Consider the following 53,634-nt stretch of genomic DNA (forward strand, 5'->3'; position numbering starts at 1 on the left):
TCTTCAGCGGCCGCTGGCCGTTCAGCTCGGGCACCGACCTGTGCCAGTGGGTCACGATCGGCGGCTTCATCACCGAGGACGACGGCGAGACGATCATCGACCGTCGCGCCCGTCACTTCGTGCTGCCGCGCTCGGACTACGAGATCGTCGCCGACTCCTGGCAGGTCGTGGGCCTCAAGGGCACCGGCAGCAAGGACCTGGTCGTCCGCGACGCGTTCGTGCCGTCGTACCGCGTGATCGGCACCGAGGAGATCACCGAGGGCACGGCCGCCGCGCGCGTCGGAGGCCGGGACAACCCGCTGTACGCGATGCCGCGCAACGTCATGTTCGCCGGCGCCGTGTCGGCCGCGACGATCGGCATCTGCAAGGGGGTCCTCGACGCCTTCGTCGAGCTCACCCGCACCCGCGACGGCCGCTACGGCAAGTCGTCGCTGGACCCCTACCAGCTAGCCGCGCTCGGCGACGCCGCCGCCGACATCGACGCCAGCGCGCGCCACCTGCTCAGCGACGTCGACCGCACGTACGAGCTCTGCGCGGCCGGCGAGCCGACGCCGGTCTCGCAGCGTGCGGAGGTGCGCCGCAACCAGGTCCGGGCCACCAACCGGGCCGTCGCGGCCGCCGACAAGCTCTTCCGCGTCGCCGGGGGAGTCTCGCTGCGCGAGGACCTGCCGATGGAGCGGCTCTGGCGCGACAGCCAGTCGGCCATCCACCACATCCAGAACGTGCAGGACCCGATCATGCAGGCGTGGGGCCTCGACTTCTTCGGCCACCCGATCCCGCCGACCATCAAGTTCTGAGAGCGAGAAGAGCCATGCCCATCCAGGAGCTCGGCCATGTCGGCCTGTGGGTGGAGGACCTGGACGCCATGCGTCGGTTCTACACCGAGATGCTCGGCCTCACCGTCACCGACCAGGACACCGACAAGGGCATCATCTTCATGAGCGCCCGCCCCGATGAGGAGCACCACGAGCTGGTCATCGCGCGGGGCCGCACCGCGCCGCGCGACGTCAAGCTGGTGCAGCAGATCTCCTTCCGCGTCGACACCGTGGAGTCGCTGCTGGAGTTCCACCGGCGCTTCAAGGACGCGGGCGTCGAGGTGCAGCAGGAGGTCACCCACGGCAACGCGTTCGGCATCTACTTCTGGGACCCCGAGGGCAACCGGATCGAGGTCTACGTACGCGTCCCCCAGGACGTGCGCCAGCCCTTCCGCAAGGACCTCAACCTGGACCAGAGCGTCGAGGACGTCCTCGCCGAGGCCGACCGGCTGCTCGCCGAGGGCGGCGAGACCTACGGCGTCGCCGGCGGCAACCGCGGCCCCGCACAGGCCAGCCCGGGACAGGTGGGCTGAGTGCGGCTCGCCAGTGTCCGGGCCGGGGACCGCGAGGCCGCCGCCCGGGTCGAGGGGGACACCCTCGTGCTGCTGCCGTTCCGCGACGTCGGCGAGCTGCTCGCCGACCCGGCGTGGCGTGAGCTCGCGGCGAGCGACGGCGAGATCGTCGCCGTCGCGGACGTGCGGCTGCTGCCCGTCGTGCCCCGCCCGGACAAGGTGGTCTGCCTCGGTCGCAACTACGCCGAGCACGTCGCCGAGACCGGCAACGAGCTGCCCACGCACCCGGTGCTCTTCAGCAAGTTCCGCTCCTCGCTGACCGGTCCCTACGATGACGTGCCGATGCCCTCGGCCAGTGAGCTGCTGGACTGGGAGGCCGAGCTCGTCGTGGTCATCGGCACCGGTGGTCGCGACATCGCGGCCGAGGACGCCCTGGACCACGTCGCGGGTTACACGGTCAGCAACGACCTCAGCGTCCGCGACTGGCAGAACCGCACCAAGCAATGGCTGGCGGGCAAGGCGTGGGACGGGCTGACCCCGGTCGGCCCGTACCTGGTGACCGCAGACGAGCTGCCGCCGGGCGCCGCCGGGCTGGAGATCTCCTGCGAGGTCGACGGCGTGGTCATGCAGAAGTCCTCCACCGACAAGATGATCTTCGACGTCGCCACGACGATCGCCGACATCAGCGTGTTCACCCGGCTCGAGCCCGGCGACCTGATCCTGACCGGCACGCCCGACGGCGTCGGCAACGCGCGCGACCCCAAGATCTTCTTGCGGCCGGGGCAGGTCGTGCGCACCCGGGTCGAGCGCGTCGGCGAGACCAGGAACCGGATCGTTGCCCAGGTCTGAGCCCCACGACCCCGCGAGCCTGAACGACGCGCAGCGCGCGCTCTATCACGAGCTGCGCTCGGGGCCGCGGGCCGACCCCGCACGTCCGGGCGGCCCGGTCGACGCCGACGGGCGGCTGACCGGGCCCTTCGACGCGATGCTGCACAGCCCGGCGGTCGGAGCGCCGCTGCAGCGCCTGGGCGCGGCGCTGCGCTACGAGTCCGGCCTGGACGACCAGGTCCGGGAGATGGTCGTGCTCCTGGTCGCGGGACATCACGACTGCGCCTACGAGCGCGTCGCCCACGAGCGCATCGCGCGCCGGCTCGGCATGGCGGAGGAGACCATCGCCTCCCTGGCCGCGGCCCGGGTGCCAGAGGCGTTCGCCGACGGGGTGGACCACACCGCCGCCCCGGCCCTCGAGCTGGCCGAGCGGATGCTCACCGGGCGGCTACGCGACGACCCCCGGCTGGAGGACCTGCGGCGAGCCCTCGGGCCAGCCGGGGCGTTCGAGGTCAGCACCCTCGTCGGCTACTACCAGACCCTGGCCCACCAGCTCGCACTCTTCGGTGTCGAGCCCCCCGACGGGCCGGAGGCCTGAGATGACCGATCCCCTGACCGCCGAGTCGACCTCCCGGTACGTGGAGGCGGCCGGCGTCCGCATCCACCTGCACGAGGCCGGCGCGACCGGCGCCCCGCTGCTGCTGTGCGTGCACGGCGGCGCCCCGGGTGCCTATGGCTGGGGCAACTTCGGACAGAACGTCGAGGCCCTCGCCGCCCACTTCCGCACCGTGGTCGTCGACCTGCCCGGCTATGGCCGCTCCGACAAGCCCGCGATCGAGGGCGGGCGCTACGGGTTCTACGCGCGGGTCTTCGCCGCACTGATCGCGGAGCTGGGCGCCGAGAAGGCGCACGTGCTCGGCATGGCGACAGGAGGTGCCGCGGCCATCGCGATGGCCGTCGACCACCCCGAGGTCGTCGAGCGGCTGGTGCTGGTCAGCTCGGCCGGCGGACTGCCGCTGTTCACGCCGAGCCCCAGCGAGGGCCAGCAGGTGATCCGCTCCTACTACCAGGACGGCCCGCCGACCCGGGAGCGCATGCGCGCCTACCTCGAGATGATGATGCACGACCGGTCCCTCGTGACCGACGAGCTCGTCGAGGAGCGCTTCCTCGCCAGCGTCGACCCCGAGTTCATGGCCGGCGCGCCCGAGGGCCGCGGTACGCCGGCCACCACCGAGCAGCTATGGCCGCGCCTGCACGAGATCTCGGCCCGCACCCTCGTTGTCTGGGGGCGCGACAACCGCGTCCAGGGCTACGACAACGCGCTCTTCATGCTCAACCGGATCCCCGATGTCGAGGTGCACCTCTACGGCCGGACCGGCCTGTGGGTCCCCTTCGAGCGGGCCCGCCGGTTCGAGTCGCTGGTCACCGGCTTCCTGACCGACGACTGACCCACCTCGCTGTCTGTCCCCCTCACCCTCTCGTCTTGCCCTAGGAGCCCCGCTCATGCGCCTCGCCCACCACCACGACCGAGCCGTCCTCGTCCTCGAGCACGGGGACCACCCGCGCGGCATCGACGTGGCCACCGCCAGCGGCGGCCGCTTCGGGCCGGCCATCGCCGGCATCTACCCGCGCTGGGAGGAGTTCCGGGCGTGGGCCGAGGAGCTGCTCGCCGGCTCGCCGGCGGCGGACGTCGACCTGGACGTCGACCTGCTCGGGGCGCCGTCGCCCGAGCCGCGCCAGGTGTTCGCCATCGGCCTGAACTACGCCGACCACGCCGACGAGACCGGCTACGAGCCCCCCACCGAGCTGCCGCCGGTGTTCACGAAGTTCCCCACGAGCATCACCGGCCCACGCGGCGAGATCGCCCTGCCGCCGGGCGGCAACACCGACTGGGAGGTCGAGGTGGTGGCGGTCATCGGTCGACCGGTGCACCGGGCCAGCGTCGAGGAGGCCTGGGACCACGTCGCCGGCCTGACCCTCGGCCAGGATCTCTCGGAGCGGGCGCGACAGATGTCCGGCCCCGCCCCGCAGTTCGGCCTCGCGAAGTCCCACCCGGGCTTCAGCCCGATGGGCCCGTGGCTGGTGACCACCGACGAGCTGGCCGACCGCGACGACATCGCCCTCGGCTGCGCCATCGACGGCGAGACCGTCCAGGACGGGCGCACGAGCAAGCTGCTCTACAGCATCCCGCGCATCATCTCGGCCCTGTCGGAGGTCGTGAGCCTGCTGCCGGGTGACGTGATCTTCACCGGCACCCCCGAAGGAGTCGGCATGGGCATGCAGCCGCCGCGCTACCTGCGGTCGGGGGAGGTCCTGCGCACCTGGGCCGACGGCCTTGGCGAGATGGTGCACACGATGCGCTGAGCGGGCGTCAGCCAGCCACGGCCGGCGGGGAGCATGACGCCGGGTACCGAGCGAGGTGAGCCATGATCCGAGCGACCCCTTCGTCCACGTGCGCGGCGCGACCGAGCACAACCTGAGGAACGTCGACGTCGACGTGCCTCGCGACGCGATGGTGGCCTTCACCGGGGTGTCCGGCTCGGGCAAGTCGTCGCTGGCCTTCGGGACGATCTACGCCGAGGCGCAGCGTCGTTACTTCGAGTCCGTGGCCCCCTACGCGCGCCGGCTGCTCCAGCAGGTCGGGGCTCCGCACGTGCAGGAGATCACCGGGCTGCCGCCCGCGGTGGCGCTGCAGCAGCGCCGCGGGGCGCCGACCTCGCGGTCCAGCGTGGGCACCATCACCACCCTCTCCAACCTGCTGCGGATGCTCTACTCGCGGGCCGGCACCTATCCCGCCGGTGCCGAGCGGCTCGGAGCCGAGGCGTTCTCGCCCAACACCGCGGCCGGGGCCTGCCCGCGCTGCCACGGGCTCGGTGTGGTGCACGACGTGGCCGAGGACCTGCTCGTGCCCGACCCGGACCTGAGCATCCGCGAGGGCGCCATCGCCGCCTGGCCCGGCGCCTGGCAGGGGGCCAACCTGCGCAGCATCGTCATGGGCCTCGGCATCGACGTGGACCGCCCGTGGCGCCGGCTGGCCAAGAAGGACCGGGACTGGCTGCTCTTCACCGACGAGCAGCCCTCGGTGCTGATCGAGCCCGAGCGGGACCGGATCGACCATGGCTACTACGGCAAGTTCTGGAGCGCGCGCAAGCACGTCCAGCACGTGCTGTCGGACTCCAAGAGCGAGCGCATGCGCGAGCGGGCACTGCGCTTCATGCGCGCCACGCCGTGCCCCGAGTGCGGCGGCACCGGCCTGCGCCCCGAGGCGCTGGCGGTGACGTTCGCTGCTCACTCCATCGCGGAGGCCAACGCGCTGTCGCTGGCCGACCTCGTGGCGATGCTGAGGCCCACCGCGGAGCTCGCGGAGGCGGGCGCGGCCGTCTCGTCGGCCGACAGCGGCGAGACGACCGAGGTCGCGGTCCGGATCGCCGCGGACCTGGTCGCCCGGGTGGGCGTCCTGCTCGACCTGGGGCTCGGGTACCTCAGCCTCGGCCGCGGCTCGACGACGCTCTCGCCGGGCGAGGCGCAACGGCTGCGGATCGCCACCCAGCTCCGCTCGGGGCTCTTCGGCGTCGTCTACGTGCTCGACGAGCCGTCGGCGGGCCTGCACCCCGCCGACGCCGAGCCGTTGCTCGACGTGCTCGACCGGCTCAAGGCGGCCGGCAACTCGCTGTTCGTCGTGGAGCACGACCTCGACGTCGTGCGGCGCGCCGACTGGGTCGTCGACATCGGGCCCGGAGCCGGTGAGGCCGGTGGTCGGGTCCTCTACTCCGGCCCGGTCGCCGGGCTGGAGGGCGTCGCCGGGTCGGCCACGGGGGAGCACCTGTTCGGCCGCGCCGAGCGCCTCGAGCACGAGCCGCGCACCCCCCACGGGTGGCTGCACCTGCGCGGCGTGACCCGCCACAACCTGCGCGAGGTCTCCGTCGACGTCCCGCTGTGCGTGCTCACCGCCGTGACCGGGGTGTCCGGCTCCGGCAAGTCGACATTGGTGACCCAGGTCCTCGCCGAGCTCGTGCGTGGCCACCTCGGGCTGGCGCCCGACGACGAGGACGAGGCCGAGCTCGAGGTCGACGTCGACGCCGCGGCCGGCCTGGAGGCGTTCGACCGGCTGGTCCGGGTCGACCAGCGGCCGATCGGACGCACCCCGCGCTCCAACCTGGCGACGTATACCGGGCTGTTCGACGCAGTGCGCCGGGTGTTCGCGGCGACGGACGAGGCCCGGGCGCGCGGGTACGCCGCCGGGCGGTTCTCGTTCAACGTCGTGGAGGGCCGGTGCGCGACCTGTCAGGGGGAGGGGTTCGTCTCGGTGGAGCTGCTGTTCCTGCCGGGCACCTACGCGCCGTGCCCCACCTGCGGCGGGGCCCGCTACAACGCCGAGACGCTCGAGATCACCTACCGCGACCGCACGGTCGCCGACGTGCTGGCGATGTCGGTCGACGACGCGGCGGTCTTCCTCGCCGACGTCCCGGCCGCGAGGCGGAGCCTGGAGACGCTGCGCGACGTGGGGCTGGGCTACCTGCGGCTGGGCCAGCCGGCCACCGAGCTCAGCGGCGGCGAGGCGCAGCGCATCAAGCTCGCCACGGAGCTGCAGCGCGCCCACCGCGGGCACGCGCTCTACCTGCTGGACGAGCCCACCTCCGGGCTGCACCCGGCCGACATCGCGCTGCTGCTGCGCCAGCTGCACCGCCTCGTTGACGCCGGCAACACGGTGGTCCTGGTCGAGCACGACCTGGCCGCGATCGGCAGTGCGGACTGGGTCATCGACCTCGGGCCGGGCGGCGGAGACGCCGGCGGTACGGTGGTCGCGACGGGCACCCCCGAGCAGGTCGCATCCGCCGCCGGCAGCGCCACTGCGCCGTACCTCTTCCGATGGCTGGGAGCACGGGCACGCGCACACGCGCCGGACTGAGAGTCTCGCGGGGCGCCCACCCGCGCCCGCACCAGAGGAGACATGTGAAGACCGAGGAACCCCTGGGCAGACGCCTGCTTGTCGTGCTGGCGCTCCTCTCCGCGACGGCCCCGGTCTCGATCGATCTCTACCTCGCCTCGTTCCCGGCGGTGCGGGACTCGCTGCGCACCGAGGCCTCGAGCGTGCAGCTGACCCTGACCGCGTTCCTCGCCGGCCTCGCGATCGGTCAGATCTTCTGGGGCCCGATCGCCGACCGCTTCGGTCGCCTCCGTCCGCTCCTCGTGGGCTGCGCGGTCAGCACCGTGGCTGCCGCCGCGGCCGTCTTCGCCCCCACGATCGAGGTGCTGATCGCCGCCAGGTTCTTCCAGGCGCTCGCCGGCGCCGCCGGCGTCGTGATCTGCCGGGCCATCGTCGCCGACCGGCTCCAGGGCTTCGCGGCCGCTCGGGCCATGTCGCTGCTGGCCAGTCTCACGAGCATCGCGCCGGTGCTCGCGCCGCTGTTCGGCGGCGCGCTGGCCGGGCACCTGTCCTGGCGCGCCATCCTGGGTCTTGTCCTCGTCCTCACCGTGCTGCAGCTCGTCGGGGTGGTCACGGCCGTGCGGGAGTCGCTGCCGGCCGAGCGGCGGACCCGGAGGCTGAGCTACGGCCACCTGGGCGCGCTGCTGCGGCGTCCGGTCTACCTGGGCTACGCGAGCGCGGCGGCGTTCACGTTCGGGATGCTGATGTCCTTCATCTCCACCTCCTCGTTCGTCTACCAGGGGGTGATCGGCACCAGCGAGCTGGTCTACGGCATCGGGTTCGCCGTCAACGCGCTGGGCATGATGGCGGGCTCGCTGATCTCGGTCCGGCTGGCCGGGCGCCGGGTGCCGCCGGCCAACACCGTGCGAGCCGCCCTCGCGGTGGCGACGGTGGGGTGTGCGACCTTCCTGGCGGTCGCCGCCCTGCCGCTGCCCGCCTGGCTCCTGCTGGTGCCACTCTTCGTGGTCATCTCGAGCGTCGGGTTCGTCATGGGCAACTCCGGTGCGCTGGTGATGGAGCAGAGCCGCGACTACGCCGGGTCCGGCAGCGCCGTCATGGGCGCGATGATGTTCCTCTTCGGCGGGCTGGTCTCGCCGATCGGGGGGCTCTGGGGCGACCAGACCGCCGTACCGGTGGCGGTGGTGATGCTGGTCTGCGGCAGCGCCGCCTTCATCTGCATCCATCTCACCCACCGCGCCCGGCGCAGCGCCGTCGCGGTGCCGGTCCCCTAGAGCCGCTCGGCGATCGTGGCGAGCAGGTCGGCGAGGTCCGCCGGCCGGCTGTACATCGGCCAGTGGCCGGAGTCGATGTCGGCGTACTCCAGACGGGTGGCCCTGGCCAGCTCCGGCAGCTCCCCTGTGGCGACCCACTCCCGGGCCTCGGCGGTCGTGAACTCCGGGCACACCAGCCAGGTCGGGACGTCGTAGCGGCGCTCGTCGGTGAGCCGCACGGTGCCCTTGACGACGGCCTCGGGCACGTCCACGAGCGTGGGCGCGATGCGGGCGCGGGCGGCGCCGTCGAGGTCGGCGGTGTCCCTGCCCTCGAAGGGCTCCCACCCGGGGAACGCCAGCAGCCCGTCGGTGGGCTCCAGGAACGAGAAGTACTCCTGGCCGTGCTCGACGGGGAAGCCGCCGATGAGCGCCGTCGCGGCGATCCGCTCGGGGCGGCGGTCCGCGGCCAACCAGGCGAGCGTGCAGGCGGCGGAGTGGCCGACCACGAGCGGGAGGCCGCCGGCCAGACCCACCGCGTCGACGGCGGCGACGACCGCGTCCGCCTGTTCCTCGAGGGTGGCCGTGGTGTCGCCGTCACCTTGCCCGGGCAGGGTGAGGGGGACGGGGCGGTGGCCGCGTGCCTCCAGGCCGGGGACGACGTCGTCCCAGGCCGCGCCGGTGAGCCAGAGTCCGCCGATGAGAATGATGTCCATGCCGCCACGCTAGACACGGTTCCGGACGATCTGCTTCCGCTTCTCCGACGTTCCGGCCTAGGCTCCCGAGATGGCCGCGCGACCTCGCCCCGACACCAGTCCGACCGCTCGCGCCCTGCGCGCGCTGGAGCTGCTCGGCTCGCGCCCGGTCACCACCGCCGGCGAGCTCAGCGAGCGCCTCGGGGTCACCGAGCGCGCCGCCCGGCGCTATGTCGAGATCCTGCGGGAGGCCGGCGTGCCGGTCGAGTCCGAGCGCGGCCCCCACGGTGGCTACCGCCTGGGCCGAGGCACCCGGCTGCCTCCGGTGGTCTTCTCCCAGGAGGAGGCCCTCGTGTTGGTGATGGCGGTCCTCGACGGACAGTCCACCTCCGCCGATGCAGACGGGCTCGTGGGGGCCGCCCTGGGCAAGGTCGTGCGGGCCCTGCCCGAGGTCGTCGGCCGCGAGGCGGCGGCCCTGCGCGAGCACGCGTCAGCCGCGCCGCGCCGCGACGCCGCGCGCCCGGACCCGGTCACCACCAGCGCGCTCGTCACGGCGGTCGCGGAGCGCCGACGGGTGAGCGTCACCTACCGCGGCGACACGGGTGCGCAGTGGGAGAGCGAGGTGGACCCGTGGGCGGTGGTGGTGCGCTTCGGCCGCTGGTACCTGCTGTGCCACTCCCACCGAGCCGGTGCCGTGCGCACCTACCGGATCGACCGCATCGCCGGGGTGCAGACCACCGGCCACGGCTTCCGCCGGCCCGACGACCTGGACCCGGTCGCCGCCCTGGAGCACCACCTCGGCGCGGGGTGGCGCTACCCCACCCGGGTGGTGTTCGAGGCGGCCGCCGACGAGGTCCGGCCGTGGCTGCGCGGGCCAATGGGCGGCCTCGAGCCGCTGGGGGAGGGCTGCGTGCTGGTCGGCAGCACCCGCAACCCCTCGATGTACGCCCAGGAGTGGCTCGCCGGGGTGCCCTTCGACTTCCGGGTGGAGGAGGGTCCCGAGCTGCGGGACGCCGTGGCGGCGCTCGGGGACCGGCTCGCCCGCTCGATCGGCCGGACGCCGGCACCGGTCAGGACGGGCGTGCCAGGGCCGACGTGAGGCGCGACAGCCCGAAGTCGAAGGCGCGCTCGAGGTCGCCGTCCAGGCGGAAGGCGCCCGCGAGCTCCATGGTGACGAACCCGGTCGCCCACGCCGTGACCAGCCGCGCCGCCTCGAGCGCCTCCTCCCCGCCCACCAGGGCCTCGGCCACACCCAGCACGGGGGCGCTCACGCGGGCCAGTGTCTCGGCGTCGGCAGCGACGGTCTGGATCAGCCGGAAGGCCTCGGGCCGCTCGTGCGCGAACGAGCGGAACGTGCGTGCGAGCCCGGCCACCGTGGGCTCCGCCCCGGCCAGTCGGGCGCCCAGCTCGTCCACGGTGGCCGCCGCGACCAGGACGAGGAGGGCCTCGCGGTCGCGCACCCGCTTGTAGAGGGAGGGGGCGCGGACGCCGACGCGCGCGGCGACGGCCTGCATCGTCAGCCTGGCCGGCCCCTCGCTCTCGAGGAGCTCGCGGCCGGCCGTGACGATCTGCTCCAACGACGTGCGCTCGGGTGCCGGCATGCGCGTCCTCTCATGGCTATTGACATTAGCCATCATGGCTAATTATCGTAGCCTATCTGACGAAGGAGATGTCCATGAAGCTCGCCCCGCACTTGCACCGCCTCGGCAACGACGTCGTCGCGGCCTACCTCGTCGACACCGAGGAGGGGGTCACGGTGGTCGACGCCGGGCTGCCGGGCCACTGGCGAGACCTGCTCGCCGAGCTCGAGGCGATGGGCAGGGGCCTCGGCGACGTGCGCGGCGTGGTCCTGACCCACGGTGACTCCGACCACCTCGGCTTCGCCGAGCGGCTGCGGCGCGAGCACGGCGTCCCGGTCTACGTCCACGCCGACGACGCCGACCGCGCCCGCGGTGGCGACAAGCCCAAGACGAAGCTGGGCCCCAGGCGCCTCGGCCCGCTGCTCGGCTTCGCCGGCTACGCGCTGCGCAAGCGCGGCTGGCGCACGACCTACCTGACCGAGCTGATCGAGATCCACGACGGCGACGTGCTGCCCCTGCCGGGCTCGCCGCGCATCGTCGCCGTGCCCGGGCACTCGCTCGGCAGCGTCGCGGTGCACGTACCGGTGGCGGACGCGGTGTTCGTCGGCGACGCGCTCACCACCCGGAACGTGCTGACCGGTCGCACCGGCATCCAGCCGGCGCCGTTCACCGACGACCCGGACCAGGCGCTGGAGTCACTCGAGCGCCTGGCCGGACTCGCGGCGACCTGGGTGCTGCCCGGCCACGGAGCGCCGTGGCGAGGCGACCTCGCCGCCGTGCAGGAGGCCGCGCGCCAGGCCCGGTGAGGCCAGGTGGCCTCAGCGACCCGCGAGGTCGTTCCCGATCAGCCAACCCATGCCGAACGCCGAGAGCAGCCCGTTGCCGGACACGTAGCCGTCGGACTCGGGGCCGGCCAGCCCGACCGCCGTACCGCCGCCGGCACGCAGGCCGCGCACCGGGGTGCCATCGGGACGAAGGACCCGCCCGACGGTGTCGATGACGGCCCCGCCCTGGGTGGTGAGGACGCCGTGCGTCACCCAGGCGTGGTGGTACGGCGCACGCAGCGGCCGCCGTCCCGGGTGCGGCTGCAGCGCGGCGCGGACCGTCGCCTCGGGGAGCCCGAGAGCCTCGGCGAGCGACCGCTCGTCGGTGTGGGTGCGGTAGCCGCCGGCGCGGGTGGTCTCCCGCATCATCTCGGAGTCCCTGGTGGCGGCGTGCGCCTCGTCGTCCCAGACCATGGACGCCCGCTGGCCGCGCAGGGTCTGCAGGATGCCGGCCAGCTTGGAGTAGCCCTGCGCCTCCTCGTCGACGAAGCGACGTCCCTCGAGGTCGACCAGCACGGCGCCGAAGAACGGCAGCGAGGGGCTGACCCGGGTGCCGTGGCCGACGACCACGAGGCCCGAGCGCAGGCAGGCGCCCAGGTGGCGCAGCTCGGCGCCGACCTCGTTCAGCCACGGCAGGGCGTCGCCCGTGCTCGTGCTCACCCCGCCGTAGAAGGGGTCGCCCAGGTGGGCGCAGTGCTCCTTCATCAGCGCCGGGTTGCCGGCGAAGCCGTCGAGCGCCAGCACGACCGTCTCCGCGCGGACCCGCAGCTCGCCGCCGTTCTGGGCGACGACGACGCCGTCGACCGCCCCGTCTCGGTGGGTAAGCCGGATAGCGGGCGCCTCGTCGACGAAGGCGACGTTGTCGCGCTCCTCGAGCGCGGCGCGAAGGTGCTGGATCAGCGGTCGCCCGCCGGAGCGCCCGGTGTCGGTGTGCAGCCGGGTGACCGACATGCCCGCGCGGGGCAGGTCGCCGGCGATCTCCATCGGGTACTCGAGCTCGTCGGCGAGCCACTCGACGTACTCCGGCGCGGCCGCGCACAGGGCGTGCACGACCTCGCTGTTGGCGAGGTCCCCGCTGGCCGCGAGGATCTCCCTCGCGTGGAGCTCGGGGGAGTCCTCGATCCCGGCCTCCCGCTGGAAGCGGGTGCCGCCGGCGGCCAGGCTGCCGCTGGAGATCTCGGCGTTGCAGCCCTCGCGGGTGCTCTTCTCGAAGACCCCGACCAGCAGGTCGGGGTCGGCGGCCGCGCGCAGCGCGGTCATGGCGCCGCACGCGCCGCCGCCCACGACCGCGACGTCGACCTCGAGCTCGTCCATCAGTCCAGCCCGTAGGAGGCCCGGGCCGCGTCGACCAGGTCCCGCGGTGGCTGGGCGTGGTGGAACCCGGCCCGCGACGCGACCAGCCCGGAGGAGCGGTGCTGCGCGGCGCGCAGCTCCGCGACCCGCACGCAGGTGCCGAGGGAGTCCAGGACCGGGACGTCGTCGACGCGGCTCAGGCCCTGGTCGGCCAGGAACACGTTGAGCGGGCCCTCGCCGGGCACGATGACGTTCGCGCCGTCGGCGATGACCCGGCGCGCGGCCGTGGTGAACGCGTCGAGCAGCGGCTGCGGGTCGGCGTAGGCCGCCATCACGTCGGTGAACGCCGCGTCCACCTGGGTGATCGGGCCGACCAGCGAGTCGAGCCGGTAGTCGCGCAGGTTGCGGCGCAGCTGGGGCTCCAGCGCGGCGATGAAGTTCACGATGCCGACGCAGTCGCCGAGCATCCCCGCCATCAGCACCGAGGTCTGCCCGAACGTCACCACCGGGATGTCCACCAGCGACCGGGCCACCTCGTAGCCGGTGTCCGGGATGGTCGCGATCAGGAACGCGTCGTACCCCTCGTCCTGCGCCTGCAGCGCGGCCGCGACGAACTGCTCGCGGTGCAGGCTGGAGAGGTAGGAGTAGCCGATGTGCGTGCCCGGGTACGCCGACGGGTAGGTGCCCGGCCGCATGCCGTGCAGCTCGACGGTCGTGCCCGGCGCCGCCTGCGCCGACAGGTGCCGCTGCAGGGCGTCGCGGTAGTGCGGGACGTCGTCGAGGACCGTGAAGCTCTGGTGCCAGATCCGCATGTCAGCTCCCCGCGGCGGCCGCCCCCGCGCCGGCGATGCGCCCGAAGGTCGCGCCGCGCAGCACCGAGGTGGAGCCGGTGTAGTTGGAGTAGTACAGGCCGGTCATCTCGCCGGCGGCGTACAGCCCGGGGATGGCGCGACCGTCGCGGTCGACGACCTCGGCGGCCGGCGTGGTCTTGAGCCCGCCGAAGGTGAAGACGTTCGCGGCCATGACCGGGTAGGCCTCGTAGGGGCCGTCCGCGACCGGGCGGGCCCAGTTGGACTTGGGCGGCACCAGACCCGTGGTGGCCAGCCCGTCGGGGACGAGCGGGTCGAAGTCGCCGTCGGCGCAGGCCGCGTTGTACGTCGCGACCGTCTCGGCGAGCGCGTCCGCGGGCACGCCCAGCTTGGTGGCGAGCTCCTCGATCGAGGCGGCGCGCACCGGCGGCTGGTCGGTGCGGATGCCCGAGCGGATGTTGGGCACGGCCTGCGCCTGCTGGTCCAGGATCACCCAGGCGACGCCCTCGGTCTGGGCCTGGATGTCGCGGGTGGTGCGCTCGTACCACGCGTCGATCGGCCCGCGGGCCTCGTCGACGAAGCGCCGGCCCTCGCGGTTGACCAGGATCCCGTAGGGGAAGCAGAAGATCGCCGCCTCGGGCTCGCCCGAGCGCGGGTCGACCGGCTCGGCGTGGAAGAGGCTGAACGACCCGGACGTGGCGGCCCCGAGCGCGAGGGCCATCTCGATGCCCTCGCCCTTGTTGTAGTTGCCGCCGCGGGCGACCGGACGCGTCGTGAGCGCATGCCCGCCGTGGTAGCGCGCCATCATCTCGGCGTTGCCCTGGTAGCCGCCGCTCGCGAGCACGACCCGGCCGCGGAACTGCGCGGGTCCGGCCGCGGTGAGGGCGGCGACGCCCTCGACACCGGCGTCGCCGGTGATCAGCGAGCGCGCGGTCGTCTCGAAGTGGAAGTCCACGCCGAGGCCGCGCGCGGCCTTGCCCATCGTCTCCACGATCGCCAGCCCGCCGCCGACCGGCGCCATGCGCGTGGTCGACGTGGTCAGGAACGGTGTGGGGAGGAACTCGAAGCGCATCCCGTGCGTGCCCATCCAGGCCAACGTGGCCGGGGCCTGCGCGGCCAGCGTCTCGACGTAGTCGGGGTCGACCACGTGTGTCGCCTTGTAGAGCGCGGTACGGCGCTCGGGGGAGCGCTCGGCGTCGCGCACGACGCTCGGGTCCGGGTGGCCCATGAAGTCGTCGACGAGCGACTCCTCCAGGCCGTCGGCGGTCGCCTCGATCGAGGCCATCCGCAAGAACGCCTCGGTGTAGCGCGTGTTGCCGCCGGTCTCGGCCTCCGGCGCCCGGTCGAGTACGGCCACGCGGGCGCCCGCCTCGGCCGCGGCGCAGGCGGCGCTGAGGCCGGCGACCCCGCCGCCGACCACGACGACGTCGTACTCGTGGGTGCTCATGCCAGCGAGCCCACGAGCTCGGCGGCCGTGGTGACCGAGCCGAAGAGCGGCATCATGTTCTGCATCGAGAACTCGTGGAAGTCGGTGCGGAACGACGCACACATGTCGTCGACGACGGTGACCTGCAGGCCCGCGTCGCTCGCGTGGCGGGCGGCGGACTCGACGACCAGGTTGGTCGCGACGCCGCCCAGGACCACGTGGCCGACGCCCTCGGCGGCCAGCGCGGTGAGCAGCGGGGTGCCGACGAACGGGTCGACGCAGCCCTTGTCGACGACGGGCTCGCCGGGCAGCGGGCTGAGCTCCTTGACGATCTCGGCCTCGGGGGAGCCGGCCAGCATCGCGCGCTGGTCGGGGTAGGCCTGGAAGCGCGGGTGGCGGTTGGTGCGCAGCACGTAGGAGTCGTCGAAGGCCAGGCGCACGTGCACGACCAGCCAGCCGGCGGCGCGGGCGGCCTCGAGCACCGAGGCGGCGTTGGCGATGACGCCGCGCTCCTTGATCTGCTCGACCAGGGGAGGCATCCGCATGTGCGGGCCGTCCTCGCAGAGCGCGACCTGGTAGTCGAGGAGGACGAGGGCAGTGCGGGTGTCGGTCATGGGGAGTTCCTTCTGCGGGTTGGGTTGCGGGGATGGAAGAGCGGTGGGGTCACCAGGCCGACCAGCCGCCGTCGACGTACAGCACCTGTCCAGTGACGTACGACGAGGCCGGCGAGGCCAGCAGGAGCAGGGGACCGGCGAAGTCGGTGGCCGGGTCGCCGAGGCGGCCGAGCATCGTGCGCCCGGAGAACCACGCCAGCCGCTCGGGGTCCTCGGCGAGCGCGGCGGTCATCTGGGTCGGGTAGAAGACGCCCGGCGCCAGGCAGTTGACCGTGATCTGGTGCGGGCCGAGCTCCATGGCGAGGGCACGGGTCACGTTGGCGACGCCGGCCTTGGAGGCGTAGTAGGCCGACTCCGGGACCGGTCCGACCCGCTCGGCGTAGACGGTCGTCAGGTTGACGATCCGGCCGCTGCCCTGGGGGGTCATCGCCTGGCCGGCGGCGCGGCCGACCAGCCAGGTGCCGGTCAGGTTGACCCGCACGACGTGCTCGAACTCCTCCAGCGTCGTCTCGTCGTAGGGCTTGCGCAGCATCACGCCGGCGGCGTTGACCACGATGTCGACCCGGCCGTGCCGCGCGACGACGTCGGCGAAGAGCGCGGCCACGGAGGCCTCGTCGGTGACGTCCACGCGGAGGGCGGAGCCGGCGATGTCGGCGACCACGACGGTGGCGCCGTGGTCGGCCAGCGCGATCGAGGCGCGCTCGCCCAGGCCGCCGGGGGCGGCGCCGATGACGAGCGCGACCTGGCCGGTGAGGTCGAAGAGGCTCACCATTCGAGCTCACTCTCCTCGGCCGCGGCGCGGGTGCCGGCGAGGCGGCCGAAGATGCCGCTCTTGCCGATCGAGGTGCCGGTCATGTAGCCGGCGCCGTGGAAGCCGCCGATGACCTCGCCGGCGGCGTACAGGCGCTCGATGGGCTGCCCGAAGACGTCGAGGACGCGCAGGTCGGTGTCGACGGTGAGCCCGCAGTACGTCGCCAGCACGACCGTGCCGGACGGGTGCGCGTGGAACGGCGGCTGGTCCAGCGCGAACGGCGCGCCGACACCGCCCGAGAGGTGGGTGCGGCCCAGTGCGTCGGCGTCGCCGGCGGCGATCCGGCCGTTGTAGTCCTCGACGGTGGCGACCAGGCTGCCCTCGGGCATCCCGAGCCGCTCCTCGAGCTCCTCGATCGTGTCGGCGGTGACCAGCATGCCCGCCCGCTCGCGGCCGGCGAACTCGTAGATCGGGACCTCGTCGTTGGTCTGCGCCATGACCTGGGCGTCCAGGATCTGCCAGGTCGTCACCCCCGGCTGCGCGAGCGCCGCGTCGCCGATCTCCTTGTAGGGCAGGGACTCGTCGACGAACCGGCGGCCCTCGCGGTTGACCGCGATCGCGCCCTTGTAGACCGCGAGGATGCCGGTGCCGTCCTCGTCGGGGTGCGGCTCGTGGTAGATCCCGTAGGTGCCCTTGACGTACGGCGTGTCGATGACGCCGGCGCCCAACTGCCAGGCCATGAGCAGCCCGTCGCCCTGGCAGCCCTCGCCGCCGGCCCGCAGCGCGTGCTCCATCTGGGGCGCGAAGCGCGCCAGCAGCTCGGGGTTCTGCGAGAAGCCGCCGGTGGCGACGACGACCGCGTCGGCGAGGATGCGATGGCGCCCCCCGCCGGGGGCCTCGACGTCGACGCCGACGACCCGGCCGCCCTCGCGCACCAGCCGCTCGGCCTTGGTGTCGAGCAGCAGCCGGGCGCCGAGGAGGCCGGCGGCCTTCAGCAGGTGGTGCAGCATGCCGGTGGTGTCGGTCGGGTGCGAGCGAGGGACCGACTGGCCCGACGCCGCATGCACCTCGCCGTAGCGCACGCCGTGGCCGGTCAGCCAGCGGTAGGTGTCGAGCTGGTGCTCGCAGTACAGGTCGACCAGCGTCTCGTCGCAGCGGTGCCGGCCGGTCTCGAGCAGGTCCTTGCGCAGCAGCTCCACGGAGTCCGCGATGCCCTGCTCGGCCTGCTCGTCGGTGCCGGCGAAGGCCGACAGCCCGGCCGAGCGCACGGTGCTGCCCCCGATCTCGCCGGTCTTCTCCAGCATCACGGCGTACTGACCCGCCTCGGCGGCGGCCAGCAGGGCGGCGCACCCGGCGAGGCCGGAGCCCAGCACCAGCACGCCGACGCGGTCGGGGAGCTCTCGCTCCAGCGGCAGTCCGGCGGTCATCGATCCTCCCAGGGGCGGTCGTAGAAGGCCTGCGCCTCGGTGAAGGCGGGCAGGTTCATCAGGTCCTGGCGCTCCTGCCAGGTGCTCATGCGGTCGGCGCGCGACGCGGTCTCGCCGTGCTCGGCGAGGTGGGCCAGGGCCTCGCGGCCGGCCGCCATCATCGAGCGCATCAGGTAGTTGGCGTAGAGCACGACCCCGAAGCCGAGCTCGGAGTACTCCGCGAGCTCGAGCTGCGGGGTGCGGCCGCCTTCCACCACGTTGACGACGAGAGGCACGCCGGCCAGCTCGCGGCCGACCAGCGCGAGCTCGTCGACGGTGCGGGGGGCCTCGACGAAGATGACGTCCGCGCCGGCCTCGACGTAGGCCTTCGCGCGGCGGACCGCCTCGTCGATGTCGTGCACGCTGCGGGCGTCGGTGCGCGCGACGATCACGGTCGCGTCGTCCTCGCGGGCCTCGGCGACCGCCGCGATCTTGGTCTGCATGTGGCCGCTCGGGATCAGCGCGTGGTCGTCGAAGTGCCCGCACCGCTTGGGCATCTCCTGGTCCTCGATCTGGATCGCCGCGGCGCCGGCCCGCTCGAGCAGGCGCATCGTGCGCATGGCCGTGAGCGGACCGCCGTACCCGGTGTCGGCGTCGACCACGACGGGCAGGGGCGAGGCCTCGGTGAGGCGGCCGACGTGGTCGACGACCTCGGCCAGGGAGATCAGCCCCACGTCCGGGACGCCGTACTGCGCGTTGGCGAGGCCGGCGCCGGTCGCGTAGGCCGCGGCGAAGCCCGCGGACTCGACCAGGCGCAGCCCGAGCGCGTCGGTGACCCCCGGCAGGACGAGCGGGGTGCCCGCAGTGGTCGCGGCCAGGGCCCGTCGGAGGGCGAGGCGGCGCTCGTGGGCGCTGGGGGAGGGGCCGACGCCGATGAGGCTCTCGGCCTGCGCGAACCGGCGCTGGTCAGGGTGTGGCACTGCTGCTCTCCTGGATCGGGAAGCGATTCCATAGAGTGATCGCTCCAGACGAGGGTGCCCCGACAGCGTGACGAGCGCAACCGTGTCTCGCGCTCTGTGAGACTTCGAGATCGGCCCCGACTGACCGCCGGCGGTGCGCGACCGCCTTGCTTTACGAGCGTGGCAGCGTGGTCTGGTCCGGTCAGCCGCAATTCCGCGCAGTGATCGGCCAGTTCGGCCTCTCTCTTCGAGGCGCTGCTAACCGTGGAACGATCGCTACAGATATTCGGTTTCGGTCGATTCGAGGAGAGTCACGTGCGAGCAACACTGATCTACGGTGCCGGTGACGTCCGCGTCGAGCACGTCCCCGACCCGGCGGTCCAGGAGCCCACGGACGCGCTGGTCCGCATCACGACCTCCTGTGTCTGCGGCAGCGACCTGCACGCCTACGGCGCGATGCCGCCGGGAGCAGGACCGGCGCGGATGGGGCACGAGCTCATCGGGGTGGTCGAGGAGGTCGGCTCCGAGGTCGCGACCGTGCGCAAGGGCGACGTCGTCGTCTCGCCGTTCGCGTTCTCGTGCGGCACGTGCGAGTACTGCCGTGCGGGCCTGCAGACCTCGTGCCCGACCGGCGGCTTCCTCGGCATGGGCGGAAATGACGGCGCCCAGGCCGAGGCGGCCCGGATCCCGCTCGCCGACGGCACCCTGGTCGTCCTGCCGGTGGCTGTCGACGACGTGCTGATGCCGTCGCTGCTGACGCTCGCCGACGTGCTGGGCACCGGCTACCACGCCGCGGCCCAGGCGCGGATCGCGCCCGGCGACTCCGTGACCGTCATCGGCGACGGCGCCGTCGGCCTCCTGGCCGTGCTGTCGGCGAGGATGCTCGGCGCCGAGCAGATCATCCTCATGGGCCGCCACCGCGACCGCACCGACCTCGGTCGCGAGTTCGGGGCCACCGACGTCGTGGCCGAGCGCGGCGAGGAGGGGGTGACCAGGGTCCGGGAGCTCACCGGTGGTCAGGGCACGCACGCCGTCTTGGAGGCGGTCGGTCACGTGGCGGCGTACGAGCAGGCGTTCGGCGTCGTCCGGCCGGGCGGAGTCATCAGCCGGGTGGGGGTGCCGCAGTACCAGGACGCCCCGGTCGGCTTCGGCAGCCTCTTTCGCGGCAACGTCACCCTGACCGGCGGTCCGGCCCCGGTGCGGGCCTACCTGGACCGCCTGCTGCCGCGGATCCTCGAGGGCGCGATCGAGCCGGGCAAGGTCTTCGACCGCGGGGTGGACCTCGACGGCGTGCCCGGCGCCTACCGCGCCATGGCGGACCGCGAGGCGCTCAAGGTGCTGGTGCGCCTCTGAGGGCGCTCAGGCGCGCCGGGTGACCCACGCCTTGACCAGGAACCGCTTCTGGTCACCCAGCGGGCGCCCCGAGCACGAGTAGGGCTTCCCCTTGCCGCAACGGAAGCGGGTGTTGCTGTTGACCAGGGTCACGATCGCGCTGCGCACCTCGGTGGGGGAGAAGCCGAACGAGGCGAACCCGACGCCGCGGGCGTCGAGCTTGATCGGCCGGCGCATCCACGCGCCCTTCTCGGTCTTGACGACCAGCCGGGCGCGCGCCCCCGACGCGCGTGCGGGCCCGTCGACCTTCACCCGCAGCCGCCACTTGCCGCTCTCGAGGGAGGAGTCGGGGCGCAACATCATGTGCTTGGCGGCCAGGTGGTCGATGCGGGTACGGGCGCTGGCCGCGCGCTCGCTCCGGCCGAGGACGAAGGTCCGCGAGATCGTGGCCGACGGCCACGCCTTGCCCTCGGGGTAGCTACGGCCGGCGGTCGCGTTGGCCGAGGCATAGGCGGCGAAGACCGAGGAGAAGCCGCCGCGCGACCCGAGCACGCGGGTCAGCGCCTTGGTCGAGTACCTGTTGGGCGCGCCTGGGAAGGCGCCCGCCTGCTCCCATACCTTCTTCACGATCGCGTTGCCGTAGCGCTCGCTGAGGTACTCCCAGAAGACCCAGTTCGCGTACGGGGTGGTGTCGCTGCGTCGGAAGACGTCGAGGGGCACGTGGGGGAGCCGGACCTGGCCGGCGGGCAGGTACTGCCGGTTGTCGTTGGCCGAGTCGGCGAACCGCTCCTCCATCCAGGTCGCCGTGGACTCCAGGAACCAGGGATCGTCCTTGTAGTCGTAGGCGAACTGCACCGCGTGGAAGAACTCGTGCGCGGCGGTCACCCGCAGGCTGGTCAGCGGCGGCGCGCCGAACTGGCTTCGGGCGAAGTCGTTGTCGAGCACGCAGAAGCCCGAGGCCGTGCGCTTGGCGCCGGCGGCGGGGTACTCCGGTGCGCAGTAGCCGTAGATGAACTTGCTGCCGAGGTCCTTGAGGTACACGTCGAACTTGGGGCGGCTGGAGTGCCGCACGTCCGGCAGTGGCCGGCGGTAGCCGAGCTTGCCCACCTCGAAGCGCCAGACCCGGTTCATCATGTCGAAGGTGCGCATGGCCCAGGTGCGGCTCGGCGGGGCGTCCGCGGTGGTCGGGACCCAGTGCAGGCAGAGGTTCTTCGAGCACTTGCGCTTCGACGGGACCGTGTAGCCGTGGTCGTAGGGGTCGCCGGCGCCGTCGGAGGGCCTCGCCAGCAGCTCGTCGGCCCGGCGGCGCTCCTCCCCGGTCAGCCGCGCGCGCACCTCGAAGAGGTCGCGCAGGGCGAGGGTGGCGTCGGGGCGATCGGCGGCAGGGGAGCGATCACGGCCCACCGGCGCGAACGCCCGCTGGGCGCGCTGGAGCACCTCCTGCGGCGAGTCCTCGCCGTCAGGGTGGCGCGGGATGGCGGCTGCGGTGCTCGCCGAGGCCGCCGCTCCGGCGGTCGGCACGAGAGCGGGCAGGACGCTCACGGTGGTGCTCAGGGCCACCAGGATGGCGGCCATAGAGCGGCGCATCTGGTCTCCTTCGAACTCGAGACGTCCCGAGACCGGGGGAAGCGGCTACGGGTCACACGAAAGCATCCCCGGCGGACCCGGGGGTCCCACATCAGCTCCCGCCGGAGATCTTCTCGATCAGGGCGGTCGTGGAGATGGCGGGAGTGCGGGAGAGGTAGACGACCTCGCAGATGTCGCCGAGGTCGTCGAACTTGCCGGCCCAGTCGTCGCCCATGACGAGCACGTCGGCGGCGTACTCCTCGATGTAGTGGCGCTTGAGCTCCAGGCTCTCCTCCACGAAGACCTGGTCGACGTCCTTGAGGGCGGCCACGATCGCGAGCCGCTCGCCCTGGCTGAAGACCGGCTCACGGCCCTTCTTGCGCATGTTCAGCTCGTCGGCCGAGACCCCGACGACGAGGCGGTCGCCGAGGGCGGCGGCGCGCTCGATCACCTTGAGGTGCCCGACGTGGAAGACGTCGAACGTGCCGAAGGTGATGACCGTGCGAGGTCCCGGGGAAGACATGCCCGAGATTGTGGCACGCGGGGCTGGGTCCCCCGTGGACGCGGGGTGTGGGCGAGGATGGGTGTCGATGTCCGCCGCACCCCATGCCCCCACCCTCGCCGTCGGCGACCCCGCCGCCGACGCCGTACGCCGCGTCGCGCTGCGCCGCATGCGCACCGTGGCCGTGTCGCTGCTGCTCTTCGCCGCCGCGGTCTACGTGCTGACGCTGGACGAAGACGGCGTGCTCGGGTTCGTCAACGCGGGCGCCGAGGCCTCCATGGTCGGCGCGATCGCCGACTGGTTCGCCGTCACGGCGCTGTTCAAGCACCCTTTGGGGCTGCCGATCCCGCACACGGCCCTGATCCCCAAGCGCAAGGACGACCTCGGTCGTGGCCTGGAGGAGTTCGTGGGGGAGAACTTCCTGCAGGAGGACATCATCCGCGAGCGCATCGCCTCGGCGCGCGTCGCCGAGCGGGTGGGCGGCTGGCTCTCGGCGCCGGCCAACGCCCAGCGTGTGGTCGACGAGGTCGCCGAGCTGGCCCGGATCGCGCTCTCCAAGGTGCGCGACGAGCACATCGAGTCGCTCATCCACGACGCCCTGGTGCCGCGCTTCCGGGAGGAGCCGATCTCGCCGCTGCTGGGCGGGCTGCTCACGGAGGCTCTCAACGACGACCTGCACCATGGCCTGGTCGACCTCGCGCTCGAGGAGCTGCACCACTGGCTCAGGGACAACCCGGGCACGGTCCAGGACGTGCTGCTGGAGCGTGCGCCGTGGTGGGCGCCCGAGCGCCTCAACGAGGCGGTCAGCCTGCGGATCCACGTCGAGGTGGTGCGGTGGGTCGGTGACATCCGCACCGACCCCCACCACCGGGCACGGATCGCGCTCGACTCGATGCTGCGCCGCCTCGCCGTCGACCTGCTCGAGGACCCCGACACCCAGGCGCGCACGGAGCGGCTCAAGGAGCGGATCCTCGACCATCCCTCGGTGCTGGCCTCCAGCATCTCGTTGTGGGACGCCCTGCGCCGCGCGCTGACCGGCTCGCTCGACGACCCGGACGGCGCCGTACGCAGCTGGCTGCTGCGGGAGGTCTCGGCCCTGGCCGCACGGCTCTCGGGCGACGCCGAACTGCGCGCCCGGATCGACGCGCGCGCCAGCGACGTGGCCGTCTTCGCCGTGTCGCGCTACGGCGAGGAGGTCACCGCGGTCATCACCCACACCATCGAGCGCTGGGACGGCAAGGAGGCCGCTCGCCGCATCGAGCTCCACGTCGGCCGGGACCTGCAGTTCATCCGGATCAACGGCACCATCGTGGGCGGCCTGGTCGGGGTGCTGATCCACACGGTCTCGGTGCTGGTTCACTGAGACCATGAGCGAGCCACTGGACGTCCCGATCACCGACGAGTCGATCCGGCTCGGTCAGTTCCTCAAGCTCGCCAACCTCGTCGAGAGCGGCGCCGAGGCGAAGCCCCTCATCGCCTCCGGCATGGTGCGCGTCAACGACGAGGTCGAGACCCGCCGTGGCCGCCAGCTCGCCCAGGGCGACGTGGTCACCCTCGCCGGCCAGAGCGCCCGCGTGTCCCACGGCGACGCCACCGACAACCTCCCCTGGTGACCCCTCCGCACCGGGTCAGCGGACGGCGAGCAGGTCCACGACGAAGATCAGGGTCTCGCCGGGCTTGATGGCGCCGCCGGCGCCGCGCTCGCCGTAGCCCAGGTGGGGCGGGATGACGAGCTGACGGCGGCCGCCGACCTTCATGCCCTGCACGCCGGTGTCCCAGCCGGAGATGACCTGGCCGACGCCCAGGCGGAACTGCAGCGGCTCGCCCCGGTTGTACGAGGCGTCGAACTCCTCGCCGGTGGAGTGGGCGACGCCCACGTAGTGCACCGAGACGGTGCTGCCGGCGGTGGCCTCGGCGCCGTTGCCCTCGATCACGTCGGTGATGACGAGGTCGCTGGGCGGCTCGGGGTCGAAGAAGTCGATCTCAGGCTTGTCCATCCGGCCACCCTAGCCGCGGGCCCGCAGCGTCGACGGGGGTGGGGCTCAGGTCTGGTGGACGTAGCTGTCGAGCTGGTCGCGCTCGAAGGTCAGCTGGCCGATCTTGTGCTTCACGACGTCGCCGATGCTGATGATCCCCACGAGGGCGCCACCCTCGGAGCAGACCGGGATGTGGCGGAAGCGACGCTCGGTCATCGTCTGCATGACGCCGTCGAGCGCGTCCTCCGGAGCACAGGTCTCGACCGTCTCGGTCATGATCGAGGCGACGTTGTTGTTGATGACGGTGCCGTCGGTGTGCAGGTGGCGTACGACGTCGCGCTCGCTGACGATGCCGTCGAGGCTGGATCCGTCGGCGCTCACGATCACCGCGCCGATGTTGTGCTCGGCGAGCAGCGCCAGCAGCTCGCGGACGCCGGCGTCCGGTCCGATCGTGATGACCTCGGTGGAGGACTTGGCCTGGAGGATATCGCCGATGCGCATACCGGTGACGTTACTGGTGTGGCGACTCGCTGGCCAGTGGCTCAGTCCAGCGGTGGACCGTCGATCGGCGAGCGGCGGCGCGCGCTGATGTCGGAGACCGAGGCGGAGCCGGGTCGGCGCCACTCCGGGTCGTCGGCGTGGTCGGGCAGGGATCCGAGGAAGGACAGCGCCGCGTCGTGCAGGTGGCCGTTGGAGGCCACGGCGTTGCCGCCCCATGGGCCGTCGTTGCCGTCGAGCGAGGTGAACCGGCCGCCGGCCTCGCGCACGATGATGTCGAGCGCCGCCATGTCGTAGACGGCGAGCTCGGGCTCGGCGGCGAGGTCGATCGCGCCCTCGGCGATGAGCATGTAGGACCAGAAGTCGCCGTAGGCGCGGGTGCGCCAGCAGCGACGCATCAGCGAGAGGAAGTCGTCGAGTCGCCCTCGCTCCTCCCAGCCGTGGAGGGAGGCGTAGGACATCGAGGCGTCCTCCAGGCGGCGTACGTCGGAGACCTGGCACTGCGTCGCCTTGAGCAGGGAGCGCCCGGTCCACGCGCCGTTGCCGGCGGAGGCCCACCAGCGACGCTGCAGCATCGGGGCCGAGACCACGCCGAGGACGACCTCCTCGTCGACGACGAGCGAGATCAGGGTCGCCCACACCGGGACCCCGCGGACGAAGTTCTTGGTGCCGTCGATGGGGTCGACGATCCAGCGGCGTTGGCTGTGCCCGCTCGACCCGGTCTCCTCGCCGGTGATCGCGTCGCGGGAGCGCACGCGCGACAGGGTGCGCCGGATGCCGTCCTCGACTGCCTGGTCCGCGTCGGTGACGGGGGTCAGGTCGGGCTTGCTCATCACGTGCAGGTCGAGCGACTTGAAACGCGCAGTGGTGAGCGAGTCGGCGTCGTCGGCGAGCACGTGAGCGAGACGGAGGTCGTCGGTGAAATCGGTCGCCACAGACACAGGTTACTTTCAGCAAACTGGTTTAGCGTTCATCTATGGAGTTCAACGGACTGCCGCTTCACGCCCTCGTCGTCCACGCGGCCGTCGTCCTGGGGCCGCTGTCGGCACTGGCCGGCCTCCTCTACGCGCTCGTGCCGCGCTGGCGCGACGTCATCCGGTGGCCCCTGGTGGTCATGGCCGCGGTCGCCGTCGGCGCGGTCTGGGTCGCCTACCTCTCCGGGGCGCAGCTGGAGGAGGCCAACACCTACGGCGGTCCGCTCGCCGCGCTGGTCGAGACCCACGAGGAGCGCGCGGGCATCCTGCGCATCTCGATGACGGCCTTCGCGCTGATCGCGTTCCTGGCCGCCTGGTGGCACACCCGCACCGGCCCGGTCCGCGCCGTGATGAGCGGCCTGGTGGCGCTCTCCGCCGCCGTCACGCTGGTCTACGTCGTGCTCACCGGTGACGCCGGCGCCCAGATCGCCTGGTACGGCGTCGAGGGCTGATCAGTACTCCGGCACGCTGCGCGCGACCAGCAGCCGCCGGAACGACGAGACCCGCTCCGGGTCGGCCTGTCCCTCGGCCACGGCCACGTCGAGGCCGCACTCGGGCTCGTCCTCGCCGTGCGTGCAGCCGCGCGGGCAGTCCTCGGTCATCTCGTCGAGGTCGGGGAAGGCCTCGATCAGGTTCTCCGGTCGGACGTGGGCCAGCCCGAAGGACCGGATGCCCGGGGTGTCGATGATCCACCCCTCCTCGTCCGGCAACGGCAGCATGTAGGCCGACGTCGAGGTGTGGCGTCCCCGGCCGGTGACGGCGTTGACGATGCCGACGTCGCGGTGCGCCTGCGGTACCAGCGCGTTGACCAGCGTGGACTTGCCGACCCCGCTGGAGCCGACGAGCACGCTGGTCCTGCCCCGCAGCCGCTCCCGTACGGCGCTCAGGTCACCGCCGCGGCTGGTCACCACCCACGGCACGCCGAGTGAACGGTAGGTGCGCAGCAGCGTCTCGGGGTCGGCGAGGTCGGCCTTGGTGAGGCACAGCAGCGGCCGCATCCCCGCGTCGTACGCCGCCACGAGGGCGCGGTCGATCAGGCGCGGCTGCGGCTCGGGGTCGGCGAGCGCGGTGACGACGACGAGCTGCTCGGCGTTGCTGACGATGATCCGCTCGACCGGGTCGTCGTCGTCGGCGGTGCGGCGCAGCGTGGTCAGGCGCTCGTTCACCTCGACGATGCGCGACAGCGCCCCGTCGTCGCCGGACACGTCCCCCACGACGCGCACCCGGTCGCCGACCACGACGCCCTTGCGCCCCAGCGGCCGCGCCTTCATCGCCATGACCTTGCGGCCGTCGACGAGCAGCGTGTAGCGGCCGCGGTCGACGGTGACGACGACGCCCTCGACGGCGTCGTCGTAGGTCGGCCGGTCCTTCGTGCGGGGCCGGGTGCGCCGGCGCGGGCGCTCGTAGTGCTCCTGGTCCTCGACGCCGTACCGGTTGCTCACAGCAGCGAGGCCCAAAAGTCGGCGAAGTCGGGGAACGTCTTGGCGGTCGTGGCGACGTCCTCGACCAGCACGCCGTCGACCGCGGCCGCCACCAGGACGCCGGCGTGGGCCATGCGGTGGTCGGCGTAGGTGTGGAAGACGCCGCCGTGCAGCGGGGCCGGGGTGATCGAGAGGCCGTCGGGGTGCTCGGTGACGTCGGCACCGAGCGCGCCCAGCTCCGTGGCGAGCGCGGCGAGCCGGTCGGTCTCGTGGCCGCGGATGTGGGCGATCCCGCGCAGGTGGGAGGGCGAGTCGGCCAGCGCGCAGAGCGCCGCGACGGCGGGTGCGAGCTCGCCGACGTCGTGCAGGTCCAGGTCGACGCCGTGCAGGTGGTCGGGCCCCGTCACCCGCAGGCCCTCGTCGACGAACGCCACCTCGCAGCCCATCAGCGTCAGGATCTCGCGCAGCGCGTCGCCGGCCTGTGTCGTCTCGCGCGGCCAGTCGCGGACGGTGACCGAGCCGCCCGACAGCGCGGCCAGGCCGAGGAACGGCGCGGCGTTGGACAGGTCGGGCTCGATCAGGTGGTCGAGCGCCTTCACCGGGCCGGGCGCGACCGACCAGCGGTTGGCGTCGCCGTCGTCGACGGCCACGCCGTGCTCGCGCAGCATCGCCACCGTCATGTCGATGTGGGGGAGCGAGGGCACCGGCTTGCCGTCGTGACGTACGTCGACCCCGTGCTCGTAGCGGGCCCCGGCCAGGAGGAGGGCGGAGACGAACTGCGACGAGCCGGAGGCGTCCAGCACGACGGTGCCGCCGGCCACGTGACCGGTGCCGTGGACGCGGAACGGCAGCGACCCGCGGCCCTCGTCGTCGATGTCGATGCCCAGCGTCGAGAGGGCCTTCAGCACCTGCCCCACCGGCCGCCTGCGCATGTGCGGGTCGCCGTCGAAGGAGATCACCCCGGTCGAGAGCGCGGCCACCGGCGGCACGAAGCGCATCACCGTGCCGGCCAGGCCGCAGTCGACGTGGGCGTCGCCCGCCAGCCGGGTCGGCGTGACGAGCCAGTCGTCCCCCGAGGTGTCGACGTGGGCCCCGAGCGAGCTCAGCGCGGCGGCCATCAACGAGGTGTCGCGCGAGCGCAGGGCGCGCCGTACGACCGAAGGCCCGTCGGAGATCGCCGCGAGCACCAGCGCGCGGTTGGTCAGCGACTTGCTGCCGGGCAGGGACACGACCGCGTCGACGGGGTCATGGGCGCGGGGGGCGGGCCACGGGTCGGCGACGGTCACAGGCGGAATCCTAGGGCTCAGGTGACCTTGGCCTTCGCCAGCTTGGCCTCACGGCGCGCGGACTTCGCCAGGTGCTTGGCCTCGCGCTTCGCGTCGCCGGCCGCCCGGCGGGCCCGCCAGGCCACGCCCGGCTTGCCGTCGGTGTCGCCGGCGGCGATCAGGAGGCCGCCGAGCATGGAGACGTTCTTGAAGAAGTTGAGCTGGTGCTGCTTCTTCACGGCGGCGTCGTCGTGCTCCCAGAACGCGTGGCCCGCGAACGTGGTCGGCACCAGCGACGCGGCGAGCACCAGCGCGGAGAGCCGCGGCGCGCGGCCGGTGGCCAGGGCGGCGCCGGCGACCAGCTGGGTGCCGGCGTTGATCCGCACCAGCGTGGTCGGGTCCTCGGGGATGGGCAGCCCGGTGGCCTTGCGGAGCTGCGGCACCACCTTGTCGGTGATCGGCTGGGCCTTGGCCGCGAGGGCGGGGGCGTTGCGCAGGGCGTTGACGCTGCCCACCACGAACATGGAGGCGAGCATGGGACGGGCGATGAGTCGGCTGACGGTCATGTCCCATTCCTACCCGACGTCCGGGAGGTCACACCTACCTCGAAGGGGTGAGCCGCACTGTCGGGCGGTGGAGGGTCTGCCGCCACCGACCTCGCGGCCCGCGTCGGACGGCTAGATTGCTGCCATGTGCGGCCGCTATGCCTCCAGTCGCAAGCCGGAGGACCTGATCGAGGAGTTCGAGGTCGTCGAGAGCCGGGTCGACAAGGTCCTCGAGCCCGACTACAACGTCGCGCCGACCAAGGAGGTCTACGCGGTGGTCGAGCGCCCGCCCTCGCGGGAGAGCGAGGAGCCGCCCCAGCGGCAGCTCCGCGTCCTGAAGTGGGGTCTGGTCCCGTCGTGGGCCAAGGACCCCTCCGTCGGCAACCGGATGATCAACGCCCGGATGGAGACCGTCGCGGAGAAGCCGGCGTACAAGCGGGCGTTCGCCAAGCGGCGCTGCCTGCTGCCGGCCGACGGCTACTTCGAGTGGTACCCCACCTCCCAGCTCACGGCCAAGGGCAAGCCGCGCAAGCAGCCGTTCTTCATCCGCCCGCAGGACGGCGGGACGCTCGCGATGGCCGGGCTCTACGAGATCTGGCGCGACCCGACGCGCGACGACGACGACCCGGAGCGGTTCCGCTGGACCTGCACCGTGATCACCACCCAGGCGGAGGACTCGCTGGGCCACATCCACGACCGGATGCCGATGATGGTCGAGCCGGACCGGTGGTCGTCCTGGCTGGATCCCACCGCCCCCTCGGACTCGCTGCTCGACCTGCTGGTGCCCGCCGCGCCCGGCCGGCTGGAGGCGTTCCCGGTGTCGATGCTGGTGTCCAACGTGCGCAACAACGGCCCCGAGCTCGTCAGCCCGCTGCCGCTGGACGAGGTGCTCGAGTGAGCACCGAGCGGCTCGTCGACACCCCCCACGGGGAAGGGCGCCTGGTCACCGACCGGTCGCGCTCGCCGATCGCCACGCTGCTGCTGGGCCACGGAGCCGGCGGCGGCATCGAGTCCCGCGACCTGGAGGCGCTCGCGCGGCACCTGCCGCGCCACGGCATCACCGTGGTCCGCTTCGAGCAGCCCTGGCGTCGCGCCGGGCGCAAGATCGCGACCCCCCCTGCCACGCTGGACGCCGCGCTGCGCGCTGCCGCCGACGCGATGCGGGTGCGGACCCCGCTCGTCCTGGGCGGCAGGTCCGCCGGCGCCCGGTCCGCCGCCCGCTCGGCCCGCGCGCTGGGGGCGGCCGGCTGCCTTGCGCTGTCCTTCCCGCTCCACCCGCCCGGGCGGCCGGAGAAGTCCCGCCTGGACGAGCTGACCGCCGTACGGTTGCCGACGCTGGTGATCCAGGGCGAGAACGACGCGATGGGGCGACCCGACGAGTTCCCGGCCACCACCGAGCTCTGCGTGGTCCCCGGCGCCGATCACGGCCTCAAGGTGCCCGCCCGAGGGCCGATCCGCCAGGACGAGGCGCTCGAGATCGTGGTCGAGGCGACCCTGGAGTGGGTGGTGCGGGAGATCGCCGGGAATGACGTACGGCGATGAGGCGTTCTGCTCCACGTGATGGCGCTACTCGAACGACCGGTCACCCCTGACCCCCGGCTAGGCTGGGGGGCGATGACTGACACTCCCGTCGACGCTGACGTCGACCTCGACCCCGTGAGCCCGGACGACGCCGACATCGACGTCGCCACCGAGACCGACGCCGACCGCACCGCGCGCTTCGAGCGCGACGCGCTGCCGTTCCTCGACCAGCTCTACTCCGCGGCGATGCGGATGACCCGTAACCCCGCCGACGCCGAGGACCTGGTCCAGGAGACCTTCGCCAAGGCGTACTCGTCCTTCCACCAGTTCCGCCCCGGCACCAACCTCAAGGCATGGCTGTACCGGATCCTGACCAATACCTTCATCAACACCTACCGCAAGAAGCAGCGCCAGCCGCAGCAGTCGATGTCCGAGGACGTCGAGGACTGGCAGCTCGCGCGCGCGGAGTCCCACAGCTCCAGCGGCCTGAAGTCGGCCGAGATGGAGGCTCTCGAGCACCTGCCCGACTCGCAGGTGAAGGACGCCCTGCAGCGCCTCCCCGAGGAGTTCCGCCTGGCGGTCTACCTCGCGGATGTCGAGGGCTTCGCCTACAAGGAGATCGCCGAGATCATGGACACCCCCATCGGGACCGTGATGTCGCGCCTCCACCGCGGTCGTCGCCAGCTGCGCGACATGCTCTCGGACTACGTACGCACCAACGACCTGCTCCGGGTCGGCCCCACCGGAGGCGCGTCATGACCGATCTTCCGCACCCGCACCCCGAGGAGCTCTCGCGCGAGGAGTGCGCCGACTACCTCGAGCGCATCGTCTACTTCATCGACAACGAGCTCGACGAGGCGGACTGCTCCGAGGTCCGCGCCCACCTCGACTCGTGCAATCCCTGCCTGGTCAAGTACGACCTCCAGCGCACGGTGAAGTCCGTCGTCGCCCGGTCCTGCTCGGAGACCGCGCCCCTCGAGCTCCGCGAGCGCGTCCTCCTCCGCCTGCGCGAGGTGCAGGTCCAGATCACCGAGCAGTAGCCCCGTCGGTGGTTGAGGTGTGCCCGGCCGCCCCGGTGGTTTGAGGTGCGAGCGCAGCGAGCCTCGAAACCCTCGCCACCACGTGTCAGGATCCCTTGACGCCCTCGATCGCGTCGGGACCGTCGAAGGCGACCTACGCTCGCCCTGTGCGCCCATTCCGGAGCCAGTACCGCCAGGATCTGTCGAACGTGACCTGCCTGGCGGTGCGACTTCGGGGGAGCCGCCACGACGGCCGCGGCCGGCCACTGGTCGGCCACAGGAGCGTCGCCAGCACGAGTGGTCCACAGGGGAGCCGGCGCGAAGGGCCCACTGTCGGCGACGGCGACTAAAATCGAGCACATGATCGAGAGTCCGGCAGAGCAGGTCAGGCGATGGGTGGCCCACCTCGCGACCCTGTCCCGTGACCTGCCCGACGACCATCGGATCGACCTCATCGGAGCCCTGGAGGACCTCAAGTGCGGGGCCGCCGGCGCCCAGGCCGTCGCGACCGTGGACCTCGACGCCTCGCAGCGCCAGGCGCAGGAGGAGCGCGGTCTCCCCACCGCAAGGATCGGTGAGGGCATCGCCTCCCAGATCGGGCTGGCTCGTCGCGAGTCGCCGCACAAGGCCGGCCGCCTCCTCGGGCTGGCGAAGATCCTCCAGGCCGAGATGCCGCACACGCTGGACCGTCTGCGCGCCGGCGAGCTCTCCGAGTGGCGCGCCACGATCCTGGTCCGCGAGACCGCCTGCCTGAGCCTGGACGACCGCCAGGAGGTCGACCGTCGCCTGTGCTGCCCCGAGGGTCCGGCACTGACGATGTCGGACGCCTCCCTGGAGGGCGCCGCCCGCAAGCTCGCCGCCGACCTCGACAACGCGGCGGTCGCCGCTCGCGCCCGCAAGGCCGAGGCCGACCGCCACGTCGGCGTACGTCCGGCGCCAGACACCATGGTCTGGGTGCGCGCGCTACTCCCCGTCAAGCAGGGCGTCGCCGTCTTCGCCGCCCTCAAGGCCGCCGCGGACGCCGCCCAGGCGGCCGGTGATCCGCGCTCGCGCGGTCAGGTCATGGCCGACACCCTCTACGAGCGAGTCACCAGCGCCGGCGCCGCCGACCCGGTCCAGGTCCACCTCGACCTCGTCATGACCGACCGGACCTTCTTCCACTCCGGCTCCGAGGACGATCGCGCCGCCGAGGAGTCGGCCCAGGTCCCGGGCTACGGCCCGGTCCCCGCCGACTGGGCCCACGACCTCCTGGCGGATTCGCTGTCGGCCGAGGCCGTGTGGGTTCGCCGCCTCTACACCCACCCCGACACCGGCGACCTCGTGGCGATGGACTCCCGCGCCCGCCGCGCCTCGGCCGGACTGGAGCACTTCATCCGCCGTCGTGACCACGACGTGTGCCGCACCCCCTGGTGCGGCGCCCCCATCCGCCACGTCGACCACGCCACCGAGTGGCAGTCCGGCGGCCCGACGTGCGCGATCAACTTGCAGGGCCTCTGCGAACGCTGCAACCACGCCAAGCAGGCCCCCGGCTGGCACGCTCGACCATCCCCAGCGGACGACTACGACCGCCACATCATCAGCATCACCACCCCGACCGGCCATACCTACCGCTCCCGAGCGCCCTCCCCTCTCGGTCAAGTCGACATCCGGCACGTGAAGAAGGCCGTCGTCTACGAGTTGGTCGTATAGGCACCGTAGGGCGCAGCCCTTTGGTGGCTGAAGCGGCCACGTGCGTCGTCTTGCGCTACCCGCGCCCCTGCAGTGCTGGGTCTGTCGGCCTGGGATACCAGGGCGATGACGGCAACGATCTCTGCTCCGGCGAGGTCGTCCAGTCGTGTGAAGGCACCCCGTAGTCACGACCCAGGTGCTGCGAGGATGACGCCCGTGTCTCGTGCGGTGGCCCCTCTGCTCGCGGTGACGGTGGCGCTGGTGCTGGCGGACTCGGCGGTGGTGACGCTGGCGCTGCCCGACATCCTGCTCGAGCTCGACGCCACGGTGGGGCAGGTCGCGTGGGTGCTGATCTCGTTCAACCTGGTGCTGGGGCTGGGCGCGGTACCGGCCGCGATCGGATCCGTACGCGTCCGCCCGCAGCTGGTGAGCGCGGTGGGGATCGCGGTGTTCGCCGGGGCGTCGGCCTGGTGCGCGGCGGCCGACTCGATCGAGGTGCTGATCGTGGCGCGCTGCGTCCAGGCGCTGGGAGGGGCACTGGCCCTCGTCGGCTGCCTCGAGCTCCTGGTCGCCGAGTGGGGTGAGCGGGTGGGGGTGGGCGCCTGGGTCACGGCGGGCGTCGTCGGTACGGCGGCCGGGCCGGTCGCCGGCGGCCTGCTGACGCAGGCGATCTCGTGGGAGGCCATCTTCGTGGCGCAGGTGCCGTTCGCGGCACTGGCGGTGCCGGCGGCGCTCGCCGTACGAGCCGTGCCGGATCTCCCACCGGACCGCCACCGTCCGGCGGTGCGGCCCAACCTCACCCTCGCCCTGCTGTCAGCGGCGCTGACGGCGGCGCTGTTCCTGCTGGTGCTCCTGCTGGTCCAGGGCTGGGGTCGGAGTCCCGCCACGGCGGCCCTGACCGTGTCGGTCGTCCCGGTCGCCGCGCTGGCCGCCAGGCCGCTCGCTCGTCTCTTCCGCCCGCCGCCGGAGCTGGAGGTGGCGGTGGGCTGCCTGCTGGTCGCGGGTGGCCTCGCGGGGCTGGCACTGCCGCCGTCGGCCCACCTGGTCTGGACCGTGGCGCCGCAGGCCCTGGTGGGGCTCGGACTCGGGCTGACCGTCGACCGCCTCACCTCGCAGGCCATGGAGATGCGCCTGCCCCGGGCCCACCACGCGGCGTGGACCATCGGGGCGCGCCACGTCGGCGTGGTCGTGGGGCTGGCGATCCTGACGCCGGTGTTCACCGCCGACCTGCGCGAGGCCGAGGTGCCCGCGCAGGAGGCGATCACGGCGCTGGTGCTCGACGCCCCGCTGACGCCGGACAGCAAGATCGCCATCGCGCGGGCGCTCGGCGACGAGCTCGCCGACCAGCGCGGCCAGATCCCCGACCTGCACCGGGCGTTCGCCGCGGCGGAGCTGGAGCCCGAGGAGCGCCCCGCGGCGGACGCGCTCGAGCGGGACCTGGACTCCCAGCTCGAGCGCGCCGCCACGTACGCGTTCCGCGACTCGTTCCTGATCGGTGCCGGCCTCGCGCTCGCCGCCCTGCTCGTCATGGTCGTGCCGGGTCGTCGGAGGGCGTCGTGAACGCCCGGCTCCGGGCGGCGGGCCTGCCCGCACTCGCGGTGGCCCTCGTGGGTGGCGTGCTGGCCGTTCAGCTGGCGAACGGCGGCGGCAGCTTCGAGCCGCTGCGACCCGCCGACCCCTGCGTCCAGCGAGAGGTGGCCTCGCGGGCCGACGGCATCGAGGGCCTCACCGAGCGCCTCGTGCTGCTCGGTGTCGACGGCGCCGCGTGCCGGCTGGGCGTCGGCCGGGAGGCGCTCACCCTCGAGCTGGCCCAGTCGGACGACCCGACCGACGCCGAGATCGAGGCGCTGCACGACGGCCTCGTCGCCGCCGTACGGCGCCTGGAGGAGGAGGGCACGCTGCCCCCGCCCTCCGAGCTCGTCCACGAGGCGCTCGACAACGCCGACCTCAACGGGCTCCTGGAGGCGGCGATCCGGGCGCTGCCCGACTCCGTCATCGATGCGGCCCTGAAGACCGACGACGTGCTCGTGCGGGCCATCGACGACCTCGACCTGCGCGAGCTCCTGGCGAACCTCGAGGACCAGGACGACCTCAACCGGCAGCTCGAGGGCGCGATCACGCAGGCCGTGAAGGACTCGCTCGCCGCCCGCGTGCGCGACCTTGTCTGAGCCCCTCAGGCCAACGCCTCCGGATGGTCGACCAGGGCCTCGGCGACGGCACGGGCGACGGCCGGCCTCGCCCGCCCGTCGCGCAGCCGCATGGCGAGCTGACCGGAGACGACCAGGGTGAGGGCCTCGGCCAGCGCCGGGGCACGCGCGCCGACCACGGGGGAGGCGAGCTCGGTCAGGCGCTGCCGCATCGACGCGGACTCCTGCCGCAGGGCCGCGGCGAGGACGGGCGGCGGATCGGCGTACTCGGCGGCCGTCCCCAGGAACGCGCACCACCTCGCGCGCTCCGGGCCCATGCGGAAGTCCTCCAGCACGTCGAACACGGCCAGCAGTCGGGCGCGATCGTCGGGGGCGCGGGCGATCGCCTCGTCCCAGGCCGCGAGCCACTCCTGGTGGCGTCGGTCGAGCGCGGCGGCGACCAGGCCCTCCTTGCTGCCGTAGGCCCGGTAGAGGGTCGCGGGGGACACCCCCGCGCGCTCCAGGACCCGGTCGACGGGCGTGGCGCTGACCCCGCGCGTGAAGAGCAGCTCGTCGGCCGCGTCGAGGAGTCGGAGGCGGGTGCTGTCGCGGATGGGCACGCCTCTACCTTAGACTCGAAAAGTGAAACGAGCGTTATCGTTAGCCACGCGGCGGGAGACCCGACTGGTCGTCGCCGGTACCTCCCTGATCGCCGGCACCTACGGGCTCGTGCGTCTGGCCTACGGGCTGTTCCTGCCCGACATCCGCGACTCGCTCGAGATGAGCTCCGCGATGGCGGGGTACGTCGCCTCGGGTGCGTCGGTCGCGTACGTCGCCGGGGCGGTCTTCGGCCTGGCCGCGGCGACGCAGGCGCGGCGGCTGGTGGTGGGGGCGCTGCTGACCGCGTCCGTCGGTGCGGTCGGCATGGCGCTGTCGCCGAGCCAAGCGCTCTTCGTGCCGTGGGCGGTCGTGAGCTCGATGGGCGCCGGTCTGGCCTCCCCGGGCCTGGTCGCCGTGGTGCAGCGCAACGTGTCGCCGGAGCGCGAGGCCCGCGCCCAGGCCCGGGTCAACGCCGGCACCGGCCCGGGCCTGGTCGCGGCCGGCCTGCTCGCCCTGGTGCTGCTGCCCGACTGGCGCCTGGGCTTCGTCGTCAGCGCCGTGCTGACGGCGGCGGCCGGCATCGCGGTCCTGGTCCTCGACCGCCCCGCCGTGGGCGGGGAGACCAGGGCCGACCCTGCGGCCCCGCGTAAGTGGGACTGGGTCGCCGGCCTGTGGCTGCCGGCGCTCGCGGCGCTGCTGCTCGGTGCCGCCTCGGCCGTGGTCTGGACCTACGGGCGGACCCAGGTGATCGACGAGGGCGCCTCCGGCTCGGCCGCCACCGTCGCGTGGATCGCGCTCGGTCTCGGCGGGACCCTCGCCGTCGTGACCGCACGCCGGATGAGCGCGATGCGCCCCGAACGCGCCTGGCTGCTGACCAACGCCGGAGTCGCGGTGTCGGTCGCCGCGCTCGGGCTCGGCGCCGGACAGCTGACGGTGGCGGTCCTTGCCTGTGCCGTCTTCGGCTGGTCCTTCGTGACCGCGACCTCGGCGCTCATCGCCTGGAGCAGCCACCTGGTGCCCGACGAGGCCGCCCCCGGCACCTCGCTGCTCTTCATCACCCTGATGCTCGGCCAGGCCGCCGGCTCCGCGGCCGCAGGTGCCGTGGCTGAGCGGCACGGCCTGACGACGGCCTTCCTGCTGGCGGCGGCGGTCACGGCCGGGGCCGCAGTGTGCGGGCGGCGTCGGCAGGAGTGAGACGTCTCAGGCTCGCAGGTCGGCGTCGGCGAGGAACGCCGCCAGCGAGCGAGCCGGCATGAACCAGCTCGGCCAACGGCGGCCGGTCTTGCCCCGCACCCCGGTCACGAGCACGCGCGTCACGCTTCCTCCCGTCGCTCCTGGAGACGCTGTTGTGCCGCGTCCAGGTAGGCCAGGCACGGCGCCTCGGCACCCGGGTGCCGCTCGACGAGGTGGAAGGTCCAGCGGTCCATCGCCGCCATGAACCCGTTGTCCTCACCGGGGCGGTAGGCCGACCACGGCCGGTCGCCGCGCACGACGCACTCGGTGCAGGTCACCTTGTAGACGAACTGCTCCTGCTCGCCGAGGTCGATCCTCACCCTCGCCAGGGGGCCCGCCTCGACCCTGGCCTTGCGCTCCCGGGCGGACCGGCTGGCCACCATCTCGTACCCCGTTCGTCGAAAGGGCCAGCCTAGCCAGCGGCCCGCGGTCGCGGTCGAGAGCACGCGCAACGGCGCCTTCGGTCCTAGGTCGGGGACCATGGGTGAGGTGTTCGCCAGGGTGCCACCACACCCCGGGTAGCACCGACGCCTACCCACCGCCCCCTACGTCGGTGGGCCGGCCTTGGGGACGGCCCACCGACACCGGGAGCCGCTGGCCGCTCACGAACCGGCGGGCCGAGCCGTCGACCGGGTCGGTGAACGCCAGCTCGCTCGCCAGGAGCTGGAGCGGGCGGGAGAAGTCGTCGACGGAGGTCTCACGCACGACGGGGTAGAGCGGATCGTCGACGATCGGGATGCCCAGGCCGGACAGGTGCAGCCGCAGCTGGTGGGTGCGGCCGGTGCGCGGCGTCAGCCGGTAGACGGCGAGGTCGCCGTCGCGCGACTCGACCTCGACCAGCGTCTCGGCGTTGGGCGGCAGCCCCGGCACGACCTCCGCCCGCCACTCGCCGCGGGTCTTGCGCAGGTGGTCGCGGACGGTCACCGGCAGGGAGAGCTCCTGGCGCCACGGCGCCAGGGCCCGGTAGGTCTTGCGGACGGTGCCGTGCTCGAACATCACCTGGTAGGGGCCGCGCCAGCGCTTCTCCGTCGCGAGCAGCAGCACCCCCGAGGTGACGCGGTCGAGCCGGTGCAGGGGCGACACCTCGGGCAGCCCCAGCTCGTCGCGCAGGCGCACCACCACGCTCTGGCGCACGTGCTGACCGCGGGGGATCGTGGAGAGGAACGCCGGCTTGTCCACGACCACGATCCGCTCGTCGCGGTGCAGGACACGCAGCTCGCCCGGCACCTCGGGCTCCTCGCGCAGATCCCGGTGGAACCACACGAACGTGTGCGGCGCATACGGATCCTCCTCCCGCACCGGTCGCAGGTCGTCGTAAACGAAGCGACCGCCGACCAGCATCCCGGCGACGTCGGTGCGTCCGTCGAGCCGGTGGCGCAGCCAGGCGCCCATCGTCGGCCATGGCGCCGTCCGCCCTGCCGGCTCCCGGTCCGGCGTACGCAGCCACGCGGCGCCGAGGCCGTGGCGCGGCGCGAGTGGGGAGCGGGGAGGCACCCGACGAGGCTAGACGCACCCAGTGGGCCGGTACCGTCGAGGCACCACCGAGGAGGACCCGCGTGATCGAGCTGACCCAGGGCCAGGAGCTGCCCCTCACGACATCCGACGGACGACCCCTGGGCCGGATCCACGTCGGGCTCGGCTGGGACAAGATCCCCACGGCCGGCGTCATCGGGACCGGCGCCCCCGACGTCGATCTGGACGCCTCGGCGGTGCAGTTCGCCGGGAAGCGGCTCTTCGACCTGGCCTTCTACAACAACTTGGCGACCCGCGACGGCTCCGTGGTGCATCGGGGTGACAACAAGACGGGGACGGGGGAGGGCGACGACGAGGTGATCGACGTCGACCTGGCCCGCGTCCACGGCCCGGTCGACACCATCGTGCTTCTGGTCAGCAGCTACCAGGGTCACAGCCTCACCTGGGTCGACCGTGCCTACGTCCGCATCGTCGACGAGGGGGGCGTCGAGCTGGCCCGCTACCGGCTCACCGCGGGCGTCCCCGAGACCGGCGTCGTCATGGCCAAGCTGGTCCGCACCGGCGCCGGCTGGACGCTCGTCGCCATCGGCAAGGGCATCGCGGTCAAGGTCCCCACCGAGTCCGTAGCGGTGCTGCAGCCCTACCTCTGACGGCAGGCTGTCGAAATGCAACGAACCCCCGACCAGCGGTGGGGGGTTCAGTGCAACTGCCGAGCGGGGTCGCTCAGGCGTTGGGGCGCTTGCCGTGGTTGGCGGCCTTCTTCTTGCGAGCGCGGCGCTTGCGTCCGGTCTTGCCCATGGTTCCTCCTCGAATCGGTCACGACCCGCTGAGGGCCACGGGTCAGTTTCGCAGACCTCAGGACCCAGGAGAAATCCGGCTCAGGAAACGCTCCGCGTCGACCACGACGCGGGTGATCTCCCCGGTGGCGACGACCTTGCCCGCAGAACCCGCGTCGACGTGGCGCGCGGCGACGGCGAACCGGTGCAGCCGGCCGTCGACGTACGCCGCCGAGGCGGTCACCTCGACCTCCTGGCCGACCGGGCTGGCGCCGAGGTGCTCGAGCGTGACCCGGGTGCCGACGCTGGTCGAGCCGGCGGGCAGCGTCGGGTCGATCGCGGCGCAGGTGGCCGCCTCGAGCCAGGCCAGCAGCCTCGGCGTTCCGAGCACCGGCAGGCTCCCGGAGCCGACCGCGGCGGCGGTGTCGTCGTCGGTGACGGTGAACGTCAGGGCGGCCTCCATCAGGGCTCCTCGCGGTTCAGCGGCAGGCGGTAGCAGCGCAGGTGCACGCCGGGCTGCGGGGACCAGTCACGCTCCGGGACACGCGTGAAGCCCGCGCGCTCGTAGAGGCGGTGTGCCTCGGTCATGTCGGCCAGACTGCCCAAGACGACCGCCCGGGCTCCGTCGGCGCGCAAGCGCTCCACGACCAGGTCCAGCAACGCCCGGCCCACGCCGCGGCCCTGGGCGCTCGGGTCGACGGCCAGCATCCGGAACTCGCCCTCTCCGTGCGCGGCGCGCTGCGCCCAGGGGGTGCCGGGCAGACAGATCGTGACCGAGCCGAGGATCTGGCCGTCCTCCTCGGCGACCCAGACCTCCGCCTCCCGATCGCGCGTCGCCGTGTCGGCCAACCGGAGCGCGTAGCCGGTCGGGGGACCACCGTCGTGCAGGAACGGGGCGTACGCCGCCACCGTGGCCCGCCCGACCGCCTCGTGGTCCTCGGGCGTGGCGCGTCGCAGCCGCATCAGATCCCGAAGGTGTTGCGCGGGTAGGCGGCGTCGACGTCGGTGATGACGTTGACGAGGTACGGCACGTCGGCCTCGAAGGCGCGGTCGATGGCGGCGCCGATCTGACGCGGGTCCGTCACCGTCTCGCCCGCGCCCCCGAGCGCCTTGACGACCTCGTCGTAGGCCGTGCGCGGCGCGAGGTCGGCGGCGACGTCGTAGCCGTAGAGCATCTGCATGGGGCCCTTCTCCAGGCCCCATGCGGAGTTGTTGCCCATCACCATGACGACCGGCAGGTCGTGGCGCACGAGCGTGTCGACGTCCATGAGCGAGAAGCCGGCGGCGCCGTCGCCGAGCAGGAGCACGACCTGCGACGACGGGCGCGCCAGGCGGGCGGCGATCGCGGAGCCCAGGCCCGCGCCGAGGCAGCCGTAGGGGCCCGGGTCGAGCCAGCCGCCGGGCCGCTTGGGCTCGACGAACTTGCCGGCGAAGCTCACGAAGTCCCCGCCGTCGCCGATGACGACCGCGTCCTCGGCGAGTCGCGGGACCAGCTCGCCGTAGATGCGCGCGGGGTGGATCGGGTCCGCCTCGGCGCGCAGCAGCTCCAGGTCGCGCGCCGTCGCGGCGGCGACCGTCTCCTGCAGCGTCGAGACCCAGGTGCGCCAGTCGGGCTTGGCCCCGCGCTCGAGCGCGGCCTGGAGACCGTCGAAGACCGACGTGAGGTCGCCGGAGACCGACGCGGCCAGGGACGCGTGACCCGAGACCTGGCCGGGGGAGTCGGCGACGTGCACGACCCGCGCCGGCTCCGCCCCGTCCTTGCCGCCGAAGATCCCGTAGCCCAGCCGGAAGTCGAGCGGGGTGCCGACCACCACCACCAGGTCGGCGCCGCCGAGGGCCTGGCCGCGGGCCTTGGTGGCCAGCAGCGGGTGGCCGCCGGGGATGACGCCGCGGCCCATGCCGTTGGTGATGACGGGGACGCCCACGTCCTGGACGAAGCGCAGCGCCGCCTCCTCCGCACCGTCGGCCCAGACGTCGGTGCCGAGGATGAGGACGGGTCGCGCGGCACCGGCGAGCAGGCCCGCGATCCGGGCGACCGCCTCGGGGTCGGGCTCGGCTCCGCGGGTGGAGGAGCGGGCCGGAGCCGGCCCCGAGGCGGAGTTGAAGAACTCGTCCATCGGCACATCGACGAACACCGGTCCCCGGTGTGAGGACCCCGCGGTCGCGAAGGCCCGGTCCATGCCGCCGAGGACGTCGCCCGCGGTGTGCAGGGTGGTGGCGAGCTTGGAGACCGACTCGACGATGGGCGGCTGGTCCAGCTCCTGCAGGCTGCCGCTGCCCCAGCGGTTGGCCGGCGCCCGTCCGCCCACGACGACCATCGGCGAGCCCGCGAACTGCGCCTGCGCGATCGCGCTGATGCCGTTGGTCACCCCGGGTCCCGCGGTCAGCACCGCCAGCCCGGGCACCCGGGTCAGCTTGCCCGTGGCCTCCGCGGCGAACGCCGCGGTCTGCTCGTGGCGTACGTCGAGCAGGCGCATCGGCGGATCGGCCTTGACCGCGCCGTCGTACATGGGGAAGACGTGCGCCCCCGACAGCGTGAACATGGTCTCCACGCCATAGGTGCGGGCCACGGAGACGGCGAGCTCGCCGGAGTGTCCCTCGACGGTGCCGCCGGTCGCGGCCTGCCCTGATGTGTCGTCAGCGATCTGGGTCATGCCCGCAGGCTACTCAGCCTCGAGGAATCCGCGGTTGGCCGAGCGCAGCGCGTCGACCAGGAGCAGCATCAGGTCCGCGCGCACGGCGGGCGGACGCTGGCCGAGCGCGAGCTGGAGGTAGAGCGCGCGCACGAACGCCTCGGCGTTGCCGCTGCCCAGGTAGGGGTCGCGGTCGGGGCCCCACGTGCGCGTGGCGGTGGCGGCCAGGGCGCCTACCCATGCCTCGAGGAGGTCCAGCGGCACCCGGTTGCGGCGGAGCACGAACATGGCGGCCAGGGCCAGCCGGTCCGCCTCACCGGCGCTGAACAGCGCGTCGACCGGCAGCGCCAGTCTCTCGGCGATGACGTCGAGGATGACCACCAGCTCCGCGGCGCCGACATGCGGCGATCGCGCCAGGGTGCCCAGGGCGTCGGCGCCGTGCGCGATGGCGTGGGCCCAGCCCTTGCCGGGCACATAGCCGCGCAGGTCACGCTCCTGGAGCATCCAGGTCGCGATCCGGTCGCCCCAGTCGAGGACCTTGCCGCCGGGGACCAGCGGGCGCTGGTTGTCGCGGGCGATGCACTCGCCGAGGATCAGCACCGAGAAGCTGCGGCGAAACACCGAGTCGGTGTCGCGCTCGCCGAGGCCGACGCGCAGCCCGGCGGCCATCCCGTCGCCGAGGCCGCGCAGCAGGTCGTCGTAGACCCCGCGCTCGACCCAGGTGGCCAGGGCCGGCAGCGCCAAGCGGTCGCGCAAGTGCGGGTCGGTCTCGCCGAGCAGCCGGGTCAGCTCGGCGGTGAGGTCGGCGAGGGGGCGGTCCGTGGGGACCGCGAAGTCCTCGTCGTGGACCTGCTTCCAGTACGCCGCCGACATGGGCTCCATAGTGCCAAAGGAACGTGCCCCGGTCCTCCCTGGGTCTCGCGTCGCCCGCAGCCCTCGACCGACGCTTTAGGGTTGCCCGATGCCCACCCTGAGCGAGCTCGTGCGCAGCCACACCGACCTCGACGAGGCCGACGTCTCGTGGCTCATGCTGCTCCAGGCGGACTGGCAGATCATCGCGGACCTCTCCTTTGCGGACCTGGTCCTGTGGCTGCCCGACCGGGCCGGAAACGGGTTCTGGGCGGGGGCGCAGATGCGCCCCACCACCGGCCCGACGGCGTACGTCGACGACGTGGTCGGCACCTTCGTGCCCACGGGGCGCCGCGCCATGCTCGACGAGGCGTGGTCGCGCGGGCGGCTGGTGCGCGAGGGGGACCCGGAGTGGCGCGACGACGTGCCGGTGCGCGTCGAGACCATCCCGGTGCGGCGTGCCGGCCGGGTGATCGCGATCATCGCCCGCAACACCAACCTGCTCGGCGTGCGGACGCCGAGCCGGCTCGAGCTGTCCTACCTGCAGACCGCTGCCGACCTGACCCAGATGATCGCCTCGGGGCACTTCCCCTCGGAGGGACAGCGCAGCGACCACGCCGACTCCCCACGGGTGGGTGACGGGTTCCTCCGCGTCGACGCGGCCGGCCGCGTCGACTACGCCAGCCCCAACGCGCTCTCGGTCTACCGCCGGCTCGGCCTGTCCGGCGACCTGGCCGGCCTCCTGCTCACCGACCTGACCCGGGAGCTGGTGCCGCCCCGGCGCCGCCCTGACGAGGAGACCCTCAGCGCCGTGCTCGGCGGCCGCGCGCACCGCGACACCGAGATCGGCACGGACGAGGTATCGCTCATCGTGCGCGCCGTGCCGCTGAAGCCGCACGGGGAGCACATCGGCGGGCTCATCCTGGTCCGCGACGTCACCGACCTGCGCCGCCGCGACCGGGAGCTGGTCACCAAGGACGCCACCATCCGCGAGATCCATCACCGGGTGAAGAACAACCTCCAGACGGTGGCCGCGCTGCTACGGCTCCAGGCCCGCCGGATCGGCTCCGAGGAAGCCAAGCTGGCCCTGGAGGAGGCCGTACGGCGGGTCGGCTCGATCGCGATCGTGCACGAGACGCTGAGCCAGGCCGTCGAGGAGAACGTCGCCTTCGACGAGATCGCCGACCGGCTCGGAGCGATGGTCGCCGACGTCGGCTCCCAGGGTGGGCGTGTGCGGGTGCGCAGGGAGGGGACCTTCGGGGTGCTGCCGTCGGAGTCGGCGACGGCGCTGGCCATGGCCCTCACCGAGGTGCTGCAGAACGCCGTCGAGCACGGCTACGACGCCGACGACCTGGGCCTGGAGGGCACGATCACGGTGACCGTGCGCCGCTTGGTGGGCCGCCTGCACGTGAGCGTCGACGACGACGGGCGTGGGCTGCCCGAGGACTTCGACCTGGACGCCTCCTCCAGCCTGGGACTCTCCATCGTGCGCACGCTCGTGGAGTCCGAGCTCGGGGGCCAGCTGTCCCTGGGCAGGCGCCCGCACGGCCCCGGCACCCGCGCTGAGTTCGACGTCCCGGTGGAGTGAGGGCGGGAGTCGGACTCAGGCGGTGCGGACGCGGGAGCGGGCGTTGCGGCGCTTGAGAGCGCGGCGCTCGTCCTCGCTCAGGCCGCCCCAGACGCCGTGGTCCTGCCCCGCCTCGATGGCCCACGCGAGACACTGCTCGCGCACGTCGCATCGACGGCACACCTGTTTGGCCTCCTCGATCTGGAGGATGGCCGGACCGGTGTTGCCGATCGGGAAGAACAGCTCCGGATCCTCGTCGAGGCACGCGGAACGGTGACGCCAATCCATGGGGTGGTGGATCTCTCTTTCGGATCGAGGGCAGGTCGGGGTTCTCCGGCCTGCGGGCGCGCGTTTAGGAACGCAGAAAGTGAACGTGTTCACGAGCGCTCCACCAGACTCGCAACTAATCCCGCGTGATTCAAGCCTTTCGGGTGGTCTTGTGGGTCACAGGCGGGTCCGCGTCGGGCCCCCGTACCCTTCCCCGGTGCCCTCCACACCTTCCGCCACCCCGTTCCCCCTGCGGATCGCGGCCGCTCTTGTCGCCCTCCAGGGGGCGGTGCTCGCGGTGCTGGCTGTGCTCGAGATCAGCCACGTTGCGGCGGAGCGGATGGCCATGGGGGTCACCACCAGCATCTTCTTCGCCGGCTACGGCCTCGGGCTGGTCGGCTGTGCCTGGGCGCTGAGGCGCCAGCACTCCTGGGCCCGGGGACCGGTCCTGCTCACCCAGCTCATCCAGCTCGGTCTGGCCTGGAACCTGCGCGACTTCCCGTTGCTGGCGCTGCCCCTGGCGGTCGTGGGGATCGCGGCCATCGCCGCGATGCTGCACCCGGCCACGCGTGCGGTCCTCGAAGACGACCCGACCGGCTCGCGTCGGGAGGATCAGCAGGAGGACTAGGCGCTAGTCCTCCTGCTCCAAGGAGGTCCGGAGCTGGTCGAGGGTGCGGGTGAGCAGCCGCGAGACGTGCATCTGCGAGACGCCGATCTCCTCGGCGATCTGCGACTGGGTCATGTTCTTGAAGAACCGCAGCAGCAGGATCTTCTTCTCCCGCGGGTCGAGCTGGTCGAGCAGCGGCTTGATCGACTCCCGGATCTCGACGTGCTCCAGGCCGGCGTCATCGACGCCGATGGCGTCCAGCATCGAGGCGGACCCGTCCTCGGAGTCGTCGCTGGCGTCGAGGGACAGCGTCGAGTAGGCGTTGCTCGACTCGATGCCCTCCACGATCTCCTCGACCGTGCAGCCGATGGCCTCGGCCAGCTCACGAGGCGTGGGCGAGCGGCCCAGCGACTGCGTGAGCTCGGCGGTGGCTGCGCCGATCTGCATCCGCAGCTCCTGCAGGCGGCGCGGGACCCGGATCGCCCAGCCCTTGTCGCGGAAGTAGCGCTTGATCTCGCCGATGATCGTGGGGGTGGCGTACGTCGAGAACTCCACGCCCCGATCGGAGTCGAACCGGTCGATCGACTTGATGAGCCCGATCGTGCCGACCTGGACCAGGTCCTCGAAGGGCTCCCCCCGGTTGCGGAACCGGCGCGCGCAGTGCTCGACCAGTGGCAGGTGCAGGTGCACCAGCGAGTCACGCGCGGCGTCGCGTGAGCTCTGCGGCGCGGTGTCGTCGTGCAGCTGGGTGAAGAACTCGGCGCTGCGGCGGCGCGTGAGGTCGACGCCGGTGGGCGCCGGATCGTCGAGGGGGACCGGCTCGTCCGGGGGGATCTGCGCGGTCATGTCAGCCAGACGTCGCGATGGAGGACTGCATCGTCATGGTCACCACGAACAGCCCACCCTCGGTGGTGGCGGTGGCGCTGGTCGCGAGGGTCGTCAGGACCTGCCAGGCGAAGCTGTCGAAGTCGGGCGCCGGTGCCACCGCGGCGGCGACACCCACCGAGATCGTCAGCTCGCCAGGGGACAGGTAGAACCGGCAGATCAGGTCGGTGCCCGGGTCCGCCTCGGGCAGCACCAACGCAGACGCCTCGCCGACGGCGATGCGCAGGTCCTCGATGTCGTCGATGGTGAAGTCCAGGCGCGCCGCCAGCCCGGCGGTGGTGGTGCGGAGAACCGACGCGTACGCGCTGTCGGCAGGAAGCCTCAGCTCGACGTCGGCCTGGTCGCGCTGGTGGTCACCCTGCTGGGCCGTGCCCGTCACCGACATGTGTTTCGTCCTTCGTTGAAGCGAGGCAGATCGAGGAGGACCCTACTGCGCCGAGCATGGAGCGACCGAGGCCGGCCATCGGGCGTGTACCCGAGGACCGGACCGGACAAACGCGGAGGCGGCGGTGGTCCAGACGGGAGCGGCCGTCTGCGAGGCGAATGCTGGCATCAGCTCACTGGTGGGGAGCACATCGGTGCGCGGGTCCCGCGGCGACTGGCCCGGCCGCAGGCACGACCTCAGCGATCGGGAGGCCGAGGTGCTGGCCTTGATCGCCGAGGGACTGAGCAACAAGGAGATCGGCGCGACCGTCTTCCGGAGCGTCAACTCGATCAAGACCTACATCCGCACGACCTACCGCAAGATCGGGGTGCACACTCGCAGCCAGGCGGTGCGCTGGGCCATGGAGAACGGGTTCGCGCCGAGGCCCAGCCGGAGGGTGGTCCACAGCGGGCATCGCCCATGGTGAAGCCCGCCGCCCCGATGACAGGCAGACAACCGGGGCGACGGGCGATCAGCGTGGTTCGCCGGACCATGGCCGAGTGCGAGACGGTGCAGGTCGATGACCTGCCTGAGGCCGATCAGGCCTTCTTGGTCTCCCAGAAGATCGCGGCGATCTCGTCGATCTTCGCGAGCAGCTCGTCGGCCTTGCCGGCGTCGAGCTCGCCCTTGGTGCCGGAGGCGCCGGCCAGCTTGGTCGCCTCGTTGACCAGGGTGTGCAACTGCGGGTACTTCTCGAAGTGCGGGGGCTTGAAGTAGTCGGTCCACAGCACCCAGAGGTGGTGCTTGACCAGCTCGGAGCGCTGCTCCTTGATCAGGATCGCCCGGGTGCGGAAGTCAGGGTCGTCGTTGTCGGCGACCTTGGCGATGATGGCCTTGATCGACTCGGCCTCGATGCGGGCCTGGGCGGGGTCATAGACACCGCAGGGCAGGTCGCAGTGGGCCGAGACCTCGACCGTGGGGGCGAACAGTCGCGCGAACATGCGTGTCCTCTCGTCGTGGGTGATGCGTGTCGTTGCGACACTACTCCGCATGGACAGTCGGTCACGAGGGGCGTTCTGGGGGTGGGCACTCGTGCGCAACGCGTCGATGGAGCCCACCCTGCGTGAAGGTGATCGGCTGCTCGTGTCCTACCGCCGGCGCCCCGCGGTCGGCGACGTGGTCGTGGCCCGCTTCCCCGACGGGAGGCTGGTCGTCAAGCGCGCCGCCGAGCGCCGTCCGGCGGGCTGGTGGCTGCTCAGTGACAACGCGGCGGTGGGCGTCGACTCGCGCCAACGCGGGGCCGTGCCGGACGAGGACGTGCGCGGCGTGGTGCTCGGCCGGGTCTGGCCGCGACCGGCCAATCGCCTGTGACGTGAGTCATCGTGGACGGTCGGATCGGGCGTTCCGCCCTGTGGAAGTATCGTTGACGTGTCACATGCTGAGAATCCCGCCCACCCCCACGTCGGGGACCCGGTCTTCGACCTGCACGTCGGAGGCAAGATGCAGGTCGTCTCGACGACGGCCCTGACCGGCCCCGAGGAGCTGTCCCTCGCTTACACGCCGGGCGTCGCCCTCGTGTGCGAGGCCATCGCCGCCGACCCCTCGCTCACCCAGCACTACACCTGGGTGCCCAACGTGGTCGCGGTCGTCACCGACGGCACCGCCGTTCTGGGTCTGGGAGACATCGGGCCGGCCGCCGCGATGCCCGTGATGGAGGGCAAGGCGGTGCTGTTCAAGCAGTTCGGCGGCGTCGACGCCGTCCCGATCTGCCTCGACACCACCGACACCGAGGAGATCATCGAGACCGTGGCCCGGCTGGCGCCGAGCTTCGGCGGGATCAACCTCGAGGACATCTCCGCCCCACGCTGCTTCGAGATCGAGGACCGGCTCAAGGAGCTCCTCGACATCCCCGTCTTCCACGACGACCAGCACGGCACCGCCGTGGTCGCCCTCGCCGCGCTCAAGAACGCCCTCCGGCTCACGGGCCGTTCTCCGGCCACGACCCGGGTCGTGATCTCCGGGGCCGGGGCCGCGGGGGTCGCGGTAGCGAAGATCCTGCTCGAGGCGGGCATCCAGGACCTCGCGGTCACCGACCGCAAGGGCGTGCTGCACTCCTCGCGAGGCGACCTCACCCCGGTCAAGCGCGCCCTCGCGGTCATGACCGCCGACCGCACCGGCCGCACCGGCTCGCTCGCGGACGTGTTGGACGGCGCCGACGTCTACATCGGCGTCTCCGGCGGCACCGTGCCTGAGGAGGACGTCGCCCGCATGGCGCCGGACTCCATCGTCTTCGGCCTGGCCAACCCCCACCCGGAGGTGCACCCCGAGGTGGCGCGGCGACACGCGCGGGTGGTCGCCACCGGTCGCTCCGACTTCCCGAACCAGATCAACAACGTGCTGGCCTTCCCGGGGATCTTCCGGGGCGCCTTCGACGTGCACGCGACCGCCATCACCGAGGGCATGAAGCTCGCCGCGGCCGAGGCCCTCGCCGACCTGGTCGGCGAGGACCTGACCGAGGACCTGGTGATCCCCTCGCCGTTCGACCCGCGCGTCGGTCCGGCGGTCGCCGCTGCCGTCGCCGCTGCCGCCCGTCGCGACGGGGTCGCCCGGCGCTGAGCGCGGCTCAGTAGGGTCGGGGCATGTTCGCCGTCTACGCCGACTCCTTCGCCCCCGCCGACTCCGAGGACCCGCTCGCCGGACTGGTGGTGGGGGAGCGGCCCGATCCGGAGGTCCCGGCCGGCTGGACCCGGGTCACCGTGCGCGCCGCCTCGCTCAACCATCACGACCTCTGGTCCCTCCAGGGCGTCGGGCTCCGCGAGGAGGCGCTGCCGATGATCCTCGGCTGTGACGCCGCGGGGGTCGACGAGGACGGCAACGAGGTCGTCGTCCACGCGGTCGTCTCGGACCCCTCGTGGCGCGGCGACGAGACCCTGGACCCCCGGCGCTCGCTGCTCTCCGAGCGCCATCAGGGCACGTTCGCCGACACCGTGGTCGTCCCCTCGGCCAACGTCGTGCCCAAGCCGGGGTCGCTGTCCTTCGAGGAGGCCGCCTGCCTGCCCACGTCCTGGCTGACGGCCTACCGGATGCTGTTCACCCGCGGTGACCTCAAGGCCGGCGACACGGTGCTGGTGCAGGGGGCCGGCGGCGGTGTCGCCACCGCCCTGATCGCCCTCGGGCGGGCCGCGGGACTGCGGGTGCTGGCGACCTCGCGCGACGAGGCCAAGCGCGCCAAGGCGCTCGAGCTGGGCGCCCACGACGTCTTCGAGTCCGGGGCGCGGCTGCCGGTCAAGGTCGACGCGGTGATGGAGACCGTCGGGCGGGCCACGTGGTCGCACTCGGTGCGCGCCCTGCGACCCGGCGGCAAGATCGTCATCAGCGGCACCACGTCCGGGCCGAAGCTGGACGACGCCGAGCTCACCCGGATCTTCTTCCTGCAGCTGAGCGTCATCGGCTCGACGATGGGCACCCGCGCCGAGCTCGCCTCCCTGGTGGCGATGCTGGATGCCACGGGCGTGCGGCCGCTGGTCGACCGCGCACTGCCGATGACCGAGGCCCGTGACGGCTTCACGGCGATGTCGGCCGGGGACCTGTTCGGCAAGGTGGTCTTCACGCGATGACCTCCCACTTGGTGACCGGTGCCGGCTCCGGCATCGGTGCGGTGCTCGCCGATCGGCTGCACGCGCGCGGCGACCACCTCGTCCTGCTGGCCCGGTCGCCCGCGCGAGCGGCTGACCTCGAGGCCCGCTACCCGGGGAGCGACGTGCACGTGGTGGACCTCGCCGACCCCGGCGCGGTCGGGGCGTTCGACGGAGTCCCCGACGAGCTGGCGTCCGTGCACCACGTCGCCGGCGTGGTCGAGCTGGCCACCGTGGCCGAGCAGGAGGACGCGGCGCTGCGCGCCCAGCTCGACGTCAACCTGGTTGCGCCCGCCGTGCTGACCCGGCTGTGCCTGCCCGCCGTACGCCGCACGCGGGGGACGTTCGTCTTCGTCAACTCCTCGGCCGGCCTCTCGGCCAGCGCCTCGTGGTCGGCCTACGCCGCATCGAAGTTCGGGCTCCGGGGCTTCGCCGACGCGCTGCGGGCGGAGGAGGTCGAGCAGGGGGTGCGGGTCACGACCGTGTTCCCCAGCCGGACCGCGACGCCGATGCAGGAGAAGGTGCACGAGCAGGAGGGACGCACCTACGACGCCTCGCGCTGGATCACTCCGGAGACCGTGGTCGACATGATCCTGCACGTGCTGGACCTGCCCGGCGGCGCGACGATCCCCGAGGTGAGCGTGCGGGCGGCTGTGCCGCGCACGGCCTAGCCCCTCAGGCCGGCTCGAGGACGAAGACCCGGATTCGTCCGCAGCTGCCCCGGGCCCCGCCGGGTCTTGCCGACCTCAGCGGCGCGAGCGCCAGTTGAGGGCGCCGATGAGGACCATGCGCAGCTGCACGCGCGCGTCCTCGACGATCTGCTTCTCCACGTCAGGGCGGTCGGGGGAGCGGACGATCGCCTCGGCGGTGGCCACCATGGCGGTGACGATGAGTGCGGAGAGGATGCGCAGGTCCTCGGGTGACCAGTCCGCCGTGCCGGGCAGCCGGGCGAGGTCGGTGGCCAGCTCCTGCTGGCACAGCTCGATCTCGCGGTTGATCGCCGTGCGCACGCTGAGTGGGCCGGCGTCGCGCTCGCGCACGATGAACTGGAAGTGCTGGCGCTGCCGGCGCACGTGGTCGACCAGGATCCCGATCGAGGAGTCGATGGTCTCGTCGAAGGCCGCGTTGCTGCGGCGTACGTCGAGCAGCATCGCCCGCAGCGACACGAAGGACTCGTCGACCAGCGCGAGCCCGAGCGCCTCGATCGACTCGAAGTGCCGGTAGAACGCGGTCGGGACGATGCCGACCTCCTTGGCGACCTGCCGCAGCGAGAGCGCCACCAGGCTGCTGTCCTCGCACAGGGACAGGGCGGCGTCCAGGATGGCGCGCCGGGTGCGCTCCTTGCGCTCGCCCCGAGTCTCGCTCACCTCTCCACGGTATCAGTGGACATGTGTCCACTCTCACGGGCGGCGCCGTTGGTGGCCCCGGCGCGCCGGGTGACAATGGCGCCATGAGCGAGCGATCGGGACCCGACCACCTCTCCGGCCAGGAGATCGGCAAGGACGCCGTGCAGTCCGTCGTGCAGGCGGCCGCCGCCACCGCGGGCGAGCTGGCCGGCATCGTCAGCAAGGCCGTGCAGGACGTGGCCGGAGCGCTGGGCGGTCTGGCGACCGAGCTGTACGAGATCCGCGAGGCCGCGCAGCGGGCGGCGCAGGAGCAGCAGGACTAGGGTGACTCGCCGAGCCTGGAGACCCGGGCCCAGCGGCGCTGCTTGAGGGCCAGGTGGAGGTCCAGCCGCACCAGACCGTCGCCGAGGTCGGCCCCGAGGACCGCGGTGAGCCGCTCGAGCCGGTAGTAGAGGCTGCTGCGGTGCAGCCGCAGCCGCTCGGCCGTGTCACGCACGTCACCGGCGAGGTCGAGGAAGGTCTCGAGCGTCTCGAGCAGCATCGGCGCCGAGGGTGACGCGTCGAGCGCCGCGAGCAGGTCCGCGCCGACCGCTCCGAGGGCCTCGTCCAGGCGGCGGTAGACGCCCAGGGCCGGCCAGTGGGCGGGCGAGGGCACCCCGGGGTCCTCGGCGGCCACGCGGGCGGCGAGCACGGCCTGCCGCACCAGCCTGGCGCCCGCGCTCTCCCCGGCGCGCCCCGGCTCGCTGACCCCGACCGCCGTACCTGGTGGGGCCGCGGCGATCGCCCGGGCGAGCTCGGCCTCGGAGGAGACGACCACCGGCGGGCGGTCGTCGGCGGTGGCCACGACCCGGAGCCGACCGCCGGCGGCAACACGGGCGGGCAGCAGTCGGGCGAGCCCCGCCGCCCCCCGCCGTACGGCGCTCAGGTGCGGGGCGGCCAGGGGCCGGCCGTCGTCGACCAGCCAGAGCAGCGCCAGACACCGTTCGCCCGCGCGCACCGGCAGGCAATGCCGGGCGGACAGGTCGAGCGCGTCGTTGGCGGGCACCTGCTGGAGCACGTCGAGCGACGGGTCGACGTGTCGCAGCTGCCAGGCGTGGACATCGGGTGCCACGCTGCGCCGCAGGATGCTGGTGACCCGGGCCCGGTCGCTGTCGTCGCCGCGGATGCTGTGGGCCAGCAGGGTCCCGTCGGGGGAGTCGAGGGTGAGACTTCGGCCGAGCTCCTCAGCGAGCGCGTCGAGCGCCTCCTGCACGTCCCCCGCGACCACGGCTCGCCCCTTCGTCTTTGCGACAACTGTAGGAGAGGGCGGCCGCAGGTCCGTGCACGAGTCCGGTGCGCGACCGGTGGTGCGGGACCTAGGTTGGCGCGCATGACACGCGCGCTCCAGCACCGGCCCTGGGTCCCGGCCCACAGCGAGGCCCTCGTCGCCGAGGTCGCGGACCGCACTGCGGCCTGTGGCCCGGCGGCACTGCTGGCCGACCTGGACCACCTGGTCGCCGAGAACGAGCGCATCCACCACGTCGAGACGCTCAACCTCAACCCGGCCACGAACCTGATGAACCCCCGCGCCGAGGCCATGCTCTCCGCCCGGCTCGGCTCACGGGCGTCGCTGGGCTACCCGGGGGAGAAGTACGAGACCGGCCTCGAGGCGATCGAGCGCATCGAGGTCGTCGCGGCGGAGCTGGCCGCGGAGGTGTTCGGCGCGTCGTACGCCGAGATCCGGGTGCCGTCGGGCGCGATCGCCAACCTCTACGCGTTCCTGGTGACCTGCGAGCCGGGTGACACCATCATCGCGCCCCCGCCGAGCATCGGCGGACACGTCACCCACCACGCCGGCGGCTCCGCCGGGATGTACCGGCTGCGGACGCTGCCCGCTCCCGTCGACGCCGCCCGGTTCACCGTGGACGTGGACCGCCTGCGCGACCTCGCGCACGAGGCACGGCCGCGCCTGATCACGCTCGGCGCCAGCATGAACCTCTACCCGCACCCGGTTGCCGCCGTGCGCGAGATCGCCGACGAGGTGGGCGCCAAGGTGCTCTTCGACGCCGCCCATCTCTGCGGGCTGATCGCCGGCGGCGCCTGGCCGAACCCGCTCGAGCAGGGCGCGCACCTGATGACGATGAGCACCTACAAGAGTCTCGGCGGGCCTCCCGGAGGGCTGATCGTGACCAACGAGGCCGACCTGGCCCAGCGGCTCGACGCGGTGGCCTACCCGGGGCTCACCGCCAACTTCGACGCTGCGAAGTCGGCGGCGCTCGCGGTGACGCTGGTGGACTGGAAGGCCGTCGGTCCGGCGTACGCCGCCGCGATGCTCGAGACCGCGAGCGGGCTCGCGGAGG

At 72.8% G+C, this 53,634-nt stretch carries 63 protein-coding genes (2 of these 63 cut by a window edge); 32 read left to right on the plus strand and 31 right to left on the minus strand.

Translation table 11 applies throughout. The features are described from left to right. The 8 genes in view from LRP67_RS09565 to LRP67_RS09600 are tightly spaced (at most 55 nt apart) and all read left to right on the plus strand, a layout consistent with a single transcriptional unit that may run on beyond the window. Window positions 1-797, plus strand: partial view of an acyl-CoA dehydrogenase family protein gene (locus LRP67_RS09565; protein WP_231269934.1) — the 3' portion only. 376 nt of this gene lie to the left of the window's left edge; 797 of the gene's 1,173 nt are visible here — the last part of the coding sequence; the start codon falls outside the window, past its left edge; the stop codon is at window positions 795-797. A gap of 14 nt (window positions 798-811) precedes the next feature. Then, window positions 812-1,348: a VOC family protein gene (locus LRP67_RS09570; RefSeq protein WP_231269935.1), complete on the plus strand. Its 537-nt coding sequence runs from the start codon at window positions 812-814 to the stop codon at window positions 1,346-1,348. Then, entirely contained in the window at window positions 1,349-2,176 is an 828-nt protein-coding gene (locus tag LRP67_RS09575; protein WP_231269936.1) for a fumarylacetoacetate hydrolase family protein, read from the plus strand. Further along, a complete protein-coding gene (locus LRP67_RS09580; RefSeq protein ID WP_231269937.1) occupies window positions 2,163-2,753 on the plus strand; it encodes a carboxymuconolactone decarboxylase family protein in 591 nt (196 codons plus the stop codon). The genes LRP67_RS09575 and LRP67_RS09580 overlap by 14 nt, the downstream gene beginning before the upstream one ends. Window position 2,754: 1 nt before the next feature. After that, on the plus strand, window positions 2,755-3,603 hold the full coding sequence (locus LRP67_RS09585; RefSeq protein ID WP_231269938.1) for an alpha/beta fold hydrolase: 849 nt from the start codon (window positions 2,755-2,757) through the stop codon (window positions 3,601-3,603). A gap of 55 nt (window positions 3,604-3,658) precedes the next feature. Further along, window positions 3,659-4,519, plus strand: coding sequence for a fumarylacetoacetate hydrolase family protein (locus LRP67_RS09590; protein ID WP_231269939.1), 861 nt, complete (start codon window positions 3,659-3,661; stop codon window positions 4,517-4,519). Between the two features lie 55 nt (window positions 4,520-4,574). Beyond that, entirely contained in the window at window positions 4,575-7,064 is a 2,490-nt protein-coding gene (gene uvrA, locus LRP67_RS09595; RefSeq protein ID WP_231269940.1) for an excinuclease ABC subunit UvrA, read from the plus strand. Between the two features lie 44 nt (window positions 7,065-7,108). Next, complete coding sequence (locus tag LRP67_RS09600; RefSeq protein WP_231269941.1) at window positions 7,109-8,314, plus strand: multidrug effflux MFS transporter; 1,206 nt, start codon at window positions 7,109-7,111, stop codon at window positions 8,312-8,314. Here the strand turns inward: LRP67_RS09600 and LRP67_RS09605 are convergent. Next, a complete protein-coding gene (locus tag LRP67_RS09605; RefSeq protein ID WP_231269942.1) occupies window positions 8,311-9,006 on the minus strand; it encodes an alpha/beta fold hydrolase in 696 nt (231 codons plus the stop codon). The genes LRP67_RS09600 and LRP67_RS09605 overlap by 4 nt on opposite strands. A 70-nt stretch (window positions 9,007-9,076) precedes the next feature. On the opposite strand from LRP67_RS09605, the gene LRP67_RS09610 reads away from it, so the two are divergent. After that, a complete protein-coding gene (locus tag LRP67_RS09610) occupies window positions 9,077-10,084 on the plus strand; it encodes a YafY family protein (RefSeq protein ID WP_231269943.1) in 1,008 nt (335 codons plus the stop codon). Here the strand turns inward: LRP67_RS09610 and LRP67_RS09615 are convergent. Further along, on the minus strand, window positions 10,056-10,586 hold the full coding sequence (locus LRP67_RS09615) for a TetR/AcrR family transcriptional regulator (RefSeq protein ID WP_231269944.1): 531 nt from the start codon (window positions 10,584-10,586) through the stop codon (window positions 10,056-10,058). The genes LRP67_RS09610 and LRP67_RS09615 overlap by 29 nt on opposite strands. A 74-nt stretch (window positions 10,587-10,660) precedes the next feature. Between LRP67_RS09615 and LRP67_RS09620 the strand changes: the two genes are divergently transcribed. Further along, on the plus strand, window positions 10,661-11,371 hold the full coding sequence (locus tag LRP67_RS09620; protein ID WP_231269945.1) for an MBL fold metallo-hydrolase: 711 nt from the start codon (window positions 10,661-10,663) through the stop codon (window positions 11,369-11,371). 12 nt (window positions 11,372-11,383) lie between these two features. Here LRP67_RS09620 and LRP67_RS09625 read toward each other — a convergent pair whose 3' ends face one another. The 7 genes from LRP67_RS09625 to LRP67_RS09655 are packed head-to-tail and all read right to left on the minus strand — an operon-like array spanning window position 11,384 to window position 18,668. Next, a complete protein-coding gene (locus tag LRP67_RS09625; protein ID WP_231269946.1) occupies window positions 11,384-12,703 on the minus strand; it encodes an FAD-binding protein in 1,320 nt (439 codons plus the stop codon). Next, on the minus strand, window positions 12,703-13,494 hold the full coding sequence (locus tag LRP67_RS09630; protein WP_231269947.1) for an aspartate/glutamate racemase family protein: 792 nt from the start codon (window positions 13,492-13,494) through the stop codon (window positions 12,703-12,705). Before LRP67_RS09630 ends, LRP67_RS09625 begins: the two co-directional genes overlap by 1 nt. A gap of 1 nt (window position 13,495) precedes the next feature. Beyond that, the gene (locus tag LRP67_RS09635) at window positions 13,496-14,938 is read right to left on the minus strand and encodes an FAD-dependent oxidoreductase (protein ID WP_231269948.1); all 1,443 of its coding nucleotides are present in this window, start codon (window positions 14,936-14,938) and stop codon (window positions 13,496-13,498) included. Continuing rightward, entirely contained in the window at window positions 14,935-15,531 is a 597-nt protein-coding gene (locus LRP67_RS09640; RefSeq protein ID WP_231269949.1) for a cysteine hydrolase, read from the minus strand. The genes LRP67_RS09635 and LRP67_RS09640 overlap by 4 nt, the downstream gene beginning before the upstream one ends. Window positions 15,532-15,580: 49 nt before the next feature. Then, entirely contained in the window at window positions 15,581-16,303 is a 723-nt protein-coding gene (locus tag LRP67_RS09645; protein WP_231269950.1) for an SDR family NAD(P)-dependent oxidoreductase, read from the minus strand. Further along, window positions 16,297-17,709 (minus strand): FAD-dependent oxidoreductase, encoded by a 1,413-nt coding sequence (locus LRP67_RS09650; RefSeq protein WP_231269951.1) that lies wholly within the window; start codon window positions 17,707-17,709, stop codon window positions 16,297-16,299. The genes LRP67_RS09645 and LRP67_RS09650 overlap by 7 nt, the downstream gene beginning before the upstream one ends. Further along, entirely contained in the window at window positions 17,706-18,668 is a 963-nt protein-coding gene (locus tag LRP67_RS09655) for an oxaloacetate decarboxylase (protein WP_231269952.1), read from the minus strand. The genes LRP67_RS09650 and LRP67_RS09655 overlap by 4 nt, the downstream gene beginning before the upstream one ends. A 294-nt stretch (window positions 18,669-18,962) precedes the next feature. On the opposite strand from LRP67_RS09655, the gene LRP67_RS09660 reads away from it, so the two are divergent. After that, window positions 18,963-20,000 (plus strand): zinc-binding dehydrogenase, encoded by a 1,038-nt coding sequence (locus LRP67_RS09660; RefSeq protein WP_231269953.1) that lies wholly within the window; start codon window positions 18,963-18,965, stop codon window positions 19,998-20,000. Between the two features lie 6 nt (window positions 20,001-20,006). On the opposite strand, the gene LRP67_RS09665 is transcribed toward LRP67_RS09660, so the two are convergent. Then, the gene (locus tag LRP67_RS09665; RefSeq protein ID WP_231269954.1) at window positions 20,007-21,566 is read right to left on the minus strand and encodes an MXAN_6640 family putative metalloprotease; all 1,560 of its coding nucleotides are present in this window, start codon (window positions 21,564-21,566) and stop codon (window positions 20,007-20,009) included. A 91-nt stretch (window positions 21,567-21,657) separates the two neighbouring features. Further along, complete coding sequence (locus LRP67_RS09670) at window positions 21,658-22,068, minus strand: adenylyltransferase/cytidyltransferase family protein (protein ID WP_231244291.1); 411 nt, start codon at window positions 22,066-22,068, stop codon at window positions 21,658-21,660. Between the two features lie 67 nt (window positions 22,069-22,135). Between LRP67_RS09670 and LRP67_RS09675 the strand changes: the two genes are divergently transcribed. Beyond that, on the plus strand, window positions 22,136-23,410 hold the full coding sequence (locus LRP67_RS09675; protein ID WP_231269955.1) for a DUF445 domain-containing protein: 1,275 nt from the start codon (window positions 22,136-22,138) through the stop codon (window positions 23,408-23,410). A gap of 4 nt (window positions 23,411-23,414) precedes the next feature. Continuing rightward, on the plus strand, window positions 23,415-23,660 hold the full coding sequence (locus LRP67_RS09680; RefSeq protein WP_231269956.1) for an RNA-binding S4 domain-containing protein: 246 nt from the start codon (window positions 23,415-23,417) through the stop codon (window positions 23,658-23,660). A gap of 15 nt (window positions 23,661-23,675) precedes the next feature. Here LRP67_RS09680 and LRP67_RS09685 read toward each other — a convergent pair whose 3' ends face one another. The 3 genes from LRP67_RS09685 to LRP67_RS09695 are packed head-to-tail and all read right to left on the minus strand — an operon-like array spanning window position 23,676 to window position 25,456. Beyond that, window positions 23,676-24,044, minus strand: coding sequence for an FKBP-type peptidyl-prolyl cis-trans isomerase (locus LRP67_RS09685; RefSeq protein ID WP_231269957.1), 369 nt, complete (start codon window positions 24,042-24,044; stop codon window positions 23,676-23,678). Window positions 24,045-24,089: 45 nt separating this feature from the next. Next, on the minus strand, window positions 24,090-24,524 hold the full coding sequence (locus LRP67_RS09690; RefSeq protein WP_231269958.1) for a CBS domain-containing protein: 435 nt from the start codon (window positions 24,522-24,524) through the stop codon (window positions 24,090-24,092). Between the two features lie 41 nt (window positions 24,525-24,565). Further along, window positions 24,566-25,456 carry an inositol monophosphatase gene (locus LRP67_RS09695; RefSeq protein ID WP_374107404.1) on the minus strand — a complete coding sequence of 297 codons (891 nt, stop codon included), beginning with the start codon at window positions 25,454-25,456 and terminating at the stop codon, window positions 24,566-24,568. Window positions 25,457-25,497: 41 nt separating this feature from the next. Between LRP67_RS09695 and LRP67_RS09700 the strand changes: the two genes are divergently transcribed. After that, window positions 25,498-25,947: a DUF2231 domain-containing protein gene (locus LRP67_RS09700; RefSeq protein ID WP_231269960.1), complete on the plus strand. Its 450-nt coding sequence runs from the start codon at window positions 25,498-25,500 to the stop codon at window positions 25,945-25,947. Here the strand turns inward: LRP67_RS09700 and rsgA are convergent, their stop codons facing one another. From rsgA to LRP67_RS09715, 3 genes are read right to left on the minus strand one after another with little or no spacing between them, the layout of a single operon-like run. After that, window positions 25,948-26,937: a ribosome small subunit-dependent GTPase A gene (rsgA, locus tag LRP67_RS09705; protein ID WP_231269961.1), complete on the minus strand. Its 990-nt coding sequence runs from the start codon at window positions 26,935-26,937 to the stop codon at window positions 25,948-25,950. Then, window positions 26,934-28,202: a 3-phosphoshikimate 1-carboxyvinyltransferase gene (aroA, locus tag LRP67_RS09710; protein WP_231269962.1), complete on the minus strand. Its 1,269-nt coding sequence runs from the start codon at window positions 28,200-28,202 to the stop codon at window positions 26,934-26,936. Before aroA ends, rsgA begins: the two co-directional genes overlap by 4 nt. Before the next feature lie 17 nt (window positions 28,203-28,219). Then, on the minus strand, window positions 28,220-28,747 hold the full coding sequence (locus LRP67_RS09715) for a DoxX family protein (protein ID WP_231269963.1): 528 nt from the start codon (window positions 28,745-28,747) through the stop codon (window positions 28,220-28,222). 124 nt (window positions 28,748-28,871) lie between these two features. Here LRP67_RS09715 and LRP67_RS09720 point away from each other — a divergent pair, with 124 nt between their 5' ends. From LRP67_RS09720 to LRP67_RS09750, 7 genes are all read left to right on the plus strand, one after another. Beyond that, window positions 28,872-29,624: an SOS response-associated peptidase gene (locus LRP67_RS09720; RefSeq protein ID WP_231269964.1), complete on the plus strand. Its 753-nt coding sequence runs from the start codon at window positions 28,872-28,874 to the stop codon at window positions 29,622-29,624. After that, window positions 29,621-30,268: an alpha/beta family hydrolase gene (locus LRP67_RS09725; RefSeq protein WP_231269965.1), complete on the plus strand. Its 648-nt coding sequence runs from the start codon at window positions 29,621-29,623 to the stop codon at window positions 30,266-30,268. Before LRP67_RS09720 ends, LRP67_RS09725 begins: the two co-directional genes overlap by 4 nt. A 72-nt stretch (window positions 30,269-30,340) precedes the next feature. Next, entirely contained in the window at window positions 30,341-31,006 is a 666-nt protein-coding gene (locus LRP67_RS09730; protein WP_231269966.1) for a sigma-70 family RNA polymerase sigma factor, read from the plus strand. Continuing rightward, entirely contained in the window at window positions 31,003-31,287 is a 285-nt protein-coding gene (gene rsrA / locus LRP67_RS09735; RefSeq protein ID WP_231269967.1) for a mycothiol system anti-sigma-R factor, read from the plus strand. The genes LRP67_RS09730 and rsrA overlap by 4 nt, the downstream gene beginning before the upstream one ends. A gap of 339 nt (window positions 31,288-31,626) precedes the next feature. Beyond that, window positions 31,627-32,955 carry an HNH endonuclease signature motif containing protein gene (locus tag LRP67_RS09740; protein ID WP_231269968.1) on the plus strand — a complete coding sequence of 443 codons (1,329 nt, stop codon included), beginning with the start codon at window positions 31,627-31,629 and terminating at the stop codon, window positions 32,953-32,955. A 195-nt stretch (window positions 32,956-33,150) separates the two neighbouring features. Next, window positions 33,151-34,494: an MFS transporter gene (locus LRP67_RS09745; RefSeq protein WP_231269969.1), complete on the plus strand. Its 1,344-nt coding sequence runs from the start codon at window positions 33,151-33,153 to the stop codon at window positions 34,492-34,494. After that, window positions 34,491-35,102 (plus strand): hypothetical protein, encoded by a 612-nt coding sequence (locus LRP67_RS09750; protein WP_231269970.1) that lies wholly within the window; start codon window positions 34,491-34,493, stop codon window positions 35,100-35,102. The genes LRP67_RS09745 and LRP67_RS09750 overlap by 4 nt, the downstream gene beginning before the upstream one ends. Window positions 35,103-35,107: 5 nt before the next feature. Here the strand turns inward: LRP67_RS09750 and LRP67_RS09755 are convergent, their stop codons facing one another. Beyond that, window positions 35,108-35,680 (minus strand): TetR/AcrR family transcriptional regulator, encoded by a 573-nt coding sequence (locus tag LRP67_RS09755; RefSeq protein WP_231269971.1) that lies wholly within the window; start codon window positions 35,678-35,680, stop codon window positions 35,108-35,110. Between the two features lie 22 nt (window positions 35,681-35,702). Here LRP67_RS09755 and LRP67_RS09760 point away from each other — a divergent pair, with 22 nt between their 5' ends. Further along, window positions 35,703-36,854, plus strand: a complete 1,152-nt coding sequence (locus tag LRP67_RS09760) for an MFS transporter (RefSeq protein ID WP_231269972.1) — start codon at window positions 35,703-35,705, stop codon at window positions 36,852-36,854. A gap of 119 nt (window positions 36,855-36,973) precedes the next feature. Here the strand turns inward: LRP67_RS09760 and LRP67_RS09765 are convergent, their stop codons facing one another. Together LRP67_RS09765 and LRP67_RS09770 are read right to left on the minus strand one after the other, a co-directional pair. Beyond that, window positions 36,974-37,213 carry a hypothetical protein gene (locus tag LRP67_RS09765; RefSeq protein ID WP_231269973.1) on the minus strand — a complete coding sequence of 80 codons (240 nt, stop codon included), beginning with the start codon at window positions 37,211-37,213 and terminating at the stop codon, window positions 36,974-36,976. A gap of 211 nt (window positions 37,214-37,424) precedes the next feature. Beyond that, a complete protein-coding gene (locus LRP67_RS09770; protein ID WP_231270021.1) occupies window positions 37,425-38,285 on the minus strand; it encodes a pseudouridine synthase in 861 nt (286 codons plus the stop codon). 164 nt (window positions 38,286-38,449) lie between these two features. Here LRP67_RS09770 and LRP67_RS09775 point away from each other — a divergent pair, with 164 nt between their 5' ends. Beyond that, window positions 38,450-39,016, plus strand: a complete 567-nt coding sequence (locus LRP67_RS09775) for a TerD family protein (RefSeq protein ID WP_231269974.1) — start codon at window positions 38,450-38,452, stop codon at window positions 39,014-39,016. Between the two features lie 73 nt (window positions 39,017-39,089). On the opposite strand, the gene LRP67_RS22060 is transcribed toward LRP67_RS09775, so the two are convergent. Genes LRP67_RS22060 through LRP67_RS09795 form a run of 5 tightly spaced genes read right to left on the minus strand, consistent with a single transcriptional unit; the run spans window position 39,090 to window position 42,657 of the window. After that, complete coding sequence (locus LRP67_RS22060; protein WP_371863162.1) at window positions 39,090-39,164, minus strand: 50S ribosomal protein bL37; 75 nt, start codon at window positions 39,162-39,164, stop codon at window positions 39,090-39,092. Window positions 39,165-39,221: 57 nt separating this feature from the next. Beyond that, window positions 39,222-39,605, minus strand: coding sequence for a thioesterase family protein (locus LRP67_RS09780; RefSeq protein ID WP_231269975.1), 384 nt, complete (start codon window positions 39,603-39,605; stop codon window positions 39,222-39,224). Next, window positions 39,605-40,105: a GNAT family N-acetyltransferase gene (locus tag LRP67_RS09785; RefSeq protein WP_231269976.1), complete on the minus strand. Its 501-nt coding sequence runs from the start codon at window positions 40,103-40,105 to the stop codon at window positions 39,605-39,607. The genes LRP67_RS09780 and LRP67_RS09785 overlap by 1 nt, the downstream gene beginning before the upstream one ends. After that, window positions 40,105-41,796, minus strand: coding sequence for an acetolactate synthase (locus LRP67_RS09790; RefSeq protein WP_231269977.1), 1,692 nt, complete (start codon window positions 41,794-41,796; stop codon window positions 40,105-40,107). The genes LRP67_RS09785 and LRP67_RS09790 overlap by 1 nt, the downstream gene beginning before the upstream one ends. A 9-nt stretch (window positions 41,797-41,805) precedes the next feature. Then, complete coding sequence (locus tag LRP67_RS09795) at window positions 41,806-42,657, minus strand: DUF2785 domain-containing protein (protein ID WP_308189722.1); 852 nt, start codon at window positions 42,655-42,657, stop codon at window positions 41,806-41,808. Window positions 42,658-42,736: 79 nt separating this feature from the next. Here LRP67_RS09795 and LRP67_RS09800 point away from each other — a divergent pair, with 79 nt between their 5' ends. Continuing rightward, window positions 42,737-44,212, plus strand: coding sequence for a sensor histidine kinase (locus tag LRP67_RS09800; protein ID WP_231269978.1), 1,476 nt, complete (start codon window positions 42,737-42,739; stop codon window positions 44,210-44,212). A gap of 15 nt (window positions 44,213-44,227) precedes the next feature. On the opposite strand, the gene LRP67_RS09805 is transcribed toward LRP67_RS09800, so the two are convergent. After that, the gene (locus tag LRP67_RS09805; RefSeq protein WP_091026397.1) at window positions 44,228-44,479 is read right to left on the minus strand and encodes a WhiB family transcriptional regulator; all 252 of its coding nucleotides are present in this window, start codon (window positions 44,477-44,479) and stop codon (window positions 44,228-44,230) included. A gap of 196 nt (window positions 44,480-44,675) precedes the next feature. Here LRP67_RS09805 and LRP67_RS09810 point away from each other — a divergent pair, with 196 nt between their 5' ends. Beyond that, a complete protein-coding gene (locus LRP67_RS09810) occupies window positions 44,676-45,086 on the plus strand; it encodes a hypothetical protein (RefSeq protein WP_231269979.1) in 411 nt (136 codons plus the stop codon). A gap of 3 nt (window positions 45,087-45,089) precedes the next feature. On the opposite strand, the gene LRP67_RS09815 is transcribed toward LRP67_RS09810, so the two are convergent. Then, entirely contained in the window at window positions 45,090-45,911 is an 822-nt protein-coding gene (locus LRP67_RS09815) for an RNA polymerase sigma factor SigF (RefSeq protein ID WP_231269980.1), read from the minus strand. A 1-nt stretch (window position 45,912) separates the two neighbouring features. Continuing rightward, window positions 45,913-46,335, minus strand: a complete 423-nt coding sequence (locus tag LRP67_RS09820) for an anti-sigma factor (protein WP_231269981.1) — start codon at window positions 46,333-46,335, stop codon at window positions 45,913-45,915. 193 nt (window positions 46,336-46,528) lie between these two features. Here LRP67_RS09820 and LRP67_RS09825 point away from each other — a divergent pair, with 193 nt between their 5' ends. Continuing rightward, window positions 46,529-46,801, plus strand: coding sequence for a response regulator transcription factor (locus LRP67_RS09825; RefSeq protein ID WP_231269982.1), 273 nt, complete (start codon window positions 46,529-46,531; stop codon window positions 46,799-46,801). Between the two features lie 112 nt (window positions 46,802-46,913). On the opposite strand, the gene sodN is transcribed toward LRP67_RS09825, so the two are convergent. Further along, window positions 46,914-47,315 carry a superoxide dismutase, Ni gene (sodN, locus tag LRP67_RS09830; RefSeq protein WP_231269983.1) on the minus strand — a complete coding sequence of 134 codons (402 nt, stop codon included), beginning with the start codon at window positions 47,313-47,315 and terminating at the stop codon, window positions 46,914-46,916. A gap of 22 nt (window positions 47,316-47,337) precedes the next feature. On the opposite strand from sodN, the gene LRP67_RS09835 reads away from it, so the two are divergent. From LRP67_RS09835 to LRP67_RS09850, 4 genes are all read left to right on the plus strand, one after another. Next, window positions 47,338-47,685: a S26 family signal peptidase gene (locus tag LRP67_RS09835; protein WP_269211401.1), complete on the plus strand. Its 348-nt coding sequence runs from the start codon at window positions 47,338-47,340 to the stop codon at window positions 47,683-47,685. Window positions 47,686-47,814: 129 nt separating this feature from the next. Beyond that, entirely contained in the window at window positions 47,815-48,930 is a 1,116-nt protein-coding gene (locus LRP67_RS09840) for an NADP-dependent malic enzyme (RefSeq protein ID WP_269211402.1), read from the plus strand. Between the two features lie 23 nt (window positions 48,931-48,953). Next, window positions 48,954-49,931 carry a zinc-binding dehydrogenase gene (locus tag LRP67_RS09845; RefSeq protein WP_231269986.1) on the plus strand — a complete coding sequence of 326 codons (978 nt, stop codon included), beginning with the start codon at window positions 48,954-48,956 and terminating at the stop codon, window positions 49,929-49,931. Further along, entirely contained in the window at window positions 49,928-50,620 is a 693-nt protein-coding gene (locus LRP67_RS09850; RefSeq protein ID WP_231269987.1) for an SDR family oxidoreductase, read from the plus strand. The genes LRP67_RS09845 and LRP67_RS09850 overlap by 4 nt, the downstream gene beginning before the upstream one ends. Window positions 50,621-50,695: 75 nt before the next feature. Here LRP67_RS09850 and LRP67_RS09855 read toward each other — a convergent pair whose 3' ends face one another. Continuing rightward, window positions 50,696-51,316 carry a TetR family transcriptional regulator gene (locus LRP67_RS09855; RefSeq protein ID WP_231269988.1) on the minus strand — a complete coding sequence of 207 codons (621 nt, stop codon included), beginning with the start codon at window positions 51,314-51,316 and terminating at the stop codon, window positions 50,696-50,698. Between the two features lie 83 nt (window positions 51,317-51,399). On the opposite strand from LRP67_RS09855, the gene LRP67_RS09860 reads away from it, so the two are divergent. Next, window positions 51,400-51,618 carry a hypothetical protein gene (locus LRP67_RS09860; RefSeq protein ID WP_231243892.1) on the plus strand — a complete coding sequence of 73 codons (219 nt, stop codon included), beginning with the start codon at window positions 51,400-51,402 and terminating at the stop codon, window positions 51,616-51,618. Here LRP67_RS09860 and LRP67_RS21850 read toward each other — a convergent pair. Beyond that, window positions 51,615-52,562, minus strand: coding sequence for a helix-turn-helix domain-containing protein (locus LRP67_RS21850; RefSeq protein ID WP_231269989.1), 948 nt, complete (start codon window positions 52,560-52,562; stop codon window positions 51,615-51,617). The genes LRP67_RS09860 and LRP67_RS21850 overlap by 4 nt on opposite strands. Window positions 52,563-52,664: 102 nt before the next feature. Between LRP67_RS21850 and glyA the strand changes: the two genes are divergently transcribed. Then, window positions 52,665-53,634: the 5' portion of a serine hydroxymethyltransferase gene (gene glyA / locus LRP67_RS09870; RefSeq protein WP_231269990.1), read on the plus strand. 362 nt of this gene lie beyond the right edge of the window; the window shows 970 of its 1,332 coding nt (coding positions 1-970); its start codon is at window positions 52,665-52,667; its stop codon lies off the right edge, out of view.

This window comes from Nocardioides sp. cx-169, assembly GCF_021083605.1.
Taxonomy (GTDB): Bacteria; Actinomycetota; Actinomycetes; order Propionibacteriales; family Nocardioidaceae; genus Nocardioides.

Excerpts from the sequence above, each read along its gene's own strand:
- LRP67_RS09690 (WP_231269958.1), bottom strand. The coding sequence starts at position 24,524 with ATGCGCATCGGCGATATCCTCCAGGCCAAGTCCTCCACCGAGGTCATC.
- LRP67_RS09605 (WP_231269942.1), bottom strand. The coding sequence starts at position 9,006 with ATGGACATCATTCTCATCGGCGGACTCTGGCTCACCGGCGCGGCCTGG.
- LRP67_RS09800 (WP_231269978.1), top strand. The coding sequence starts at position 42,737 with ATGCCCACCCTGAGCGAGCTCGTGCGCAGCCACACCGACCTCGACGAG.
- LRP67_RS09845 (WP_231269986.1), top strand. The coding sequence starts at position 48,954 with ATGTTCGCCGTCTACGCCGACTCCTTCGCCCCCGCCGACTCCGAGGAC.
- LRP67_RS09630 (WP_231269947.1), bottom strand. The coding sequence starts at position 13,494 with ATGCGGATCTGGCACCAGAGCTTCACGGTCCTCGACGACGTCCCGCAC.
- LRP67_RS09740 (WP_231269968.1), top strand. The coding sequence starts at position 31,627 with ATGATCGAGAGTCCGGCAGAGCAGGTCAGGCGATGGGTGGCCCACCTC.
- LRP67_RS09835 (WP_269211401.1), top strand. The coding sequence starts at position 47,338 with ATGCGTGTCGTTGCGACACTACTCCGCATGGACAGTCGGTCACGAGGG.
- LRP67_RS09675 (WP_231269955.1), top strand. The coding sequence starts at position 22,136 with ATGTCCGCCGCACCCCATGCCCCCACCCTCGCCGTCGGCGACCCCGCC.
- LRP67_RS09780 (WP_231269975.1), bottom strand. The coding sequence starts at position 39,605 with ATGGAGGCCGCCCTGACGTTCACCGTCACCGACGACGACACCGCCGCC.
- rsrA (WP_231269967.1), top strand. The coding sequence starts at position 31,003 with ATGACCGATCTTCCGCACCCGCACCCCGAGGAGCTCTCGCGCGAGGAG.
- LRP67_RS09570 (WP_231269935.1), top strand. The coding sequence starts at position 812 with ATGCCCATCCAGGAGCTCGGCCATGTCGGCCTGTGGGTGGAGGACCTG.
- LRP67_RS09640 (WP_231269949.1), bottom strand. The coding sequence starts at position 15,531 with ATGACCGACACCCGCACTGCCCTCGTCCTCCTCGACTACCAGGTCGCG.
- sodN (WP_231269983.1), bottom strand. The coding sequence starts at position 47,315 with ATGTTCGCGCGACTGTTCGCCCCCACGGTCGAGGTCTCGGCCCACTGC.
- LRP67_RS09850 (WP_231269987.1), top strand. The coding sequence starts at position 49,928 with ATGACCTCCCACTTGGTGACCGGTGCCGGCTCCGGCATCGGTGCGGTG.
- LRP67_RS09680 (WP_231269956.1), top strand. The coding sequence starts at position 23,415 with ATGAGCGAGCCACTGGACGTCCCGATCACCGACGAGTCGATCCGGCTC.
- LRP67_RS09770 (WP_231270021.1), bottom strand. The coding sequence starts at position 38,285 with ATGGGCGCCTGGCTGCGCCACCGGCTCGACGGACGCACCGACGTCGCC.
- LRP67_RS09625 (WP_231269946.1), bottom strand. The coding sequence starts at position 12,703 with ATGGACGAGCTCGAGGTCGACGTCGCGGTCGTGGGCGGCGGCGCGTGC.
- LRP67_RS09795 (WP_308189722.1), bottom strand. The coding sequence starts at position 42,657 with ATGGAGCCCATGTCGGCGGCGTACTGGAAGCAGGTCCACGACGAGGAC.
- LRP67_RS09815 (WP_231269980.1), bottom strand. The coding sequence starts at position 45,911 with ATGACCGCGCAGATCCCCCCGGACGAGCCGGTCCCCCTCGACGATCCG.
- LRP67_RS09635 (WP_231269948.1), bottom strand. The coding sequence starts at position 14,938 with ATGAGCACCCACGAGTACGACGTCGTCGTGGTCGGCGGCGGGGTCGCC.
- LRP67_RS09670 (WP_231244291.1), bottom strand. The coding sequence starts at position 22,068 with ATGTCTTCCCCGGGACCTCGCACGGTCATCACCTTCGGCACGTTCGAC.
- LRP67_RS09620 (WP_231269945.1), top strand. The coding sequence starts at position 10,661 with ATGAAGCTCGCCCCGCACTTGCACCGCCTCGGCAACGACGTCGTCGCG.
- LRP67_RS09805 (WP_091026397.1), bottom strand. The coding sequence starts at position 44,479 with ATGGATTGGCGTCACCGTTCCGCGTGCCTCGACGAGGATCCGGAGCTG.
- LRP67_RS09785 (WP_231269976.1), bottom strand. The coding sequence starts at position 40,105 with ATGCGGCTGCGACGCGCCACGCCCGAGGACCACGAGGCGGTCGGGCGG.
- LRP67_RS09590 (WP_231269939.1), top strand. The coding sequence starts at position 3,659 with ATGCGCCTCGCCCACCACCACGACCGAGCCGTCCTCGTCCTCGAGCAC.
- LRP67_RS09720 (WP_231269964.1), top strand. The coding sequence starts at position 28,872 with ATGTGCGGCCGCTATGCCTCCAGTCGCAAGCCGGAGGACCTGATCGAG.
- LRP67_RS09700 (WP_231269960.1), top strand. The coding sequence starts at position 25,498 with ATGGAGTTCAACGGACTGCCGCTTCACGCCCTCGTCGTCCACGCGGCC.
- LRP67_RS09715 (WP_231269963.1), bottom strand. The coding sequence starts at position 28,747 with ATGACCGTCAGCCGACTCATCGCCCGTCCCATGCTCGCCTCCATGTTC.
- LRP67_RS09685 (WP_231269957.1), bottom strand. The coding sequence starts at position 24,044 with ATGGACAAGCCTGAGATCGACTTCTTCGACCCCGAGCCGCCCAGCGAC.
- LRP67_RS09820 (WP_231269981.1), bottom strand. The coding sequence starts at position 46,335 with ATGTCGGTGACGGGCACGGCCCAGCAGGGTGACCACCAGCGCGACCAG.
- LRP67_RS09585 (WP_231269938.1), top strand. The coding sequence starts at position 2,755 with ATGACCGATCCCCTGACCGCCGAGTCGACCTCCCGGTACGTGGAGGCG.
- LRP67_RS09840 (WP_269211402.1), top strand. The coding sequence starts at position 47,815 with ATGCAGGTCGTCTCGACGACGGCCCTGACCGGCCCCGAGGAGCTGTCC.
- LRP67_RS09645 (WP_231269950.1), bottom strand. The coding sequence starts at position 16,303 with ATGGTGAGCCTCTTCGACCTCACCGGCCAGGTCGCGCTCGTCATCGGC.
- LRP67_RS09650 (WP_231269951.1), bottom strand. The coding sequence starts at position 17,709 with ATGACCGCCGGACTGCCGCTGGAGCGAGAGCTCCCCGACCGCGTCGGC.
- LRP67_RS09615 (WP_231269944.1), bottom strand. The coding sequence starts at position 10,586 with ATGCCGGCACCCGAGCGCACGTCGTTGGAGCAGATCGTCACGGCCGGC.
- LRP67_RS09610 (WP_231269943.1), top strand. The coding sequence starts at position 9,077 with ATGGCCGCGCGACCTCGCCCCGACACCAGTCCGACCGCTCGCGCCCTG.
- LRP67_RS09860 (WP_231243892.1), top strand. The coding sequence starts at position 51,400 with ATGAGCGAGCGATCGGGACCCGACCACCTCTCCGGCCAGGAGATCGGC.
- LRP67_RS09665 (WP_231269954.1), bottom strand. The coding sequence starts at position 21,566 with ATGCGCCGCTCTATGGCCGCCATCCTGGTGGCCCTGAGCACCACCGTG.
- LRP67_RS09790 (WP_231269977.1), bottom strand. The coding sequence starts at position 41,796 with ATGACCCAGATCGCTGACGACACATCAGGGCAGGCCGCGACCGGCGGC.
- LRP67_RS09730 (WP_231269966.1), top strand. The coding sequence starts at position 30,341 with ATGACTGACACTCCCGTCGACGCTGACGTCGACCTCGACCCCGTGAGC.